Source organism: Haliea sp. E1-2-M8 (genome assembly GCF_030649675.1).
Classification (GTDB): domain Bacteria; phylum Pseudomonadota; class Gammaproteobacteria; order Pseudomonadales; family Halieaceae; genus Haliea.
Genome location: NZ_JAUTDR010000014.1, coordinates 1 through 57,671, shown reverse-complemented (window position 1 = coordinate 57,671; position 57,671 = coordinate 1). Strand labels below are relative to the sequence as shown.

Annotated in this window: 50 protein-coding genes and 1 rRNA gene (1 of these 51 running past the window's edge); 24 read left to right on the top strand and 27 right to left on the bottom strand. The window is 64.4% G+C overall.

Features of this window, described 5'->3' with window-relative positions; translation table 11 throughout:
• Positions 1-1,052, bottom strand: partial view of an AMP-binding protein gene (locus Q6D67_RS13155; protein WP_304706114.1) — the 5' portion only. The gene continues 568 nt to the left of window position 1, outside the view; the window shows 1,052 of its 1,620 coding nt (coding positions 1-1,052); it begins with the start codon at positions 1,050-1,052; its stop codon lies off the left edge, out of view.
• Positions 1,053-1,082: 30 nt separating this feature from the next.
• Complete coding sequence (locus Q6D67_RS13150) at positions 1,083-3,308, bottom strand: TonB-dependent receptor (RefSeq protein ID WP_304706112.1); 2,226 nt, start codon at positions 3,306-3,308, stop codon at positions 1,083-1,085.
• 303 nt (positions 3,309-3,611) lie between these two features.
• Between Q6D67_RS13150 and Q6D67_RS13145 the strand changes: the two genes are divergently transcribed.
• The 3 genes from Q6D67_RS13145 to Q6D67_RS13135 are packed head-to-tail and all read left to right on the top strand — an operon-like array spanning position 3,612 to position 7,728.
• Positions 3,612-5,120 (top strand): aldehyde dehydrogenase family protein, encoded by a 1,509-nt coding sequence (locus Q6D67_RS13145; RefSeq protein ID WP_304706110.1) that lies wholly within the window; start codon positions 3,612-3,614, stop codon positions 5,118-5,120.
• A 53-nt stretch (positions 5,121-5,173) separates the two neighbouring features.
• A complete protein-coding gene (locus tag Q6D67_RS13140) occupies positions 5,174-6,307 on the top strand; it encodes an FIST signal transduction protein (RefSeq protein ID WP_304706108.1) in 1,134 nt (377 codons plus the stop codon).
• A 29-nt stretch (positions 6,308-6,336) separates the two neighbouring features.
• Positions 6,337-7,728 (top strand): hybrid sensor histidine kinase/response regulator, encoded by a 1,392-nt coding sequence (locus Q6D67_RS13135; RefSeq protein WP_304706106.1) that lies wholly within the window; start codon positions 6,337-6,339, stop codon positions 7,726-7,728.
• On the opposite strand, the gene Q6D67_RS13130 is transcribed toward Q6D67_RS13135, so the two are convergent.
• From Q6D67_RS13130 to Q6D67_RS13120, 3 genes are read right to left on the bottom strand one after another with little or no spacing between them, the layout of a single operon-like run.
• Entirely contained in the window at positions 7,718-8,377 is a 660-nt protein-coding gene (locus tag Q6D67_RS13130) for a response regulator transcription factor (RefSeq protein WP_304706104.1), read from the bottom strand. The two genes, Q6D67_RS13135 and Q6D67_RS13130, sit on opposite strands and share 11 nt — an antisense overlap.
• Positions 8,378-8,390: 13 nt before the next feature.
• Positions 8,391-8,933 (bottom strand): hypothetical protein, encoded by a 543-nt coding sequence (locus tag Q6D67_RS13125; protein ID WP_304706102.1) that lies wholly within the window; start codon positions 8,931-8,933, stop codon positions 8,391-8,393.
• Positions 8,934-9,899 (bottom strand): SDR family NAD(P)-dependent oxidoreductase, encoded by a 966-nt coding sequence (locus tag Q6D67_RS13120; protein ID WP_304706100.1) that lies wholly within the window; start codon positions 9,897-9,899, stop codon positions 8,934-8,936.
• Positions 9,900-9,971: 72 nt separating this feature from the next.
• On the opposite strand from Q6D67_RS13120, the gene Q6D67_RS13115 reads away from it, so the two are divergent.
• Positions 9,972-10,370: a PPOX class F420-dependent oxidoreductase gene (locus tag Q6D67_RS13115; RefSeq protein ID WP_304706098.1), complete on the top strand. Its 399-nt coding sequence runs from the start codon at positions 9,972-9,974 to the stop codon at positions 10,368-10,370.
• Here the strand turns inward: Q6D67_RS13115 and Q6D67_RS13110 are convergent.
• Positions 10,334-11,536 (bottom strand): tetratricopeptide repeat protein, encoded by a 1,203-nt coding sequence (locus Q6D67_RS13110; RefSeq protein WP_304706096.1) that lies wholly within the window; start codon positions 11,534-11,536, stop codon positions 10,334-10,336. The genes Q6D67_RS13115 and Q6D67_RS13110 overlap by 37 nt on opposite strands.
• Before the next feature lie 114 nt (positions 11,537-11,650).
• Positions 11,651-12,277 (bottom strand): phosphoadenosine phosphosulfate reductase family protein, encoded by a 627-nt coding sequence (locus tag Q6D67_RS13105; RefSeq protein ID WP_304706094.1) that lies wholly within the window; start codon positions 12,275-12,277, stop codon positions 11,651-11,653.
• Between the two features lie 208 nt (positions 12,278-12,485).
• Here Q6D67_RS13105 and Q6D67_RS13100 point away from each other — a divergent pair, with 208 nt between their 5' ends.
• A complete protein-coding gene (locus Q6D67_RS13100) occupies positions 12,486-13,613 on the top strand; it encodes a nitronate monooxygenase (RefSeq protein ID WP_304706092.1) in 1,128 nt (375 codons plus the stop codon).
• Positions 13,614-13,706: 93 nt separating this feature from the next.
• On the opposite strand, the gene Q6D67_RS13095 is transcribed toward Q6D67_RS13100, so the two are convergent.
• The 4 genes from Q6D67_RS13095 to Q6D67_RS13080 all read right to left on the bottom strand — a co-directional run bounded on the left by Q6D67_RS13095 (position 13,707) and on the right by Q6D67_RS13080 (position 17,048).
• Entirely contained in the window at positions 13,707-14,495 is a 789-nt protein-coding gene (locus tag Q6D67_RS13095; protein ID WP_304706090.1) for a ParA family protein, read from the bottom strand.
• Between the two features lie 105 nt (positions 14,496-14,600).
• Positions 14,601-15,743: an iron-containing alcohol dehydrogenase gene (locus Q6D67_RS13090; RefSeq protein ID WP_304706088.1), complete on the bottom strand. Its 1,143-nt coding sequence runs from the start codon at positions 15,741-15,743 to the stop codon at positions 14,601-14,603.
• Between the two features lie 26 nt (positions 15,744-15,769).
• Positions 15,770-16,402 carry an FKBP-type peptidyl-prolyl cis-trans isomerase gene (locus Q6D67_RS13085; protein ID WP_304706086.1) on the bottom strand — a complete coding sequence of 211 codons (633 nt, stop codon included), beginning with the start codon at positions 16,400-16,402 and terminating at the stop codon, positions 15,770-15,772.
• Positions 16,403-16,472: 70 nt separating this feature from the next.
• Positions 16,473-17,048 (bottom strand): NUDIX hydrolase, encoded by a 576-nt coding sequence (locus Q6D67_RS13080; RefSeq protein ID WP_304706084.1) that lies wholly within the window; start codon positions 17,046-17,048, stop codon positions 16,473-16,475.
• 122 nt (positions 17,049-17,170) lie between these two features.
• On the opposite strand from Q6D67_RS13080, the gene Q6D67_RS13075 reads away from it, so the two are divergent.
• Entirely contained in the window at positions 17,171-18,454 is a 1,284-nt protein-coding gene (locus Q6D67_RS13075) for a CinA family nicotinamide mononucleotide deamidase-related protein (RefSeq protein ID WP_304706082.1), read from the top strand.
• Here the strand turns inward: Q6D67_RS13075 and Q6D67_RS13070 are convergent, their stop codons facing one another.
• The 3 genes from Q6D67_RS13070 to Q6D67_RS13060 are packed head-to-tail and all read right to left on the bottom strand — an operon-like array spanning position 18,455 to position 19,916.
• On the bottom strand, positions 18,455-18,910 hold the full coding sequence (locus Q6D67_RS13070; protein WP_304706080.1) for a lipocalin-like domain-containing protein: 456 nt from the start codon (positions 18,908-18,910) through the stop codon (positions 18,455-18,457). It abuts the gene before it with no gap.
• Positions 18,911-18,944: 34 nt separating this feature from the next.
• Positions 18,945-19,583 (bottom strand): pyridoxamine 5'-phosphate oxidase, encoded by a 639-nt coding sequence (gene pdxH, locus Q6D67_RS13065; protein WP_304706078.1) that lies wholly within the window; start codon positions 19,581-19,583, stop codon positions 18,945-18,947.
• A gap of 27 nt (positions 19,584-19,610) precedes the next feature.
• Complete coding sequence (locus Q6D67_RS13060) at positions 19,611-19,916, bottom strand: hypothetical protein (RefSeq protein ID WP_304706076.1); 306 nt, start codon at positions 19,914-19,916, stop codon at positions 19,611-19,613.
• 87 nt (positions 19,917-20,003) lie between these two features.
• Between Q6D67_RS13060 and ggt the strand changes: the two genes are divergently transcribed.
• Positions 20,004-21,746, top strand: a complete 1,743-nt coding sequence (ggt, locus tag Q6D67_RS13055; RefSeq protein WP_304706074.1) for a gamma-glutamyltransferase — start codon at positions 20,004-20,006, stop codon at positions 21,744-21,746.
• A gap of 52 nt (positions 21,747-21,798) precedes the next feature.
• Here the strand turns inward: ggt and Q6D67_RS13050 are convergent, their stop codons facing one another.
• A complete protein-coding gene (locus tag Q6D67_RS13050; RefSeq protein WP_304706072.1) occupies positions 21,799-22,608 on the bottom strand; it encodes a thioesterase family protein in 810 nt (269 codons plus the stop codon).
• A 155-nt stretch (positions 22,609-22,763) separates the two neighbouring features.
• Here Q6D67_RS13050 and Q6D67_RS13045 point away from each other — a divergent pair, with 155 nt between their 5' ends.
• Genes Q6D67_RS13045 through Q6D67_RS12985 form a run of 13 tightly spaced genes read left to right on the top strand, consistent with a single transcriptional unit; the run spans position 22,764 to position 36,977 of the window.
• Complete coding sequence (locus Q6D67_RS13045) at positions 22,764-23,930, top strand: hypothetical protein (RefSeq protein ID WP_304706071.1); 1,167 nt, start codon at positions 22,764-22,766, stop codon at positions 23,928-23,930.
• On the top strand, positions 23,914-24,993 hold the full coding sequence (locus Q6D67_RS13040; RefSeq protein ID WP_304706069.1) for a hypothetical protein: 1,080 nt from the start codon (positions 23,914-23,916) through the stop codon (positions 24,991-24,993). The genes Q6D67_RS13045 and Q6D67_RS13040 overlap by 17 nt, the downstream gene beginning before the upstream one ends.
• On the top strand, positions 24,990-26,186 hold the full coding sequence (locus Q6D67_RS13035; protein WP_304706067.1) for a hypothetical protein: 1,197 nt from the start codon (positions 24,990-24,992) through the stop codon (positions 26,184-26,186). Before Q6D67_RS13040 ends, Q6D67_RS13035 begins: the two co-directional genes overlap by 4 nt.
• Positions 26,187-26,221: 35 nt before the next feature.
• Positions 26,222-27,754, top strand: coding sequence for a hypothetical protein (locus Q6D67_RS13030; RefSeq protein WP_304706065.1), 1,533 nt, complete (start codon positions 26,222-26,224; stop codon positions 27,752-27,754).
• Entirely contained in the window at positions 27,755-29,824 is a 2,070-nt protein-coding gene (locus tag Q6D67_RS13025; protein ID WP_304706064.1) for a PEGA domain-containing protein, read from the top strand.
• 6 nt (positions 29,825-29,830) lie between these two features.
• On the top strand, positions 29,831-30,049 hold the full coding sequence (locus Q6D67_RS13020; RefSeq protein WP_304706062.1) for a hypothetical protein: 219 nt from the start codon (positions 29,831-29,833) through the stop codon (positions 30,047-30,049).
• Positions 30,050-30,058: 9 nt separating this feature from the next.
• The gene (locus tag Q6D67_RS13015) at positions 30,059-30,856 is read left to right on the top strand and encodes a MotA/TolQ/ExbB proton channel family protein (protein WP_304706060.1); all 798 of its coding nucleotides are present in this window, start codon (positions 30,059-30,061) and stop codon (positions 30,854-30,856) included.
• A 1-nt stretch (position 30,857) separates the two neighbouring features.
• Complete coding sequence (locus tag Q6D67_RS13010) at positions 30,858-32,129, top strand: hypothetical protein (RefSeq protein WP_304706058.1); 1,272 nt, start codon at positions 30,858-30,860, stop codon at positions 32,127-32,129.
• 12 nt (positions 32,130-32,141) lie between these two features.
• Positions 32,142-33,230: a VWA domain-containing protein gene (locus Q6D67_RS13005; protein WP_304706056.1), complete on the top strand. Its 1,089-nt coding sequence runs from the start codon at positions 32,142-32,144 to the stop codon at positions 33,228-33,230.
• 10 nt (positions 33,231-33,240) lie between these two features.
• Positions 33,241-34,236 carry a vWA domain-containing protein gene (locus Q6D67_RS13000; RefSeq protein WP_304706054.1) on the top strand — a complete coding sequence of 332 codons (996 nt, stop codon included), beginning with the start codon at positions 33,241-33,243 and terminating at the stop codon, positions 34,234-34,236.
• Positions 34,208-34,876, top strand: a complete 669-nt coding sequence (locus Q6D67_RS12995) for a hypothetical protein (protein ID WP_304706053.1) — start codon at positions 34,208-34,210, stop codon at positions 34,874-34,876. Before Q6D67_RS13000 ends, Q6D67_RS12995 begins: the two co-directional genes overlap by 29 nt.
• Entirely contained in the window at positions 34,873-35,535 is a 663-nt protein-coding gene (locus tag Q6D67_RS12990) for a hypothetical protein (protein WP_304706052.1), read from the top strand. The genes Q6D67_RS12995 and Q6D67_RS12990 overlap by 4 nt, the downstream gene beginning before the upstream one ends.
• A gap of 8 nt (positions 35,536-35,543) precedes the next feature.
• Positions 35,544-36,977, top strand: a complete 1,434-nt coding sequence (locus tag Q6D67_RS12985) for a M48 family metalloprotease (protein WP_304706051.1) — start codon at positions 35,544-35,546, stop codon at positions 36,975-36,977.
• Positions 36,978-37,322: 345 nt separating this feature from the next.
• Here the strand turns inward: Q6D67_RS12985 and Q6D67_RS12980 are convergent, their stop codons facing one another.
• From Q6D67_RS12980 to Q6D67_RS12965, 4 genes are all read right to left on the bottom strand, one after another.
• Positions 37,323-37,973 carry an MBL fold metallo-hydrolase gene (locus Q6D67_RS12980; RefSeq protein ID WP_304706049.1) on the bottom strand — a complete coding sequence of 217 codons (651 nt, stop codon included), beginning with the start codon at positions 37,971-37,973 and terminating at the stop codon, positions 37,323-37,325.
• A 3-nt stretch (positions 37,974-37,976) separates the two neighbouring features.
• Entirely contained in the window at positions 37,977-39,263 is a 1,287-nt protein-coding gene (locus Q6D67_RS12975) for a dicarboxylate/amino acid:cation symporter (protein ID WP_304706047.1), read from the bottom strand.
• A 9-nt stretch (positions 39,264-39,272) separates the two neighbouring features.
• On the bottom strand, positions 39,273-39,539 hold the full coding sequence (locus Q6D67_RS12970; RefSeq protein WP_304706045.1) for a hypothetical protein: 267 nt from the start codon (positions 39,537-39,539) through the stop codon (positions 39,273-39,275).
• A gap of 108 nt (positions 39,540-39,647) precedes the next feature.
• Positions 39,648-40,487 (bottom strand): pirin family protein, encoded by an 840-nt coding sequence (locus Q6D67_RS12965; protein WP_304706043.1) that lies wholly within the window; start codon positions 40,485-40,487, stop codon positions 39,648-39,650.
• Positions 40,488-40,592: 105 nt separating this feature from the next.
• Between Q6D67_RS12965 and Q6D67_RS12960 the strand changes: the two genes are divergently transcribed.
• Together Q6D67_RS12960 and Q6D67_RS12955 are read left to right on the top strand one after the other, a co-directional pair.
• Positions 40,593-41,471 (top strand): LysR family transcriptional regulator, encoded by an 879-nt coding sequence (locus tag Q6D67_RS12960; protein ID WP_304706042.1) that lies wholly within the window; start codon positions 40,593-40,595, stop codon positions 41,469-41,471.
• Positions 41,472-41,570: 99 nt separating this feature from the next.
• Entirely contained in the window at positions 41,571-42,542 is a 972-nt protein-coding gene (locus tag Q6D67_RS12955; protein WP_304706041.1) for a glutathione S-transferase family protein, read from the top strand.
• A gap of 99 nt (positions 42,543-42,641) precedes the next feature.
• On the opposite strand, the gene Q6D67_RS12950 is transcribed toward Q6D67_RS12955, so the two are convergent.
• Positions 42,642-43,139, bottom strand: a complete 498-nt coding sequence (locus tag Q6D67_RS12950; RefSeq protein WP_304706040.1) for a histidine phosphatase family protein — start codon at positions 43,137-43,139, stop codon at positions 42,642-42,644.
• A gap of 151 nt (positions 43,140-43,290) precedes the next feature.
• Between Q6D67_RS12950 and Q6D67_RS12945 the strand changes: the two genes are divergently transcribed.
• A complete protein-coding gene (locus Q6D67_RS12945) occupies positions 43,291-45,627 on the top strand; it encodes a Tex family protein (protein WP_304706039.1) in 2,337 nt (778 codons plus the stop codon).
• Between the two features lie 66 nt (positions 45,628-45,693).
• On the opposite strand, the gene Q6D67_RS12940 is transcribed toward Q6D67_RS12945, so the two are convergent.
• The 4 genes from Q6D67_RS12940 to Q6D67_RS12925 are packed head-to-tail and all read right to left on the bottom strand — an operon-like array spanning position 45,694 to position 51,060.
• On the bottom strand, positions 45,694-47,508 hold the full coding sequence (locus Q6D67_RS12940; RefSeq protein WP_304706038.1) for a hypothetical protein: 1,815 nt from the start codon (positions 47,506-47,508) through the stop codon (positions 45,694-45,696).
• Complete coding sequence (locus Q6D67_RS12935; protein WP_304706037.1) at positions 47,501-48,784, bottom strand: bifunctional diguanylate cyclase/phosphodiesterase; 1,284 nt, start codon at positions 48,782-48,784, stop codon at positions 47,501-47,503. Before Q6D67_RS12935 ends, Q6D67_RS12940 begins: the two co-directional genes overlap by 8 nt.
• Positions 48,785-48,797: 13 nt before the next feature.
• Positions 48,798-50,030 (bottom strand): HD-GYP domain-containing protein, encoded by a 1,233-nt coding sequence (locus Q6D67_RS12930; protein WP_304706036.1) that lies wholly within the window; start codon positions 50,028-50,030, stop codon positions 48,798-48,800.
• Between the two features lie 16 nt (positions 50,031-50,046).
• On the bottom strand, positions 50,047-51,060 hold the full coding sequence (locus Q6D67_RS12925; protein ID WP_304706035.1) for a hypothetical protein: 1,014 nt from the start codon (positions 51,058-51,060) through the stop codon (positions 50,047-50,049).
• A 64-nt stretch (positions 51,061-51,124) separates the two neighbouring features.
• On the opposite strand from Q6D67_RS12925, the gene Q6D67_RS12920 reads away from it, so the two are divergent.
• Positions 51,125-53,230: a PQQ-dependent dehydrogenase, methanol/ethanol family gene (locus Q6D67_RS12920; protein ID WP_304706034.1), complete on the top strand. Its 2,106-nt coding sequence runs from the start codon at positions 51,125-51,127 to the stop codon at positions 53,228-53,230.
• 33 nt (positions 53,231-53,263) lie between these two features.
• Here the strand turns inward: Q6D67_RS12920 and Q6D67_RS12915 are convergent, their stop codons facing one another.
• The 3 genes from Q6D67_RS12915 to rrf form a co-directional block, all read right to left on the bottom strand.
• Positions 53,264-56,770 (bottom strand): bifunctional diguanylate cyclase/phosphodiesterase, encoded by a 3,507-nt coding sequence (locus tag Q6D67_RS12915; RefSeq protein ID WP_304706033.1) that lies wholly within the window; start codon positions 56,768-56,770, stop codon positions 53,264-53,266.
• Between the two features lie 138 nt (positions 56,771-56,908).
• Entirely contained in the window at positions 56,909-57,334 is a 426-nt protein-coding gene (gene arfB, locus Q6D67_RS12910; protein WP_304706032.1) for an alternative ribosome rescue aminoacyl-tRNA hydrolase ArfB, read from the bottom strand.
• 84 nt (positions 57,335-57,418) lie between these two features.
• Positions 57,419-57,534 (bottom strand): 5S ribosomal RNA (gene rrf / locus Q6D67_RS12905).
• Between the last annotated feature and the right edge of the window lie 137 nt (positions 57,535-57,671).

The following is a 57,671-nucleotide window of genomic DNA, read 5'->3' as shown; positions in this document are numbered from 1 at the left end:
CCATAGCGCGGTTCCATCCCGCGATAGTTGCCACACAGCAGTACGGTCTCCGTTTGCCCGTAGCCATCGTGAATGACGATTCCCGTGTGCCGGCGCCATGCCGAGATAACTTCCGGATTCAGGGGCTCACCCGCGCCCACGCAGTGTCGCAGGGCAGCGAAGCGATAGTTTTCCAGAGGTTGCTGGACAAACATCCGGTAGATGGTGGGAGCCCCGCAAAAGGTGGTCACCGGATATTGCGACAACAATTCAAGAGTACGCTGTGCATTGAAGCTCGCGCTTTGGTGCACGAACAGGGCCGCGCCCTGGTACCAGGGTCCGAAATAGCTGCTCCAGGCAGCCTTCGCCCAACCAGTATCGGAACAGTTCCAGTGCAGGTCATCCGGACCCAGATCCAACCAATACTTGCCAGTGGTCTGGTGCGCCAGGCCATAACCGTGACTGTGCAGGCACATTTTGGGAAAGCCTGTAGTGCCAGAGGTGAAGTAGCACATGGCCTCGTCGGTCGCCAGGCTTGGAACCGCCGGAAAACTAACCGCCTGGCGGGGAAGCGCATCGCGATAGTCTATCCAGCCTTCGCGAGACCCATCCACCAGCACCCTGACCTGCAGCGCAGGCAGATCGGCCAGCACCTCGTCGACCTTGCCGGCGTTGGCGCTGTCGGTGACCACGCAGGTAGCTGCGGCCGCCGCGGCCCGGTACGCGATATCCTTGGCGGACAGCTGAGTGGTACCGGGACTGATGACCGCTCCCATGCGCAGGGCCGCGGTGAACACTTCCCACCAGGCTATCTGCCGCCCAAGGATCATGACGACATAGTCGCCGCGCCTGACCCCCGCCGCCGCCAGCATGTTGGCGACCCGACAGGAGTTTTCCGCGATCTGGGCAAAAGTGCGACGCTCCTCGTTGCCATCGTCATCCACCCAGAGTAGAGCCAGCTTGTCCGGATCCTGCGCCGCCCAGTAATCCACCACATCAACGGCGAAATTGAAGTACTCCGGGCGCGGCCACTGGAAATCGCGGTAGGCGGTCTGGTAATCGTGTTCTGGCATTATTGTTATACTCTCCGCTAAAAGTTGTCTTTATCCACCCCAGTTATAGCGCAAGGACATACCCCACCAGCGCGGCCGGCCAAAGTACTGCTCCGTGATACCAAATACATCCAGTCCTGACAGGTCAAAAGTCTGGACCAGATACTCCTCGTCGGTAAGGTTCTTGACGAAGGCCGTTGCCTGCCAGCGCAGGTCCGTTGAAGTCCAGGACAGGGAGGCGTTGGTGAGCGTGTAACCGGACTCGGTCACGGTCTCCGCCTCGGTAAGGGCGAAGTAGTGCTCGGAACGGTAGACCGAGTCCGCCTGCACCGCCAGCTTGCCACCGAGCGCTGGCCATTCATACCGTATCAGCGCATTCAGGTTCCACTCTGGAGATTGCACGGATGCCACGGTTCTGCCATTGAGGTCCACGTCGATATCGTTCCACGCCGCCCCCAGCAGAATGTCCAGGCCGGGGATGGGACTGGCCTGCAGCTCCAGCTCCGCGCCCACGCTCTCCGCATCGGTGTTAAAGGTAATTGTGTCGATACCAATGATGTTGAAAGCCTGGTAGTCGGCGTAATCGTAATAGTAGGCGGCACCGTTCAGCTGAGCGAGGCCACCCGCCACTGTGCTCTTGAATCCGATTTCGAAGGCGTCCAGCTGCTCTGGGTCATAAGACATTGTTGCGTCGTTATAATCGAGTGGCGGCGACAGCGGGAAGATTGGTGCATTGAAGCCACCCCCACGGACCCCGCGGTTCCAGCCCCCGTACACCAGCAAGTCGTCAGAAGCCATCCAGTCAAGCTGCACTCTTGCTGACCACTCCCTATCCTTCCGGCTGCCCTCGTAGGCCGCAAGCTCAACTACATTGGATAGATTGCTTGCCGCGTTCAACGCACGGGAGTCGGGGTCGAGGAACTCGACTGCTTTGGTGGCGTAGGCGAAGTCCTTTTCGTCCTGAATATAGCGGCCACCGAGGATCAGCGTCAGCTCATTGCTGAGTGGCACATCCACTTGCCCGAACAGCGAAATGGACTCCAGCTCGGAGGTATAGGGGTTGTCGAGTCCAGCCTCCGCGCCCGGCGTGCGACCAATGCCAATTTCGTCGTAAACCGGGCCGATGAAGGGCTCGGTGATGGCACCGTTGGCATCGTTGATCTGGAGGTCCATATAGTAGAGACCGGCCACCCAGTTGAAGGATTCGGTTTCGCCATCCAGCCGCAGCTCCTGCGACAGCTGCTCGGCATCAGTGAGCAGGAACAGATTGAATACCGACCCCGGCGATGCGTCGGAGTCCTCGACGTAAGCACGCTCCACGTTAGAAATATCGCTGATCGATGTCAGATTGAAATTGTCGAACCGCCAGTTGAGAGTCGCGCTGAAGCCGTTGGTCTCCACGTCATTGAAGCCGGGATCATCGTAGTCACCTGCGTAGACATCGCCGTCGTTGTCGATGTACTCGAGAACCGGGTTGAACTCATCGGGGGTCAATTCGCCAGTGCGGATTGACGAAACGTTCTCAAAGAAGCCGGTACGGATGTCCTGCTCCGACATCCTCGCATTGAACAGGATGTCGAGGTTTTCCTGTGGCGAGAACAACACCTGCAGCCGTACCGCCTGGTCGTCGGCATTGTTCAGCTTGTTGCCGGGATCGAGGCGATTGGTGATATAGCCCTCATTCTCATGGTAGGACGCTGTAAGACGGGCGGAAACGGTCTCATTGCCTCCGCCAATCGCCCCCTCGACCTTGAACTGGTCGTAATCACCGACCGTCCCCTTAACGTAGCCATCGAATTCGGCGGTCGGTTTGCGGGTAATGTAATGCACCAGGCCACCCGTGGCATTGCGCCCGAACAGGGTCCCCTGGGGCCCGCGGAGTATTTCCACCCGCTCCATGTCGAACAGCATGAAACCGGCGCCTGACATCTGGCTAACATAGACCTCGTCGACATAGAGCGCTACCGGACTCTCGACATTGGTGGTGAAGTCGCTGGAGGCGACACCGCGTATCGCGATGGCATAGTTGGCCTCGCCGTTGGGCTGGATTGTGTGCACCCCCGGCGCCATGGCCGTGACCTGCTGGGCGTTGTCGAATCCAAGCTGCTCCAGCTGATTACCAGTGTAAGCGGAAATCGCGATCCCCACGTCCTGGGAGCTTTGCTCGCGCTTGGTGGCGGTCACGAACACCTCCTCGAGTACCGACGCCTGCAGGTACGCAGGCGCCACTGCAAGGGATGTTGCGAGCGCAAGTAAGCCTGGCTTCGATCTGATCATGGGCTGATATCTCCGGTTATTTTGTCGTCTGCTCCAGCGCTGATCTTGCCGCAGTTTGCACTGCCCCCTCTGACCAGCTGCATGCAGGGTAGACAGCGGCGGATACCGACGACAATTGGCCAAAGGAAGCATGGCTCGAAACAGGCTGCTACTAAAGTATTAGACGCGTAGGAAAATCAAGCGCCGGCCAGGTACCTCGGTATTATTTACCTTTGCTCGCCAGGCTCTATGCTGAACCCAACCGACACGCACCTGCCCGCAAGGCAAAAGGTTTCGGCACAATAACCAGTGGAGAAAGCCGCAATGACCGTAGCAATGAATGATCTGGATTCCATCAATCCCGCCACCCGTGAATTCCTCCAGGCGACTCATCACAACTACATCAACGGTCACTGGCACCCAGCTGCCAGCGGCAAGACGCTGGCGGTGCAGGACCCAGCCACCGGCGAGACGGTTGCACACGTGGCGGACAGCGATGCCGCCGATGTCAACGTTGCCGTAGCCGCGGCCCGCCAGGCGTTCGAAAGCCACAGCTGGCGCACCATGAAACCGGCGCTGCGGGAACGGCTGCTGCATCGCCTCGCCGACCTGATGGAAGCCAACACCGCCGTTCTTGCGGAACTGGAGTCCATCGACAACGGCAAGTCCGCGGCGATCGCCGGCGCCGTCGACATCGCCTGCGCCATCGACTGCGTGCGCTTCATGGCGGGCATGCCATCCAAACTCAACGGCAGCACCCTGAAGCCGTCCGCACCCTTCCTCCCGGATACCGAACTGTTCGCCTGGGCAAACCATGTGCCCATCGGGGTGGTAGGTGCCATCATCCCCTGGAATTTCCCGACGCTGCTGTTTTGCTGGAAACTGGCGCCAGCGCTCGCCGCGGGCTGTTCCATCGTGATCAAGCCGGCAGAGGAAACGCCGCTGACCGCCCTGTTCATGGCACAGCTGATCGAGGAAGCGGGTTTTCCCGCCGGTATCGTCAATGTCATCACGGGTTACGGCCACACCGCAGGGGCCGCAATTTCCTCGCACCCCGGGATAGACAAGGTTACCTTCACTGGCTCTACCGAGGTCGGCCGCCTGATTCTCCAGGCCGCGACCGGGAATCTCAAGAAAGTCACCCTGGAACTGGGTGGCAAATCACCGGCCATCGTCATGCCCGATGCCGATCTGGACATCGCCATACCCGGTGCCGCAAGCGGAATATTCTTTAATCACGGCCAGGTCTGTACCGCAGGCTCACGTCTCTATGTGCACCGCTCAATATTTGACAAGGTAGTGGACGGCGTAGCCGATATCGCTCGCAACATGAAGGTCGGTCCGGGGCTGGATCCGACCACGGAACTCGGGCCGCTGGTGTCGCGCACTCAGCAAGAGCGCGTTTGCGCCTATATCGCCGCTGGCATGGAAGGAGGCGCCGAAATCCTGGCGGGGGGCACCATCCCGGACAGCAGTGGCTTTTTCGTCAACCCCACGGTATTCGTCAACACCAGTCACGACATGTCGATTGTGCGTGAGGAGATCTTTGGCCCGGTGCTGGTCGCCATGCCCTTCGACGACATCGAGGAAGTGGTGGGGCAGGCCAATGATACCCGCTTCGGGTTAGCCGCCAGCATCTGGTCGCGCGACATCTCACTGGTACACAAGCTCGCACCGCGCCTGCGGGCGGGCACGGTATGGGTGAACTGCCACAACGTAATCGACGCCGCGCTGCCCTTCGGCGGCTTCAAGGAGTCCGGCTGGGGCCGGGAGAACGGGATGGACGCGGTCAAGGCGTTTACTGAAACCCAGACTACGGTCATCGCTCTATAGTCCGGCTGGACGGCGGCTTCCCGCTGGCAGCAGTCATCGGCTATGCTTGCCCCATGACCACCGGCATCCACACAGCCCACTCCAGCAATCCCGTGACGGCAGATGCCGTTGCGGAAATTGCCGCTGCACTGCCCCTGGAGACAGCGGCCTTCAATCTTCTGTTTCACGGCCCCAACCACGCGAATATTGAGCTGGAACAGGGGCTGACATCGCTCCCTGGAAACCACGTATACGGGTGTTCCACCTCTGGCGAGATCACTCCTGCCGGGTATACCGAGAATACCCTCGTCTCATTGTCCTTCCCGCAGGAACACTTCAGCTGTGTCGCCCGGAGCATTACCGATCTCAGCAGCTTCGGGCTACAGCAGGCAAGGGAGCTGGTGCTGTCAATGCAGTGGGAATTGCGGTCACGCGCGCCGCGCTCAAACTCCGCCAACACATTCGCCATCCTGCTGATCGACAGCCTGGTACAGGTGGAGGAGTTCGTGGCTGCGGCACTCGGTGGCGAGCTGGGCAACACCCACCTGATAGGCGCTTCTGCCGGCGACAACTGGCAGCTGCAGCGAACACCTGTGCTGTTCAGGGGTCGCCTGCAGGACGCCGCGGCGGTTGTCCTGTTAGTGCACTCTGCTCTTGAATTCCGTCATTACAACTTCCACAATTTCGTCCCCAGCGACCAGCGCGGGGTGATCACATCCGCCACCCCTTCGCAACGCGTGGTACATCAGATCAATGGCAGGCCGGCCTGCATTGAGTATGCGCGGCTCTGTGGCGTCGATATCGCCGAGCTTGACCGTGAAAAGCTTTCACTTTTTCCCGCAATCATCACGGTCGGTGACCGCGCCTACCCTCGAGGATTTCTCGAGATACTTGACGACGGCTCACTGCGCTGCGCCTGCGCCATCGATGAGGGCGTGGTATTTCGGGTTGCTGACCAGGTGGACTATGCCGACCAATTGCAGACTGCGCTGGGACGGATACGCAGGGATCTTGGCAGTGATGCGCTGATTCTGGGCTTCGAGTGCGCCGCGCGCAAGCAACTGGTGCAGTTGTACGGCCTTGAGCTCCCGGTCACGGCGCTGTTCGGCGCCCATAACGTCTGGGGATTTTCCTGCATGGGCGAGCAGTCCAGCGTGCTCAATGTAAATAACTCCTTCAACTGCATCGCCTTTCGCGCCCACCGATGAGTAATACGAACCCGCCAGCGGTGACCGCCGTGGATGCAGCTGCCGCAACCAGACTGCAACAGCTCGAAGATGAAGTCGCCAGCTTGAGAAATACCAACCGGATTCTGATGGACCGGGTGGAACATCGAATCAATGTGGAGGGAGGGGCCTTCGCCGCTTTTCAAGTGGCAAGCAACCTGGAAAAGACCGTCGCGGACCGCACCACGGAACTGCGGAGGCTCAACGAACGCATGGAGCATGAACTGGATCTCCGACGCAGTTTCGAGAATGCCCTGCTCCGCGCCAAAGAACAGGCCGAGGAGGCCACCGCCAGCCGCACCCGCTTTGTTGCCGCAGCCAGTCACGACCTCCGGCAGCCCCTCAATGCCGCAATGCTGTATCTGGAAACCATCAGGGGTGACGGCCTGCCTCCCGCCGACCGGGACAGCCTGCAGGGCGTCGCCCTGGCCCTGGAAACACTTAACCGCCTGCTGGGTGCGCTGCTGGACATCTCACGCCTGGATAGCGGCGGCCTGCACCCTGAGCCAAGGCATTTCAGCCTGCAGCCGCTGTTCGAACGCCTGGCGACTGAGTACCGCTCAGTCGCAGAGGCAAAACACCTGGGACTGACGGTCATCGCCACTTCCTGCAACGTTCACAGCGACCCCATGCTCTTGGAAACCGTACTGCGCAACCTCATCAGCAATGCCATCAAATATACCCGGCATGGCCGCGTGTTGATGGGAGTGCGGCGACGCGGAGATCGCATTGCGATAGAGGTCCGCGATACGGGAGTCGGTATCAGTTCGGAGCACCAGCACAGAATCTTCGACGAGTTCTGGCGCGCACCCGGCGCGAGTATGGGTCAGGAAGGCAGCATGGGCCTTGGACTCGCGATTGTGGAGCGCATCTGCCGACTGCTGGGCACCACTATCGTGGTGCGGTCCCTTCCCGGAAAGGGCAGCAGTTTTTCCCTGGAACTGGCTGTGGGTGAAGCCAACACCGTTGCTTCCGTGGAGGCAAGCGCTACCCCTCTGGGCCCGGTAGGCTTCAATCAGTGCCCGGTGGTGGTCATTGATGACAACATCCACGTCCTGCGCAGCATGGTACGCCTGCTGGAAAACTGGGACTGCAAGGTGATCGCGGCACCCGGCTACGAGGAGGTACTGACCAAGATAATCGACCAGGACCTGATGCCAAGACTGCTGCTTACCGACTTCCATCTCGCGAGCGGCACAAATGGTCTGGAAGCCGTCCGCAGCATTAACGCGGAGCTTCCGCGGCCAGCTCCGGCAATAATGATCAGTAGTGACAGCTCCATACCCCTGCGCGATGAACTCAGATCCCTGGGGATACCCCTGCTGACCAAACCAATCGATCCCGCGCGCCTGCGTGCAACCATGCGCCATATGCTGGCGCCAACGCCTGACCTCAGCGCCTGAGCGTACGGGCAGCAACGACCGCCTGCACCCTGTTATCAACCCCCAGCTTGCGCAGGATCGCGGATACGTGCGCCTTCACGGTGATCTCCCCTATCCCCAGCTCGCGGGCTATTACCTTGTTGGACATACCCTGCTCCAGCAGGGCGAGTACAGCCTGCTGCCGCGGCGTCAGGTCAGCAGTGGCATCCTCTGCCGGATGCCCATCCAGCAGCAACCGGGGCGAGGGCAACGTAGCGCCTGTCATGGCTTCGCCCAACGCCTCGGTGGGGACATACACTCCGCCGCCACGCACCAGTTGCAATGCGTGACGGGTAATGGTGGTACCCGAAGATTTTGGCAGGTAACCCGACACACCCAGCTTGAATGCAGCCCGTACGAGCGCCGGATCATCGTTGGCGGAACAGACAATCATCGGGCAGGTCGGGCTGGCGTCCCGCAGCCGCCGCACGCCATCCAGATCCTCAGTATCCGGCAGCACGATATCCAGCAGCATGAGGTCCACCCCGGTCCGCTCCAGACACTCAAGAGCAGACGCGATATCCTCGCACTCCACTACCTCAACATCCGCAAACGCTTCCAGTACCACGTTGCGAAGGGCATCGCGGTAGAGCGGATGATCATCTGCAATTAAAACCCGGTATTTATCCACTATGACCCCTGGTTCAGCGAGCGATCCGGTTGATGGTACTGCCGTTCAGATTCACGCCCGGCATCAGCCCCAGATTGGAAAAGCCAAGGGCCAGCACCGGGTGTTCCGCACGTGCCAGACGCACTGTGTTGCCTGCCGCCTGCACCAGATCCACTTCCCCGTGCACCCCTATCTGCCAGCTGACGGTATTGCGGAACGACACCAGCGCATCATCGGTCATGAACAGGATGACCCTGGCGGTGCGCACGGCTCCCTCGGGAAGTTGGTGAAGGGAACTGGTAGTAGCGTAGTAGGCTACCGCTTCATCGCCGATGAACAGCGCACCCTCGCCGTACTGGCCGCCGGTGCCAAAACCCATGCCGACGATATCGGGAAACACCAGCACAGCGCGGGCCTTGCGCAGCAACCTCTGCAAACCCGGTGCAAACCCGCGCAATTCCGTCAGAGCCACACTGGACTTGCTCTCGATCTGTTCCCGGCTGTCCGCATGCACAGCGCCCGCTGCCAGCACCAGGACCAACCCGAGAATGCCTGCCAGCGCGCGCTTCCCCTGCATCTATGCCTTGTTGCCACAGGATGATTGCCCCACCCATTCTTCCGAAAGCTGCCACAGACGATCGGCAGCGACGGGGTCGAGAGCCCAGGCCTGAACTCCGCCGAGGCTGTCCGCTCCAGCGGCTTCGGCAATATGGCAGTCCTCCAGATAGAGCCCGCCACGGCCCTCCAGCTCCGGCGCGGTGGCTGCCCAGACACTGGTCGCCGCCCCCTGGGGCACGGTCTTGAAGGCCATCTTGCCGCCGGGAAAGCTGGCGGCCATGCGGGCCATGTCTTCCTTGTCCATATGGCGCCCAAGCTCAGTGGAGATAGCGCCCGGATGCACCGCGAAAGAGCGCACGCCGGCGCCCTGGGTACGCGCATCCAGCGCTACCGAAAACAGGACATTGGCGGTCTTGGATTGGCCGTAGGCCTGCCACTTCTCATAGGGGCGCTGGCGATAGTTGGGATCATCGAAATTGAGCGCGGAAAACCGGTGCCCGGCGGAGCTCAGATTCACCACCCGCGCTTCACGACCGTTGGCCGCGCCAGCCTTCAGGGCCGGCAACAGCAGACAGGTGAAAAGGAAATGGCCGATGTGATTGGTGCCCAGCTGCATTTCGAAACCCTGCGCGGTCTCGCCGTGGGGGCAAGCCATCACGCCGGCATTGTTGATCAGCAGATCAATCCGCGGGCAGGCTTCCAGTAACCCCTCCGCCGCGCCGCGCACCTGATCCAGGTCGGCCAGGTCCAGCAGGGCGGACTCCAGCCGCCCCGGCAGCGACTCCGCCCGCAGAGTCGCGAGCGCGGCATCCAGCTTGGCGCGGTCCCGGGCCAGCAGCCACACGGTGGCGCCGGCACCCGCGAGTGCGCGCGCCGTTTCCACTCCCAGTCCGGCCGAGGCACCTGTAACCAGCGCCACCCGGCCGCTCAGGTCCTGCCCGGCGATCACCTCCGCGGTAGTCGACTCGAAACCAAATTCACGCATATGCATACTCCCTGTTCCTGCAGTTCTGTTATCGTGCATGGCATTGTGCAACAAGATACCACCGGACACGCCATGGACAGCAAATTACTTGCGCGCCTGGAGCGCGGTGCCTACGTCAGTTTCGCCACCCGCAAACGCAGCGGCGAGTTCGTGCCCACCCCGGTCTGGTTTGCCCCCGGAGACGGCGGCTACTACCTGTTCTCCGCCGGTGATGCCGGCAAGGTAAAGCGGTTGCGCAATTTCAGCGAGGCCAGGCTGGCGCCCTGCACAGTCACCGGTCGCATCACCGGGGATCGGCTGGCGGCGCAGGCCTTCCTGCTCGAACAACCGGAGGACATTGCCCGGGCCCTGGCCGCCCTGCGGCGCAAGTACGGCTGGCAGATGCACCTGTTGGACGCCCTGTCCCGGGCAGCAGGCAAACTGGACCGCCGGGCCTATATCCGGGTAGCACCCGACCCGGCCGCAGGCTGAGTCTCAGCCAGCTGGCGCTGTCTGACCACTTCCAACTGGGCCCGATAACCATGAATATCACTGCGCAGGCTGGCCGCGGCAATAGCCCTCTCTATGAGGCGCTCGGCGGCGGCGTATTGCTGCAGGCGGAAGTGGATGATACCGGTCGCGTAGAGCAGCACGCTATCATCAGGATGCAGCTTCAGCGCAACGCGGTAATGCTCCAACGCTGCCGCCCAGTCACCCTCCTCGCCCGCCCTGTCTCCCAGCCAGGCGTGATAAAAGGGATTGCGGTCGCGGTGGCGGTCGATCCGGTCTACCCAGTAGTCACGCTCATCGTCGCGGCCCATTTGACCATATAGCACCACCAGGTTGTTCATTGCGGAACGGTCGCTGCGATCGATGGCCAGAGCCTGCAACAGGCTCCACTCGGCCTCCCGGACCTGGCCGGCGTGGCGATACACGGCACCGAGATTTACCCACAGGGGGGGCAGGCCAGGACTCAGCTGCAGGGCCCGCGCCAGCTGACTCCACGCGGCCTCCAGATCGCCACGGGCCAGTGCCTCAATGGCAATATTGTTGTGGTCCAGCGCCGCCGCATCTGCGTCCTCCAGCAACCTGGAGGCGGCAATATCCCGCGACTGCAGCGGATCGATATCCACCATGAACTGCTCGCCCGAGGGCATCCGCACCATCACATTCACGTGCAGCCGCACCGCGATGCGCTCACCCAGGCGCGTCCACTGCGGGCGCACCTCCAGCCACTGGTATTGCGCGTCCAGGCCAGCCTCCCGGGCCAGGGCGACGAACAGGTGGGCAAAGGACAGGCAATTGGCAGTACCGGTCCTGAACACCGTCGCCGCCGTGCCATCGGCGAAAGGATCGTAGACCACCCCCAGGGCACCCGGCCCCTTGACCGCCTCGTGCAGGTTCAGCAGGCGCTGGCGAGTGCCCCCGCGGGGTGGCGCATAGCGGGCCACAAACGCCTGCATCTCCGGGGTCACGGCAAGCAGATCGGGGCTGGGGGCGAGGGCGGCCACTTCCGCCAGGGTGACTGGTGTGCCCTCATGAACCAGCGGCGGCAGCTGGCTCGCGGCGACCGCGGGGCCATCAAGTGTCGTACAGGCCATCAAAAAAACGCTGCAGAGCAACGTGGCGGCAGCCCGCAACCAGGGGACTTGTGCCATGGCAACCTCCCGGCCTGCCCCGTGGGCAGACCTGCCCCGATTATAGCGCCATGCAAGCCTGGCTGCAGGGGCGGCTGGGCGCCCCCGGCTGGGCGCCCCTGGCCGGGCGCCCCGCTAGGCAGCGGTGTGGAGGCCGCACTCGCGGCCGTCGAGCACCTTGGTCGGGTCGAAGTAATGGCGGCAGGTGGGAAGCTGATACTGCGCCATGTACTGTTCCAGGTCCTGGTCCGACCAGTAGAACAGGGGCGCCACCTTGAGAATCCCGCGGTCATCCACGGAAACGATGTCCAGGGTCTTGCGGTGCTCGGTTTCTTCCCGCCGGATACCGGTAAACCAGACCTCCGGCTGCAAATCCGCCAGCGCCCTGGCGAAGGGTTCCAGCTTGACCTGGCGGGTGAAATCCCGGTGCCGCTCTGCTTCGTCCACTGTCGGTATGCCGCCCATGATCGCGTTGCGGCGCTCGGAGGTCATCAGCGGGCTGTAGATGCGGATGTCCAGCGCCAGGTCCCGGATCAACCGTTCTGCCACAACGTAGGTGTCGCGAAGGTTGTAGCCAGTGTCCACCCAGACGGTGGGCACCGCGGGATCTACGGAGCTGACCAGATGCAGCATGACCGCCGCATTGCGACCCATGCTGGTGGTTGCAATGGTGGGTTTGCCCAGCGCCAGCGCCCACTGGACGATGGCGGTCGCACTGGCCCCGCGGAGAGCGGCGTTGGCGCTGTTCAGGTCAATACTCACGAGCGGTCGGGGCTGCCGTTATGGTCAAAGATCGGGAACTCTAAAGAATCAGGACGGCAGTGACAAATAACTTGGGTTTATAAGGTTATGCGCGGGCGCGGCCTGCACGCTGAGCAGATGCGCCAGTTTTGCTGGCCCTTTGCCACCATTGCCTGCCGGAGCCCAAGCTACAATACTGTCAACCCGCACCCGTATCCGGAGGAAACCCGTGGCCAACTCACTGAGCGCTCGCCTGGGCATTGACTACCCCATTTTTGCCTTCACCCATTGCCGCGATGTGGTCGTCGCCGTCAGCAAGGCCGGCGGCATTGGCGTGCTCGGAGCTGTCGGCTTCAGCCCGGAACAGCTGAAGGAAGAACTGGACTGGATCGACGAGCACATCGGCGACAAGCCCTACGGCGTCGATATCGTCATCCCGCAGAAGTATGAGGGCATGGAAGCCGTGTCCGCGGAAGAGATGGAAAAGCAGCTCTGGGCCATGGTGCCGCAGGAGCACATCGAATTCGCCCAGCAACTGCTGGCCAACGCCGGCGTGCCGGAGTGGCCTGACGGCAGCAAGACCATGGGCCTGATGGGCTGGACCGACGCCACCGCCACGCCCCTGCTGGAGGAGGCCCTGACCCGGCCCAAGTGCAAGCTGATCGCCAACGCCCTGGGAACGCCGCCGGCGGAAAAGATCAGGCAGGTGAAGGATTCCGGCCGCCTGATCGGCGCCCTCTGCGGCAAGGTCAAGCAGGCCGTGGCGCACAAGGAGGCGGGGCTGGACTTTGTAATCGCCCAGGGCGGCGAGGGCGGCGGCCACACCGGCGACGTCGGCTCGATCGTGCTCTGGCCGCAGATTGTCGACGCCATCGGCGACCTGCCCATGCTGGCCGCGGGCGGTATCGGCAACGGCCGCCAGATCGCCGCCGCCATGGCCATGGGCGCCGCCGGCGTCTGGACCGGCTCCCTCTGGCTCACGGTGGAGGAAGCCCATATCCAGTCGGCCCAGAGAGATTCCCTGCTCAAGGCCACCAGCGAGGACACGGTGCGCTCCCGCTCCTGGACCGGCAAGCCCTGCCGCATGCTCAAGAGCGAGTGGACCGAGGCCTGGGACCGCGACGACACGCCCGAGCCGCTGGGGATGCCCCTGCAGGGGCTGGTGACCTCGGACGGCATCCGCCGCACCGCGGTTTACGCCGACAAGGGTGATTGCCAGAAGGTTGCTTTCAACCCCTGCGGCCAGGTCATCGGCCAGATCAACAGCGTGGAGTCCTGCCGCCAGGTGATTTACCGGCTGCTGGACGAGTATGTGGACGCGGTACAGAAGGCCGGCAGCCTGTTGCCTGAGAGCTGAGCCGGCCGGCTGGGCGCCCCGAGCTACGCGCCCCGAGCCAGGCGCCCCCAGCTACGCGCCCCGAGCTAGGCGCCCCCAGCTACGCGCCCCCAGCTAGGTGCGGCCGCTCTCAAGCTCCTCATAAAGGTCGAGGAACTGCAGAGTGAGCTTGTGGCTGGGCGCCATGTCCACCAGCGGCCGGTGCTCCCGGTGTGACTCCTTCATCTTTATCGAGGTATTGAGGAAGGTGCGACACACCGGGTAGCCCTCCTCCTCCAGCTCCGCCACCAGCTCTCCCGGCAGCCGCGCCTGGGTGTTGAACTGGTTGATGACAATCCCCTCGACCTCGAGATCGGGGTTGTGGTCTTCCTGCAGCTCGGCAATGTTTTCCATCAGCGAGTACAGGCTCTGGCGGGCAAAGCTGTCACAGTCGAAGGGCACCAGGACGGCATCGGCGGCAATCAGGGCCGATTTGGAGTAGAAATTGAAGTTCGGCGGGGTATCGATGTAGACCCGGTCGTACTCATCGTCCAGCTTCTCCAGCGCATCGCGCAGCTTGTAGATCTTGTAGCGCGACTCCAGCTCCTTTTCCAGCTGGGTCAATACCGGGCTGGAGGGCAGCAGAAACAGGTTTTCCCAGGGTGTCTCCCAGACAAAGGAGTCCGGGTTTTTGCGCATCTTGCGCGAGCCCACCGTCTGCTTGAACAGCCCGGCCACGCCCTGGGCCTCCGCCGGGAAGGCATCGGCGTCGATCTCGCCGACCAGGTAGTGGGTGCTGTTGCCCTGCACGTCCAGATCGACAACCAGCGTGCGCAGACCGCGGGCAGCACTGATGGCGGCCAGGTTGCAGGTAATGCTGGTTTTGCCAACCCCGCCTTTCTGGTTGAAAACAACGCGTTTCATGCAGGAGTCTCCCGGAGTGATTGCTGGAACGGGTCGCGCAGTGTAGCCAAAGCGGGCTGGCTTGGGTAGCTGGCAGGTTAATAGACCGGGGCCCGGTGAATGGTGTCAGCCCGCCCAGACCCGGCGGTACAGCGCCTCGATGTCCGCCGCCTCCGCAAGCCGCGGATTGTTGCCCGGGGACCCGGATGCCAGCGCCTGGGCCGCCATCGTGCCGAGGGCACCGAACCAGTCTTGCTCGGCTATGCCCCACGCCCTGGGGTTGGGCACCTGCAAGTCAGCCGTCAGCTGCCGCAAGCCGGCCACCAGCTTCTCCAGCGCCAGCGCCTCGCTGTCGTCCTCAGCCGCCAGGCCCATGGCGCGGGCGCAGCGGGCATAGCGCTCCGGGGCGTGGCCCACCGACCACGCGGTAACTTCGGCCAGCAGCATGGCGTTGCTGAGCCCGTGGGGGACATGGAACAGGGCGCCGACCGGCCGGCTCATGCCGTGGATCAGGGTGACCGAGGCATTGGCGAAGGCGATCCCGCCCTGGGTGGCGGCCAGCATCATCGCCTCCCGCGCGGTGCGGTTGTCCGGCTCGGCACAGGCGCTGCGAATATGCTCACTGATGCCCTGCATGGCGGCGAGGGCAATGCTGTCGGTGAACGGGTTGGCCTTGCGGCTGACATAGGCTTCGATGGCGTGACAGAGACTGTCCAGCCCGGTATCCGCAGTCAGCCGGTGTGGCATGCTCAGGGTCAGCTCGAAATCCACCAGCGCGGCGAGGGGAACCAGTCCCAGCCCCATACAGAGCATTTTTTCCTGGTTCGCGGTATCGGTGATGACCGCGGCGCGGGTTACTTCGGCGCCGGTGCCGGCGGTGGTCGGAATGGCGATGACGGGGAGACCGCTGGCCACGCTGGCGGGCACCTTGTAGTCGCGCATCTCGCCGCCGTGCAGCGCCAGCACCGCCACACCCTTGGCGGTATCCAGGGAGCTGCCGCCGCCCAGCGCCACCAGGCAGTCGTAGTCACCCGCCCGCAGCACCTGCAGGCAGGCGGCGATACTGTCGGTGGTGGGGTCGGGGACGCAGTCGCCGAAAACCCCGCAGGGGATACCGGCCGCCAGCAGCGGTGCCAGCAGACGCTCGCTGAACCCTTGCTGCACCAAAAAGGGGTCGGTGACCAGCAGGGGCCGCGTCAACGCCAGCTCCCGCAGTGTTGCCACCAGGGTCTGACTGGCGCCGGCGCCGATGCGAAGGATCTTCGGCAACTGTATGGTCGCGGCCGACACCCGCCTCAATCCCGGATTTCGATCAGGTGGATGTCGAATACCAGTGGCGTATTGGGCGGAATGCTGTCTCCGGCGCCCTGCTCGCCGTAGGCCAGGGCCGGCGGGCAGGCTATGCGCCACTTGGCGCCGGTACCCATCAGCTGCAGGGCCTCGGTCCAGGCCGGTATAACCTGGTGGACACCGAACTGGGCGGGCTCGCCGCGCTGCACCGAGCTGTCAAAGACGGTGCCATCGACGAAAGTACCGTGATAGTGGGTCACCACAGTACTGTGCGGGCCCGGGCTGGCGCCGCTGCCAGCTTCCAGCACTTCATATTGCAGGCCGCTGGCGGTGGTGGTCACCTCGGAACGGGCGGCATTGGTGGTCAGAAACTGCTCTGCCAGCTGCTGGCGCCGGGCGGCGACAGCGTCGGCCGCGGCCTGCTGCTTGGCCTTGATCGCCTCGTAGCTGGGGTTCAACTCGCCGTCGGCCAGCAGGGACTGCTGCTGTTCATACCAGTGCTGCATGCCCGCCATGACCGCCTGCAGGTCGAGCCCTTCGAATCGGTTGCGCAGCAGCTGGTCGCCGAACTGCAGGCCGAAGCCGTAGCTGACCTTCTGCTCATCGGTGACCAGTTCCACCTCGGGAAGTAACGCCATGAATACCGTCCATTTGCGGGTTGGGAGGAGCCTCGCAGGGTAGCATAGTTGCCCGTGGCATGCCCCGGACTCAGGACTGCTGGCGGACCTTGTGGCGCTGGTACTGGGCCTTCGTCATCTCCGTGTGCCAGATGGCAAAAGTGCCGGATTCGAGATCGTCATAGGCCTGGATGATGGCATCGTTCACCTCCGGGTAGGCGACCTCGTCCCAGGGGCATTCCTCGCGGGAAAAGTAGCGACAGGCCAGTGATTCGCGGCCGGCGCAGGTCTCCTCGGTGGGGACCCGGGCGCGAAAGGCGACGTAGATCTGGTTGATGAAGGTGATCGTGCCCATCATGTAGAACTCAAGCTCGGTAGCCGGCAGCACCACTCCGGCCTCCTCCCGCAGCTCCCGGGCGGCGCCCTCCGCCAGGGTTTCGCCCAGCTCCATGAAGCCGCCCGGGATCGCCCAGGCGCCCACCTTCGGCGGCAAGGCCCGCTGTACCCACAACAGACGCTTGCCGCAGGCAACAAACGTGGTCAGCACGATCATGGGGTGGTCGCGGTGTATGTGCCCACAGGCCGTGCAGCGCCAGTGATTGCGCAGCTCGCCACCGACCCGGTTGCGCGCCAGGATGGCGCCACATTGCGGACAGTAACGGGTCATCGGCTAGTTGCTCTCACCTGCACGGGACGCCTGTTGCTCAATGGAGGTGGCAAAAATAGCACTTTGCCCCGGGAAAAGCATTGGCACTACACTGGACCTCCCTTCTCTGCAGGAACACAAGCGTGCAAAGCGAACCACAGGTGCAGCTGCTGCTGACCGGCAATGAAATCATGAGCGGCGATACCGTCGACTCCAACTCCGCCATGATCGCGCTGCGCCTCGCGGAGATTGGCCTCGGGGTCTACCGCAAGGTCACTGTGGGCGACGACAGCAACCTGCTGTGCGCGGAGTTGCTGGCCATGGTCGCGCAGGCGGATACCGTCATCATCAACGGCGGCCTCGGCCCCACGGTGGACGATCTGACCGCAGAGGTGCTGGCGGCCGCGGCCGGCGTGGAGCTGGCTGAACACCCCGCAGCCCTGGCCCATCTGCAGGACTGGTGCGCGCGCCGCAACCTGCCGCTGAATGCCGCCAACCGCAAACAGGCCTGGCTGCCGGCGGGCGCCCGGGTAATCCCCAATCCGGTGGGCAGCGCAGTGGGCTTCGAACTCACTATTGGCCACTGCCGCGTCCTCTGTACCCCGGGCGTACCCGGGGAGCTGCGGCGCATGCTGGACAATATCATCGACGACCTGGGGCGAGCCCTGGCGCGGCCCGCCCAGCGCCATATCCTGCGCCTGCAGACCTTTGGCCTGGGGGAGTCCACGGCGCAGCAGATGATCGCCGATGCCCTGCCGGACTGGCCCGCCGCGGTGGAGCTGGGTTTCCGCGCCGGCGCGCCGCAGATGGAGATCAAGCTGGCGGTGAGCGACGCGGCCAACCTGCCGCTGCGGGCCCAGTGTGAACAGCAGTTGCGGGCGCTGTTTGGCGATCACATCATCGGTGAGGGGGACACCCAGCTCGCCGCCCGGGTGCTGGAACTCCTGCAGGACCAGGGCGAGACCCTCACCACGGCCGAGTCCTGCACCGGCGGCCTCATCGCCAGCATGCTGACCCGTATTCCGGGATCCTCCGCGGGCTTTCACGCCGGCTTTGTCACCTATGCCGACGAGATCAAGACCGCGGTGCTGGGGGTGCGCCCGGAAACCCTGGCAGCGCACGGCGCGGTCAGCGAAGCAGTGGTCAGGGAAATGGCTCTGGGCGCCCTGCAGCGTTCCCGGGCGAACTATGCCATTGCCGTGTCCGGGATCGCCGGGCCCGATGGCGGCAGTGCCGACAAGCCGGTGGGCACGGTGTGGCTGGCCTGGGGCAGCGCTGACCAATTGCAGACCAGCTGCCTGCAGTGGCCGGTGGAGCGCAGCCTGTTCCAGACCATGGTGGCCGCCACCGGGCTGGACATGATCCGCCGGCGCCTGCTGGGCATCGCCAGTGAACCGCGCTATGTCAGCCAGCGCCGGGCCCGCTGATCAAGTCGCGGCGTGGCTGGTCTGCGGCGCCCGGTGCCAGACCAGGGTGTGGTACCGGATTACACCGCGCACCTCATCCTTGCCGCTCAACACCAGGGTCTGGCCATCCAGCTCGGCGTGCCGCAGCTGCTCGGTGCCGGGGAAATTGGGATTCAGGCTCTGGGTCACATAGTGCACCACATCACCGTCGATCACGCGGTAGCGGCCGGCGTAGTGGAAATAGCTGCTATAGGCGGTAGCCTTGACCGCGTCCGGCAGCTTGCGGGGACTTTCGTCCTCCGGTAATCGGGCCCGGTCATGCCGGCAAATGGATGCGCTCATCCAGCCATCTTCGCTGTAGAGCAGCAGGCCGCGCGGGTCCTCGCCAAAGGGGTTGCCGATCTCATCGCGGTCGGAGAAACCAATCGACCAGGACTCAAGCTGCCAGGTTCCCACCAATTGCTGTTGTTCAATCATTTCGTTGCCCTGCTCCTGTGTCTGATTTACCGGTTTACGGCTGCAGGCGCTCAATACGCCAGCCGCCAGTGTCTTCGCGATAGTAGCGAAAGCGGTCGTGCAGCCGATGGGCGCCACCCTGCCAGAACTCCATGCGCTCGGGCAGCACACGGTAGCCGCCCCAGAAATCCGGGACCGGCACGTCGCCGCGGGCAAATTTCTCCTTCAGGGAGTTCATCTGCGCCTCCAGCAGGGAGCGGGCAGAAATCGGCCGACTCTGCTTGGAGGCCCACGCCGCGAGCTGACTCTCCCGCGGCCGGCTGAGAAAATAGCGTGCGGACTCCGCCGTCGACATGCGCTCGGCGCGACCGGCCACAATCACCTGCCGCTCCAGCATGTTCCAGGGGAACAGCAGCGACACCATGGGGTTGTGGGCGATGGCCCGGGCCTTGGCGCTGCTGAAATTGGTGTAAAACACGAAGCCGCGGGTGGAGACACCCTTGAGCAGGACGATTCGCTGCCAGGGGCAGCCGGTCTCATCGACGGTAGCCAGAACCATGGCCGTCGGATCGGCGATGTCACTGCTCACGGCCTGCTGCAGCCAGCATTCAAACTGTTCGATCGGGCAGTCCGCGAGCATCTCCCGCTCCAGCCCGCCGACCAGGTATTCGCGCCTGAATTCCTCGTATTTCACAACCGGTTCCCCTTGCTGACGCCGGCATTATAGATCATCCCGGGTACTCGGAAAGACAGGCGCCCTGCGGGCCATGGCAGGGATCTGCGGAAAGGGAAAAAACGCCAGCCAGTCCTCGCCCAGATCGTCCTCCAGTGAGCGGCCAAATGCTTCCCGGTAGCGCCCCTCCAGCAGTGCCCGCAACTCCGCCGCGCTGGCAATTTCCAGCAGCACCGCCGCTTCCATGAGTCCCTCCAGCCGCAGCCGGTGTCCCGGAGGAGCATCCAGTCCGGCGGCCAGCTGGGACAACAGGGCCACCAGCCGCTGGTCAATGGTCTCTATCAGTCTGTGCATGCTACCCCCTGGCTCGCCAGAGACAGAGTATGCGTTGCCGGCCAAACCAGTTAAAGTCGCCCTTTTGCCAAAAGGGATCCTGCCATCGTGAAACTGCCGCGTCTCCTCAGCGCCGTACTCGCCGTCTGCCTGATATTTGCCCCCGGTGCCAACGCCCGGACAGCCCCCGCCGTCGAGGCCCCCATCATCGATTTCGGCAGCCGGTTCCTGCCGGTAGTGGCGCGTCAGGGCATGGTGGTAGGACCGGAGCGACTGGCGGCGGAAATCGGCCTCGGGATCCTCGAACAGGGTGGCAACGCGGTGGATGCGGCCGTCGCCACGGGGTTTGCCCTCGCTGTCAGCTACCCGCGCGCGGGCAATCTGGCCGGCGGCGGCTTCATGCTGGTGCACCTGGCCGAGGGCAACAGGCAGACCCTGATCGACTATCGGGAAACCGCCCCCGCGAGTGCCGGTCGCGACCTGTTCCTCAACGAGGCCGGCGAGGTCGATCGCGAGCGCACCTACTTCAGCCACCAGGCGGCCGGTGTCCCGGGTACAGTGGCCGGCCTGGTACTGGCTCAGGCGCGCTACGGCACCCTGCCGCTAAAGCAGGTGATGGCTCCCGCCATCGCCCTCGCCGAGGACGGCCTGCAGGTGTCCTTTGCCCTCAACCTGGAGATCAACTCCCGGGCCGAGCGACTGGCGCTGAATCCGGAAGCGCGCAAGCTGTTCCTGACACCCGAGGGTGAAGCCCCTGAGGTGGGCGCCACCTGGCGCCAGCCGGAACTTGCCTGGACACTCCGCCAGATCGCCGAGCAGGGCCACAAGGGGTTTTACCAGGGCGAGGTCGCCGCACGCCTGGTGGCGGAAATGGAGGCTGGCAACGGCCTGATCACGGCGGCGGACCTCGCGGGCTACCAGGCCCTGGAGCGGGAACCGGTGCGGGGCAGTTTTCAGGGCGCGGAGATTGTCTCCACGCCACCGCCCTCCTCCGGCGGCGTGCACATTATCCAGATGCTGAACATGCTCGAGGGGTTTGACCTGGCGGCGATGGGCCACAACAGCGCCGCCTATATCCATCATCTGGCGGAGGCGATGAAACTGGCCTACGCCGATCGCAGCAAGTATCTGGCGGACTCCGATTTCGAGCCGGTCCCGGTGGCGAAGCTGATTGGCAAGGACTACGCCGCCCGCCAGAGAAACCTGATCGATCCCGCCCGCGCCACGCCCGCGACTGAGATTGCGCCCGGCAGGGTGCTGGTGGACGAGAGCCACGACACCACCCATTACACCGTCGCCGACCGCTTTGGCAACGTGGTGAGCAATACCTACACTCTCAATTTCAGTTTCGGCTCCCACATCGCGGTGCCCGGGACCGGAATGTTGTTGAACAATGAAATGGCGGATTTTGCCGCCAATCCCGGCCAACCCAATGCCTACGGCCTGGTGGAAAGCGATGCCAACAGGATAGAGGGCGGCAAGCGGCCGCTGTCATCCATGAGCCCCACCATGGTGTTCCGGGACGGCAAGCCCTGGCTGGCAACCGGCAGTCCGGGGGGCAGCCTGATCATCACCGCGGTGCTGCAGACCGTGCTCAATGCCACCGTCTTCGACATGAACATCGCCACCGCGGCGGCTGAGGCCAGGGTGCACCACCAGTGGCAGCCGGACAAGCTGGTGGTCGAACAGGGCATCAGCCCGGACACCCTGCAGCTGCTGCAGGCCATGGGGCACAACGTGGATGTGGCACCGCGCACCCTGGGTCGCACCCAGTCGATCATGCTGGAGCGTGGCTATCTGCTGGGCGCCACCGATACCCGCAGGCTCGGGGGCCACGTCGCGGCCTACTAGTACCCTGCCTCATGGCTATCGACAAGCGACAAATTGTCAGGTGCCTCGAGCCCTAGGGCCGCGGCAACCGGACCTTCGCCGTCTGTCGGCTTATCGCCACCAGCCGGCCCTCGCTGTCCCAGTACTCGCCGTCCTCCTCGATCACGCCCTGTGTCAGGTGCCGCGAAAACAACCGCGCCTGCAGGGGCCCCGGCGCCGGGTGCGCCCGCACCTGCACCGTGAGTTCCACGGTGGGAACCCAGTTCACCAGACCCACTACGTCAAATACCGGTGGCGGGAAGGCATCGGCGAACATAAGCAGGGAAATCACATCTGGCTCGGCACCATCGGCATGCCGCACCCAGCCCCGGAACTCGCCGCGACCGCTGGGGGCTCCACCGTGGAAGACCTCGGTGCCACCCACGAGGCGAACGTCCACCCGCTGGCGAAACTCCAGCTTGCTGTCGCCACTGGGCGCACATTCGTCCCAGCCGGGATAGACGGGACGGGCGGTCGCGGACCAGGTCGGGCCCTGCTGCTGTTCCAGATCCGTGTAAGCCGCGGTTACCTGCACCTTCAGCTCCCCCTCCTGGTACAGCCCGGCCACGGCGTGGGTGGTGTTGCGCCCCGCCCGCAGCAGCTCGACCCGGCACTCAACTGGCCCCAGGACGGTGGGCGCCAGATAGAACGCGTTGACCGTGAGCGGGTCCCTGTGCGGCAGCGCCTCCCTCAGGGCGCGGCCCGCAACTGCCAGGACATAGCCGCCGTTGGGAACCGCGCCGATCCGCCAGCCCGCATGCAGTTCACCCATCCACAGGTGCTCGGCCTGGCGCCGAACGGCGGTTTCGGCGGCGAACTGGCTGGTCTGGTCAGGCCGGATCATGACAACTCCACTATGCACAATGCGTGAATAAAAAAGCACCGGAACCGGTGCCGGAGCGTATTTTGTGTGGGACTCCGGGAAATGTATATACTTGGGGTAAAACTCGTCGCCGCATATCGGTACTCGCTAGCGCGATCGCGAGGGTGACATCCGCCATGAAAGCACTGCGATTACAAGCCCTGCTGCTCACCGGCTCGCTGCTGGCAGTGCCGCTGTTTGCGGACCAGCAACAGCAGGATGCCATCGCCCTGCTGGAGAGTGAGCACGGCGCCTACAGTGCGGTGCTGCCAGAGCGCCTGCTGAGCCTCGGGTTGTCGCTGCAGCAGGAGGGCCGCCACGGGGAGGCCGCCGCGGTGTTCAAGCGGGGCACCCACCTGGCGCGGGTCACCACCGGACTCTACAGCACCGAACAACTGCCTCTGCTGGAATCGGAAATCAGGAGCCTGCTGGCCCTGGGGGACTACCGCGCCGTAGACGAGCGCCAACGCTACCTGTTCCGGGTGCAAGAGCGTGCCCTGCAGGATCCGGGGCAACGTGCAGGCGCGCTGTTGCAACAGGCGGATTGGCAGCGCCAGGCCTACCTGCTCAGGCTGGATGAGGACCCCGCACAGCGCCTGCTGCAGATGTGGGAACTCAACCGCCTGGCTTTGAACGATATCCTTGAGGAGGAGGGAGATACCTCCATCACGCTGCTGCAGCCTCTCTACGGCATGCTGCAGGCACAGTACCTGATTTCCGACCTGCAGTGGCAGGATGGCCCCGGTTTCAGCAGCAGTCACGGCTTCAGCGAGCAGCCCTCCCGGCCTCGCCCCGGCAGTTACCGCAAGGACAACTACAAGAAGGGGATGGCGGTGCTCAAGGCCATTCACGATCTGGAGCGCATGCACAGCGGACGCGATCCCTCCGCTCCCGCCCGGGCCCTGACCATGCTCGGCGACTGGATGCTGTGGCACGGGGAGCGGGAAGCCGCGGTGGCGGTCTACCGCGAAGCGATCGGGGAACTTGCCGGCCATGCCGATGCCCAACCGGTAGCAGCCGAGCTGTTCGCGGATCCGGTAGCGCTGCCAGCCGTTGCCGGGCTGGATGAGCAAGGGCCGCTGTCAACTGCTGGCGGGGGCGATATACTGCTGGAGTTCGCAGTTAGCGCCGATGGCAAGGTCGAGCAGTTGCATCGGGTAGACGACACTGGAGAGGCCAACGGATTCGCCAACCGGCTAATGCGCAAATTGCGCAACACGCCTTTCCGGCCCCGCTTTGACCTGGAGACCGGCGAGCCGGTAGACACCGAGAATCTGATAGTGGCCTATGACAGCAAATCTTGACAGCAACAAACTTCACGCTGGCTTGCGTGGCGCAGCTGTAGCCGGCCTGTGCCTGCTGCTGGCCGGGTGCCCCAGCGCCAGCAACCCCACCCAGCCCCAATCCCAGCCCCCCGCACCGTCAGCACCGGGAGCGAGTGCGCCCCCGCCCGCTTCTTCCGGCAGCACCAGCGGCAGCCAAGGCAGCCCTGGCAGCGAAGGCAGCTCCGCGCCGACGGCGGCCAGTGCACCCACCACTGGCGGCGCACCTGGCACCAGCGCTGGCAGTGAGCGGGCAGCGGGCGGCGGCCAACCAGCGGGCGGCAGCAGCGCAGGAGATATCGCCAGCCGCGGCGAGCAGGGCGGCAGTACCGATGGCGATGGCGCTGCCGGCGCTACCGCAGACGGCCAGGCCGGCGCCGACCCGGGATTTGGCGACAGCCCCGCCGGCGGTGCCGAGACCCTGCCCGACATGCGCGATACCCCGACCATGGACGACAGCGTACTGGCTGCCCTGGAGGCGGCCATGGGCGCCGCCGCCGGGGACGGCAACCAGGGCGACGGCAGCAGCGAGGGCAGCGGCACAAGCAGCGGCAGCGGCGATAGCAGTAGCCCTGCCACAGGCACTGTGCCCGGCACTGGCGGTGGCACGGGCACCGGCCCCCTGACCCCGGCCGAACAGGTCGCGATTCTCGACGCCCGGCTGGAATCCAGCAGTGGCGATTTCGACGGCATGATCCTGGAAGAGCAGGCCCGTCAGCGCAGCGCCCGACGCAGCAGCACCCGGCCGGACGCGCCCGAACCCGAGGCCGACGGCGGCGCGGGTGGCGGCCGGGAGGGCCCCTACGGCGAGGAAGTCGCCGCAGGGGGGGGCTATGGTGGCGGTGGCGCCGGCAGCGTCAACACCCCAGGCGGCGCCCCGCCGGCGAATCCCGCCAAGTACCCGCCGCCAGCCGATATTCCCAGCGGCAATGATGATGACGTGGTCGCCCGCCAGCTGCGGGAAGCCGCCATGCGCGAGCCCGATCCGGCGGTACGGGAAAAACTCTGGGATGAGTACCGCAAGTACAAGGGCATCAAGCCATGACGGCAGCGCTCCGGCTACTCACGGCGCTGCTGTTGGTATTACTGTTGCCAGCCTGTGTCAGCCAGACCATGAAAACTACCGCTGTGCCCCCGCTGGAACGCCCGGCGGAGGCGCTGCCCGAGGAACTGCTGCTCGACGTGGGCATTGTGGTATTCGACCCGGGCCTCGACGACTACGACGAGGACCAGCAGATTTATCCGGAAGTGCGCAAGGCCGAGGCGCGTTTCATGCCCCGCCTGCTGGCGGAGGCGATGCAGAACAGCGGTGCCTGGGGCGCTGTGCGGGTCATTCCCAGCGACCGCCAGGCGGTCGACCTGCTGGTACAGGGCACGATCCTCAAGTCCGATGGCGAGGAACTGGAACTGCACATCCGCGCCAAGGACACTCGCGGCCAGCAGTGGCTGGACAAGAACTACTCCGCCCACGCCAGCCGCTATGCCTACAACAGTGCCACCCGCAGCAGCTATGACGCCTTCCAGGCCATATACCACATGATTGCCAACGACCTGGTGCGGCACCAGCAGGGCCTGAAAACAGCGGAGCGGGAAGATATCCGGCTGGTCACCGAGCTGCTGTTTGCCCGCAGCTTTTCCCCGGAAGCCTTTGACGGCTATCTGCAAGAGAACCGCAAGGGCATCCTCGTGGTCAAGCGCCTGCCCGCGGCGGAAGACCCCATGCTGGAGCGCATCCGCAGTATCCGCGAGCGCGACCAGCTGTTCGTCGACACCCTGCAGGAACACTACAGCCATTTCACCGGCGAGATGCAGGCGCCCTACCAGGAATGGCGCAGGATGAGCTATGAGGAAGCAATAGCCCTGCAGGAACTCCAGGCCGAGAGCCGCCGCCGCCTGCTGGCGGGCGGCGCGGCGATCCTCGCCGGCATTTACGCCGCCGGCAGCAGCGATCGGTCCAGTCGGGCCGCGGGCAATGTGGCCATCATCGGCGGCGGCTACATGCTGAAGAGTGGCCTGGAGAAACGCGCGGAAGCCCAGATCCATGTCGCTGCACTGGAGGAGCTGGGCATGTCCCTGGAGGCCGAAATCACGCCCCAGGTCATCGAACTGGAAGACCGCACGGTGATGCTCAGCGGTAATGTCGAGGAACAGTACGCACAGTGGCGGGAACTGCTGGCCGATATCTATCAGGCCGAAGTTGGTATGCTGGAGCTTCCTGACGCCCCGACAACTCCCTGACTCCCGCTCCCCAGCGGCAAGGCCCCCAAGACTGCATGTCCAGCCCCAACGAGCCCGTCAAACCGACCCCCTTCACCGTCGCCGAACCGCAGGCTGCCCCCGCTGCGGAGAGCGCAGCGGCGCACAGCGGCAATCAGCGCTGGATAGTGCCGGCCCTGTTAATCCTGCTGGCTCTGGCCCTGGCGGTCATTTTCTGGCTGCCGGGGCGGTTGCAGACCCCAGTGGCCACGCCGGAAGCCGTGCCCGCCGCCAATCGCGGCAACCCCCCTGCCGAAACCACCCAGGCGCCGCGCGAGACCCCCGCGGAAGCGGCCGCCAGCCCCTGGTCCGACGCCCAGCAGGCGCGGCTGCGCAAAGAGGCGCAGGATGTGCTGGGCCAGTTGTTGCCGCTGCAATTCGAGCTCGAGGAGCGCGGCGCCGACAGCTGGGCCGCGGAAGCTCTCGCCAGCGCCATGGCGGCGGCCGGCCGCGGTGACGCCCATTACCAGGCGCGCGAATTCGTCCCCGCCAGGGAACAGTACGAGGACAGTCTCGCCCAACTACAGGCGCTGGAAGCCGCCATCCCGGAGATTCTCGAAGAAGCATTGCAGCGCGCGGCGGCGGCGTTGGAAGCCGGGGACAGGGAAACGCTGGCTGCAGCCCTGGCACAGGCAGCGCTGCTCGCGCCCGACAGTCCCGAGCTCGCCGCGCTGACAGCCCGGGGGGAGTCCATGGAGACCCGGCAGGCGCTGCTGGCAGCGGCGGCGGCGGCCGAGGCCAAGGGCGACCTGGCTGAGGCGGAGCAACAACTCCGGGACGCCGCGGAACTGGACCCGGAGAGCCGGCGAGCGCAACAGCAACTCGCCCGCGTAGCCGCCGCACACAGCCAGCAGCGGTTTCACCGCGCCATGAGCGAGGGCTATGCAGCACTGGACCAGGGCAGCTTTGCCGAGGCCCGCAGCGCCTTCCAGCGCGCCGGCAAGCTGCAGGCGGACAGTGCAGAGGTCAGCAGCGCGCTGGCGGAATTACAGGCCGCCGAAACCGCTGCCCGCCTGACCCGCCTGCGGCGCGAGGGCAGCAGCCTCGAGGACAGCGAAGCCTGGGAGGAGGCGGTAGCGCGCTACCGGCAAGCACTGAAGCTGGATGCCACCATCGTCTTCGCCCAGGAGGGTCTGGCCCGGGCGGAGCCCAGGGCGCGCCTGGATCGGCAGCTGCGGGAAGCGCTGGAAGCACCCGAGCGGTTGGCGGATCCAGCGGTGGCTGCAAGCCTGGAACGGGTCCTGCAGCAGGCCCGGGCACTGTCGCCCCGGGGCCCGGTATTGGCCGGGCAAGTGGCGGAGTTGGAGCAAAAGCTGGCGCAGGCCACGACGCCGCTGACAGTGACCCTGCGCTCGGACCAGCAAACCGAAGTGCTGGTGCAGCGGGTAGCCCGCCTGGGGCAGTTCGCGGAGCGCAGCCTGGAGCTGCGCCCCGGTACCTACACCGCGGTCGGCAGTCGCGATGGCTACCGCGATGTGCGCCAGACTTTTACCATTCATCACGGCGAAGCCCCGCCGCCAGTGTTCATTGCCTGCACGGAACCGATTTGAATGACAGCGCACGGAAGCCGCAGCGAAACCATCACCCCCAGCGCGTTCCAGCCCCTGGACGGCGCCGCCGCGCCGCCTCCGGGAGCCGGGCCCAACTGGCGCCGCTGGCTGGTCCCCGGTGCTGTGCTGCTGTTTGCCCTGGCCATGCTGTTCCTGTTCACAGCGCGTTCGGTGGAAATCAACGTCGAATCCACCACCAGTGCCGACATCAGCCTGGGCGGGCTGCACCTGCCCTTTGGCGGCCGCTACCTGCTGCGCCCGGGCGAGTACAGCCTGGGTATCACCGCCCCCGGCTATGAGCCTCTCGCCACCACCCTGACCGTGACCAGCGACGCCAGCCAGAGCTTCGCCTTCAGCCTGCAACCGCGGCCGGGGCGGATCAGCATACGCTCCCAGCCGCCCGGCGCTGCAGTCAGTCTGGGCGGTGAGCGCATCGGGGACACGCCCCTGGAGGCACTGGAACTTGCCGCGGGCGAATATCAACTGGAGCTGCGCCACCCCCGCTACCTGCCCCTGGCCACGACGCTCACGGTCACCGGCAGGGACCAGGCGGAAACGGTCGAACAGGTGCTGGAGCCGGCCTGGGCTGATGTCGGCATCAGCAGCGAACCCGCCGGTGCCGAGATCCTGGTCGATGGCGAGCCCGCCGGTATAACCCCGGCGACGCTGGAGTTGCTGCAGGGCGAGCGGCAGCTGCTGCTGCGCCTGCCCGGCTTTGCCAGTTGGCAGCAGCAGTTGGCCGTCACCGCCGGCGAGGACACGGTGCTGGCAACCGTGCAGATGCTGCCCGCCGCGGGCATTCTCGAACTCAGCAGCAGCCCCGGCGGCGCCAATGTGACCCTCGACGGCGAATTCCAGGGGCAGACGCCCCTCAGTCTGAGTCTTGAACCCGGCCGCGCCCAGCGCCTGATGCTGACCCGCCCCGGCTACCGACGACACAGTGAAACGGTTGAGCTGGCCGCAGGCGCCAGCGAGAGCAAGTCGATCAAGCTCGCCGCCCAGCTGGGCACCATTGATCTGCGGGTCAGCCCGCCGGAGGCGGAGGTCCGGGTCAACGGTCGCCTGCTGGGCCGCGGCAGCCAGTCCCTGTCCCTGCCGGCGGTGGAGCACCGGGTGGAGGTCAGCCTCGCCGGTTACCGCAGCAGCAGCCAGCGCCTGACTCCGCGCCCGAACCTGGCGCAGCGCATCGATGTGGCCCTGCAGACCGAGCAGGAGGCCAAGCTCAGCCGCCTGCAGCCCGAAGTCACCACTGCCCTGGGCCAGACCCTGCGCCTGTTCATCCCCGGGGAGTCCGGCCCCGCCGAGTTCACCATGGGCGCCTCCCGGCGCGAGCCCGGCCGGCGCGCCAACGAGGTGCTGCGGCCGGTGAACCTGCGGCGCATGTTTTACCTGCAGACCACCGAGGTCACCAACGCCCAGTTCCGCCAGTTTCTGGCCAGCCACAACTCCGGCCAGGTCCAGGGCAACAGCCTGAACCGGGAGCACCAGCCGGTTGCCCAGGTCAGCTGGCAGCAGGCCGCCCAGTTCTGCAACTGGCTCAGCCAACGCGAAGGGCTGGACCCCTTCTATACCCAGGCCCAGGGCATTGTTACCGGGTACAAAGCCGATTCCACGGGCTACCGCCTGCCCACGGAAGCGGAGTGGTCCTGGGCGGCTCGGGTGCAGGGTGAGCGCCAGCTGACCTTTCCCTGGGGCGACACGTTCCCCCCTACCACCGCGGTGGAGAACTACGCCGACAGCAGTTCCGGCTACGTCACCGGGCGCACCATCAGCGGCTACAACGACGGCCAGGTGGTCAGCGCCACGGTGGGCAGTTTCCCGGCCAATCACCACGGCCTGTTCGACCTGGGCGGCAATGTCGCCGAGTGGGTACACGACGTCTACCAGATACCCTCCGCCAACGCCGCCGCGGAGACCGACCCGACCGGGCCCCAGAACGGGGACAACTACGTCATCCGCGGCGCCAGCTGGGCCCTGGGGCGGCTGTCGGAACTGCGCCTGTCCTATCGCGATTATGGGCAAGCCGGGCGCGATGACGTAGGATTCCGGATCGCACGCTATGCGGAGTAAGTGCCCATGCTGAGCCCACACCACCGCCGGCGATTGCCGCTCACCCTGCTCGCAGCCCTGCTGCTGGCCCTGCCCCTGGCCGCCCAGGACGCCGAGCCGGAAGAGCCCGAACCCGAGGCGGAAGAAACCGCAGCGCCGGCAACGCCTGCAGGATCACCTTTCGAGTACGAGGCTTCGGAACAGATCTCCGAGGATCTCTCGGTCTCGTTTCCCGTGGATATATAGGAACCATTGATGAAAACGAAATTATCCCCGGAATTTACCTACCAGCTGTTTGCCCTGCTGATCGCCATCATTGTGGTGCATGCCCTGTACGTCGGTGTGATCCGGCCCAGCGCCGACACGCAGTTGCAGGAGCAGATGGCCCTGCAGGCATCGGGGGCGGATTTCGTGCCCAAGCGCACGATTGCGGTGGTGATCCGCGACTATGAGCAGGAGGCCTGCTTCATCCTGCTGTTCTGGGCCCTGGCCATCATGGCCTACAAGGCCCGCGGCGCCTTGCGGGAGCAGGCGCTGCTGGAACGGGCGCTGCTGGATATTCCCGAGGGCACTACCCTGCTGCCGGAGGATGCACGCGAGTACAGCCGCTCACTGGAGGCCCTGCCGGCGCAGGAGCAGGATTACCTGCTGCCGCGCACCCTGCTTACGGCGCTGCAGCGCTTTGCCACGACCGGCAGCATTCAGGCGGTGTCTGACACCATCAAGGAGCAGTGCGATGTGGAATCGGACCGGCTGGATTCCGAGTTGTCCATGGTGCGTTATATTGCCTGGGCGATTCCCTCCATCGGTTTTATCGGCACCGTCCGCGGTATCGGCGACGCCCTGGCCCAGGCCTACAAGGCGGTGGAGGGCGACATCTCGGGGGTCACCGTCAGCCTCGGCGTGGCCTTCAACAGCACCTTCGTGGCGCTGGTCCTGAGCATCATCATCATGTTCTGCCTGCACCAGCTGCAGCAGTCCCAGGAAAAGCTGGTGCTGGACTGCCAGCGCTACGCCGACAAGCGCCTGCTGCGGCATCTGGTGGCACACTGATATGGCCATTGCCTGCCTCGACATCAACGACAGCAACCTGCAGCTGTGGCATGGGGACAAGCGTCTGCAAAGCCCCGGTTATGCCCTGCTGGAGGGCGGCCAGTACCGCTTTGGCAGCGACGCCCGGGCCGCGGCCCGGCTGCGCCCGCGGGAAGTCTCCACCCGCTATTGGTGGCAGCTGAGCACCGACCCCCTGCAGCCGGCCCTGGGGCCGGCCCGCCACAGCGCCGACCTGGTACATGCTCATCTTCTGGAGCTGCACAGCGCGGCCGGCCATCCCGGGGAACTGTTGCTGGCCGCCCCCGGCAGCATGCGCAAGGAACAGCTGGCCCTGCTGCTGGGGATTATCCAGCAGTGTCCCTTCGACGCCGTAGGCCTGGTCAACCGCAGCGTCGCCCTGGCGAGCCTGCACGCCGCCGATGGCCCCCTGTTCCATCTGGAGATCCAGCTGCATCAGGCCCTGCTCAGCGAGCTGCGGGCAGAGAACGGAAACGTGACCTTCCAGCGGGCAACAGCCCTGCCCGGCAGCGGTCTGTTACAGCTACAGGAACGGGTGGTGGAAGCCGCGGCGACAGCCTTTATCCGCCAGACCCGATTTGACCCCCGGCGCCGGGCAGAAACCGAGCAACAGCTCTACGATGCCCTGCCGGCGGCACTGCAGCAGCTGCAGCAGAGCAACGAGACCAGCCTGACGGTGAACGGCTATCACGCCCGTATCGCCAGGGCCGACCTGGAAGCTGCCAGTGCCACTTTGGCCGGCAGTGTCAGCAGCAGCCTGGGTCAGGCTGGCGTCACCCTGCTGCTGGACCCACTGGCGGCACTGCTGCCCGGCCTGCGAGAGCGCCTGGCGGGGACAATCCTGCACGCAACCGACCTGCCGCGGGCACTGGCGGCCCACGAGGGCCTGCTGGTGCAGCGCGCCGAGGCGCTGGACTTCGTTACCAGCCTGCCGCAGCTCGGGGAGCGAGCCGCGGCAGCGCAAGCCCCCGCAGCGCCACCCCCCGCTGCCGCCGCGCCGGCGGAGGCTCCGCGGCCAACCCACCTGCTGCTGGGCAATCGGGCCCGCCCCCTGCAGGCTGATGGCACCTCCCTGGGCGGCGGCTGGTCACTGTTGCAGGGGTCCAACGAGCAATGGCAGCTACATGCGGCCAGCGGCGCCGGGGGCCTGGAACGCAACGGCCAGCCCGCCAGGGACAGCGAAGCCGTTGCCAGCGGCGACCGGCTGCGCCTGCCCGACGGCGCAGACGCCCTGTTGATTACCGTCAGCGCCTAGGCGGAGACAGCCATGGCCAGGCGCAAACGCCGCTTCACCACCTTCAACCTGAGCTTCCTGGACATCATGTCCTGCGGCTTCGGCGCGGTGGTGCTGGTGTTCCTGATCATCGACCACTCCATCGTGGTGCAGTCCCGGGAACTGAACCAGGACCTGCTCTCCGAGGTGAACCTGCTGGAGGAAGATATCACCGAGGGCAAGGCCGGGCTGGTGCGCCTGCGCAATGCCCTCGACGATGTCGACCTGCAGATCGTCGAGGCCCGGGGCCGGGCCAGCCGGGTAACGGAGCAGATCAGCGAGTACGAAGCGCAGATCAGTGCGCTGCGCCAGGATACCAGCGACAGCAGTGACCTGGACCAGCTGAAAGCCGACATCCAGGCCCTGGAAGAGGAGGTAAAGCGCCTGCGGGAATCCGCCGAGGACACCACCGGCCGCAGCGCCCGCGCGTTCACCGGGGACGGCAATCGCCAGTACCTGACCGGACTGAACCTGGGCGGGCGCCATATCGTGATTCTGTTCGATGCCTCCGCCAGCATGCTGGCGGACCGCGTGGTCAACATCATCCGCCTGCGCAACATGGGGCCGGACGTGCAGCGCCGCGCCGAGAAGTGGAGCCGGGCGCTGAACACGGTGGACTGGCTGACGGCGCAGCTGCCGGTCGGCGCCAAATACCAGGTCATCACCTTCAACACTGAAGCCAGGCCGGCCCTGGCGAACACCGCGGGCCAGTGGCTGGAGGTCGCCGACCAGCCCCAGCTGGAGTCCGTGAGCAGGGCCCTGCGCGAGCTGCTGCCCCAGGGCGGCACCAGCCTGGAGAATGCCTTTCTGGCCCTGAACCAGTTCAGCCCGGCACCGGACAACGTCTTTCTGATCACTGACGGCCTGCCCACCCAGGGCACCAGTCCACCCCGTGGCAACACGGTGAGCGGCAAGCAGCGCCTGGACCTGTACCAGCAGGCCGTGCGCCGGTTGCCGCGCAACGTCCCGATCAATGTCATACTGGCGCCGATGGAAGGAGACCCGATGGCCGCCTCCGCCTTCTGGCAATTGGCCCAGGCCAGCAGGGGCAGCTTCATGACGCCCTCGCGCGACTGGCCATAAGGAGCCGCCCATGCGCAAACGCCGCGGTACTGAAGAGTTCTCCCTGTCCTTCCTCGACGTGATCTGCTGCGGCTTCGGCGCGATCATCCTGCTATTGATGATAACCAAGACCGTGCAACCGCAGATCATCGAGGCTTCCACCGTCAACCTGCAGGGCAAGGTGGCGGACCTGCAGGCCCAGGTATTCGAGATCCGCGGCGAGACCCACATTCTCAACCGCGACCTCAACGCCCGCCAGGAACAGCTGTCCGGGTTCACCGAGCGCATCGCCATCCTGCAGGCGCAGCTCGCCGCAACCCGCTCCCGCCACGACAGCATACGGGTCAGCAGCAACACCAATGACATCGTCTCCGAGCAGCTGGCGCTGGCACGGCAGTCGCTCACCGAGGAACAGCAACGCCTGCAGGCGCGGCAACAGCAGGTGAAAAACAACTATATTGGTGGTATTCCGGTCGACAGCGAGTACATTATTTTTGTGATCGACACTTCCGGCTCAATGTTCTACTACGCTTGGGAGAGAGTCCTGCGGGAACTTGAGTCGGTCCTGAGTATCTATCCAGAGGTGAAGGGTATCCAGGTGATGAACGACATGGGTGATTACATGTTCAGTCGCTATCGGGGCCAGTGGATTCCGGACACCCCGGCGCGCCGCAGCGCAATCATCCAGAATCTGCGCAACTGGAACGTGTTCAGCAATTCCAGCCCGGTGGAGGGTATAACCCAGGCAATCCGGACCTTTTATGATGGCCAGAAGCGGATCAGTATCTACGTGTTCGGCGACGACTTTACCGGCGGCTCCATCAGCCAGGTGCTGAGCGTCGTTGATCGCCTGAACCGGGACCGGGGCGACCAGCGCCTGATACGCATCCACGCGGTCGGCTTTCCCGTACTTTATTCGCAGGCCCCAGGGCAGCAGAATACCGTGCACCGCTTCGCGGCCCTGATGAGAGAAATGACCTATCGCAATGGAGGCACCTTTGTCGGGCTCAATGACTACCGGCCCTGAGCGCTGGCTGGCCGCCACCCTGCTGGCCCTGCTGCTGACCGCCTGTGGCACCAAGCAGGTCGTGGTGCAGAGTGAATTCCCGCCGCCAGTGATGAACAAATTGCCGCTGACCATCGGCGTCTGGTACGCCGAGGACTTCGCCAATCACGAATTCTTCGACGAAGCCAGCGGTCGCGCAGAATCCAGCTGGCTGGTCAATACCGGCCAGGCCCAGGTTGAGCTCTGGGATACTTTGCTCAAGGGCATGTTCCGCGAGGTGGTCCACATGAATGGCAAGCCTGGGCCGGGGCAAATGAATCCGGTGGTGGATGCGGTTCTGCTGCCTGCAGTGGACGAGCTGCAGTACGCCATCCCCGCCCATACCAATGTCAAGGTTTACGAAATCTGGATGCGCTACCGGCTGCAGCTGGTCACCACCGGTGGCGCCCCCATCGCCGAGTGGACCATGCCCGCCTATGGCAAAACCCCGACCGCCTTCCTGCAGAGCGATGAGGCAGCGGTACGGCTCGCCGCCATCGTTGCCCTGCGGGATGCCGGGGCCCACTTTGCCAGCAGCTTTACCCGGGTACCGGACGTGGCGCAGTGGCTGGCGAGCCTGCCCCGCGCCGGGGACCCAGTCGCATCAGGAGTGCAGCCATGAATCCGAGACGGCTGATCATCGGCGCTTGCCTGCTGCCCTGGCTGGCGGGCTGCGTCAACTCCACCGTGGACCAGATGGTATTCAACACGCCGGGCGAGGGCATCGGCGACGCCTCGGTAGTGATCCTCGGGCGCCGTCACGCCAGCGACTATGAAACCGAGCCGGACTTTATCAGCTGTGTCGGCAGCCATATCTCGTCCCGGGACGAATCCATCAGCGTGATCGGCGAGCTGGAGTTCCTCAACGCACTGTACCCGTGGTTTGAGCCCCGCACCGCGCCCCTGCGGCCGGCCGACCTGGAGCGGCTGCTGGAACACAAGGACGTGGCAGACACATTTGCCACCCTGCAAACCCAGTATATGATCTGGATCGATGGCAGCACCGTGCGCAACGACTCTGCCGGCTCCATGACCTGCGGTATCGGCCCCGGGGGCGCCGGCTGCTTCGGCTTTGGCACCTGGTCCAATGACGCCAACTATGAAGCCACCATCTGGGATTTCAGCAATCGCGCCGAAGTGGGGCGCATCAGCACCACCGCCAGCGGCCAGTCCTACATGCCGGCGGTGGTGGTGCCGATCCCCATCATCGCGCCCGTGCAGGGAACCGCCTGCGACAGTATCGGCGACCAGCTGCTCGAATTCCTCTCCGAGCACTACTAGGAGCAATAATGCGCCACGCCCTTGTCCTGCCCTTTTTGTTTGCCTTGACCCTGGTGCTGCCGGGCCTGAGCGGCTGTGCCAGCAATCCAGCGACCGGCGGCGCCAGCGTAGTGGTCATGAGCCAGGGCAAGGAGGCGAGGATTGGCGAGGAGATGCATCAGGAGATCCTCAAGGAGGGCGCTCTCTACGATGATGCCGAGCTGCAGGCCTACGTGACCCGGGTCGGCCAGCGCCTGGCCGCCAGCGCCGACCGCCCGGATATCAATTTCACCTTCACCGTGGTCGACAGCCCCGACATCAATGCCTTTGCCACTCCGGGCGGCTACGTCTATATCAACCGCGGCCTGCTGGGCTACCTGGGCTCGGAGGCCGAGCTGGCGGGCGTGCTGGCGCACGAAATTGCCCACGTGACCGCCCGCCACGCTGCCCGCCAGCGCGCCGGCTCCCTCACTACCCAGGTCCTGGCGGTCACCGCCGGCGTGCTCACGGGAAGCCGCGACATCATGGATTCCGCCGGCATGTACGGCACCGAGCTGGTGCGCGGCTACGGCCGCGAGCACGAGCTGGAAGCCGACGGCCTCGGGGCCCGCTACATGCATCGGAGCGGCTATGAACCCGATGCCCTGCTGGCCGTGATCGGGGTCCTCAAGGATCAGGAACAATTCCAGCGGGTGCGCGCCAGCAGCGCGGGCAAACCCGCCGGCACCTACCACGGCCTCTACGCCACCCACCCGCGCAATGACCAGCGCCTGCAGACCGTAATCCGCGCCGCCAACGAACTGGACAGCGGCCAGGTGCTGGAGGATCCCGCCGTGCCCGGCGAGTTCCAGCGCCGTACCGACGGCCTGCCCTGGGGGCCCAGAGTCAAGCGCGAGGACGACCGCTACTACCACAGCAAGCTGGGCTTCAGCTTCGCCCACCCCCCCGGCTGGCAGGTCCAGAGCAGCAGCACTGCCATTGTCGCCAGCGCTGCCGACGGCAGTGCCAGCATGACCCTGACCCTGAAGCGGCCGGATCCCGCCCAGACTCCGCAACAGGCGCTGACAGCGGCGGCCGGCGGCAGTCTCAGCGACGGCGCGGCACTGGAGCAGGCGGGCCTGACAGGCTACACCGCCATCGCCCGCAGCGGCGATGCCGCGCGCCGCCTGGCAGTCATCAATCACAACTGGCAGTATCTGTTCGAGGGCAAGGCGGGGGACTTCAGCGCCGCGGACAGCGCACTGCTGGCGCTGATCGAGAGCTTCCGGCCGCTGCATCCCCAGGAGCGGCAGGCCGGCGACCAGCGCTATATCCGCTATATTCAGGTACCCCGCGGCGCCACCATGGCGAGCCTCGCCGCCAGCATCCAGATTCCCGAAGCCGAGGCCCGCCTGCGGCTCCTCAACGGTTTCTACCCCCGAGGCGAACCACGTACCGGTGACTGGATCAAGATCATCCAGTAACCCCGCCAGCCTCCCGGGGAGGTTCGTTGTAGACCGCCACCAGTTCGCTGTCGCCGTCCCAGGACACGCCGTGAATACATCCCTGTAGGCTCGGTGACGGCATCCATGCCGTCAACGGTCCCGGGACGGCGACAGCGAACCGGTGCCTTCGAGCGTAATTCCCAGAGTGGCGCGCCGTAATTTGGCGAAGCTGCTCCGCCAGACGGAAGCACGGAGGATTCCCGCGTGGCGCAGGGCTGACCGGGACCGTTGAGCGCATGGATGCGCGATACGAGCCTACATGGATGTATTTACGGCGAGTCCCGGTCGGCCCTGCGCCACGCGGGAGTCCGGACCCGCCAACGGTTACCCATACCGCGCATCCGCCACAAACGGATTGGTCCGCCGCTCCTGGCCGAAGGTGGACGTGGGCCCATGGCCCGGCACGAAGGTGATGTCGTCGCCCAGCGGGAACAAGCGCTCGCGGATGCTGTTGAGCAGCTGGGCGTGATCGCCGCGGGGGAAATCCGTACGCCCGATCGAGCCCTGGAACAGCACATCACCCACCCAGGCGACGCGCTGCTCCGCGTGCAGGAACACCACATGGCCGGGAGTATGGCCGGGGCAGTGGAATACCTGCAGGGTCTGCTCGCCGACGGTGACCGTGTCACCCTGCTCCAGCCAGCGGTCCGGCACGAAGGCATCGGCGTGGGGGAAACCGGCCATCTGGCACCACTCGGGCAGCTTCGCAATCCAGAAGTCGTCGGCTTTCTGCGGCCCCTCGATCTTCACCCCCAGGCGCTGGCGCAGCACATCGGCGGCGGCACAGTGATCCATGTGGCCATGGGTGAGGAGGATCTTTTCGATCACCACGTCCATCTTGCGGGCCGCTTCAAGGATCTGCTCCACGTCGCCGCCGGGATCGACCACGGCGCCGCGGCCAGTGGCGAGGCACTTGATGATGGAACAGTTCTGCTGGTAGGCCGTGACCGGCACAATGGTGACCTGAATGGACATGTTCTATTCCCGATTGGATTCCAGATCAGCCCGCGGGTCGTTGAATACGGCCTCGTCGAGCTGGTTTTCGCTTCTGCCGACAATCACGGCAACGGTGGCGTCACCGGTGACATTGACCATGGTGCGCACCATGTCCAGCAAGCGGTCGACGCCGATAATGAGAGCCACGCCCTCGACCGGCAGGCCCGCCTGCTCCAGCACCAGGGCCAGGGTGATCAGGCCGACCCCGGGGACACCCGCAGTACCGATGGAAGCCAGTGTGGCCGTCAGGATGACCGTGAGATACGCGACCATGGACAGCTCCACCCCGTAGACCTGGGCAATGAACACGGTGGCCACGCCCTGCATGATCGCGGTGCCGTCCATATTGATGGTGGCGCCCAGCGGCACGGTGAAGCCGGCAACCGAATTATGGACCCCCATGCGATGCTCGACCGTGCGCATGGTGACCGGCAGTGTCGCGCCGGAGGACGCTGTGCTGAAGGCGAAGGCCCAGACCGGGCGCATCTTGCTCAGCATCATGCGCGGTGACACCCCGGCCAGCACCTTCAGCAGCAGGCTGTAAATGACCAGGCCGTGAAAAATCAGCACGCCCATGACGGTGAAGAAGTACGCAGCCAGATCCATGATCGCGCTGATACCCATTTCCGCAAACAGCTTCGCCAGCAGGGCAAACACCCCGTAGGGCGCGACGTTCATCAGGATGAGAACCATCTTCATGATCACCGCTTCGGTGTCGCTGAAGAAACTCGCTATCCGGCGCCCGGCTTCGCCGGCGTGGGAGATGGAGTAGCCGAACAACAGGGCAAAAACGATGATCTGCAGCATGTTGCCTTCGGCCATCGCCTGGATCGGGTTGGAGGGCACCATACTCACCAGCACGTCCGCCAGCGGCGGGGCTTCGGCGACGACGAACTCAGCCTCCCCGGCCAACTCCACCCCGGAGCCGGGGCTGATCGCCACTGCCACCAGCAGGGCCACGGTGATCGCAATCGCGGTGGTGGCGAGGTAGAAGCAGATGGTCTTGAGCGCGATAGGGCCCATGCGGGCGCTATCGCCGAGCGCACTGGAGCCGCAGATCAGCGACACCAGCACCAGCGGCACTACCAGCAACTTGAGGGAGGCGATGAAGATGCGGCCGACGACATCAAAGAGCCCGTTGACCAGCCAGTCGTTGACCACCGCACGATAGCTGTCCGCCAGGCCGGCGCTGCTGAGCATGACGTTGAATAGCGACCCAAGCAGAATGCCCGCGACCATGGCAATGAGAATGCGATTGGTCAGACTCATGCTACGCACTCATTCATCGGCACAGGCTCCGGGCAGGTAGCCGGTAACGCTGTCGTCGGCGCAGGCGTTACAGGGCGAGGAATAGACGCTGACTGTTCCATCCGCAAGCTGGGCGCAGACCGGATTATATTCCATGGTGCAGACCTGGGGCCGGGGCGAGGAACACTGGACCAAAGGGTTTACCCCGGGTTCAGGCTCCGGCAGCGGCGCGGAGGGTTGGCTGGCGCCACAGCCGGCCAGCAGCAAAATCAGGATGACGGCCAGTGGTCGCCCCATCGCGCAGTTCTCCCCCAAACAAAGCCGCTAGACTACCACTGCCGGCCGCTAAACGCAGCTGTGGCGGCCGTCGCCACGGCAGCCGTCGCTGCGGTGGCACCAGACCTGTCAGCCGAACAGACCGCGTTGGTAGTCACTGATCGCCTGTTCGATCTCCGCCTCGGTGTTCATGACGAAGGGGCCATACTGCGCCACCGGCTCCCGCAGAGGCTCACCGCGCAGCAACAGCAGGGATGCACCGGCGGCACCTGCCTGCATGGTCCAGCGCTCGCCGCGACTGGTCACCAGCAGATGGCGCGCGCCCAGAGACTTGTGAGCAAGCTCCAGCACTCCCTCATAGATGTAGGCCAGCACAGATTCCGTTGCGGGCAGCTGCAGGGTGACCTCGGCGCCCGCCTGCAGGTGCAGGTCCAGCACGCCGGCCCGGGGCGCAAGTTCATGCAGGGGCCCAACCACTGTGCTTGCTCCGAACTGCCACTCGCCGGCTATCGCGACCGCCCGGAACCCGGTGCCGTCCAGCACCGTCAATTCGCTGGCTGGAATATCCCGGTAGCGAGGCTCGGCCATTTTCTCCGCCGCGGGCAGGTTGACCCACAGCTGGAAGCCGTGCAGGCCCTCGGTGTCCTGGGTCGGCATCTCCGAATGGATGATGCCGCGGCCGGCGGACATCCACTGCACACCGCCACCGCGGATTTCACCACGGTTACCGCGGCTGTCCTCATGGATGATGCCGCCGTGCTTCATGTAGGTCAGGGTTTGCATGCCCCGGTGCGGGTGCGACGGAAAGCCGCCGCCGAGATCCTCGCGGCGCTCGGCACGCAGCTCATCCAGCATCAGGATGGGGTCCATGGCCGCGTGCTGCATGCCGGCAATGCGCTGAATCGCGACCCCGTCGCCATCGCGGCTGGGCTGGGCGCGGCGGATTTCCTGAATGATTCGGTCGGACATGGTCAGCTCTCCTTTAGCGAACTCCCAGAATATCCTCGTATTTTTGGGATATAAATCGCATAATTTCGCCAATTCCTTTCGACAAAACAGAACGAGAGCACGGCCTTGAATCGGACAACCCTGGAACAATGGCGGATGCTGCAGGCAGTGGTGGAACACGGCGGCTTTGCCCAGGCGGCCGCGGCCATCCACAAGAGTCAGTCGACCATCAATCACGCGGTACACAAGCTGCAGGACCAGCTCGGACTGCCCCTGCTGGAGGTCGTCGGGCGCAAGGCGCAGCTGACCGACGCCGGTGCCCTGATGCTGCGGCGCGCCAGCCAACTGTTGGCCCAGGCGGCGCAACTGGAGGAGATCGCCGGCAGCCTGGCCCAGGGGACCGAAGCGGAAATCAGCCTGGCGGTGGACGAACTCTATCCCTGTCAGCAACTGGCGGCGGTGCTGCAAACCTTTTCCCAGGCCTACCCCAATACCCGGGTGGAGCTGTTCGAGACTGTCCTCTCAGGCGGCGCGGAGTTGCTGCACGCGGCTGAAGTAGACCTGCTGGTGGCGGCGGAGGTCCCGGGCGGATTCCTCGGGGAACCGGTCCTGCGCACGGAGTTTGTCGCGGTGGCGGCAAGTGCCCACGCTCTGCATCGGCTGGAGCGGCCACTCACCCTGCAGGACCTGCAGCGGGAGCGCCAGATCGTGCTTCGGGATTCAGCCCTGGGCCGGCGCGCGGACGCGGGCTGGCTGGGGGCGGAACAGCGCTGGACGGTCAGCCACGTCGCAACTTCCGTGGAGATGGTGAGCCGCGGGCTGGGTTTCGCCTGGCTGCCCCTGTCCCGGGTCAGCGATGGCCTGGCGCACGGCAGCCTGCGGGAACTGCGCCTGGAGCAGGGTGCCCGGCGCCACGCGACCCTGTACCTGACCTTCGCCGACCGCGACCAGGCCGGTCCCGCTGCGTGTCACCTGGCGGAACTGTTTGAGCAAGCCCGGCATTAGATTCGATATTATCGAATAATGTTTCCGTATTAATGCGATTTAACTTCTGCTCCATCGAACTCAGACTTGCAGTTCAGCCCGCTAGTGAGGAGATGTGCCATGGGTATGCTGGTGGACGGCAACTGGAAAGATGTCTGGTATGACACGGACAGTAACGAGGGCCGCTTCGTCCGGGAGAGCGCGCGCTTCCGGCACTGGGTGACTGCCGATGGCAGCGCCGGACCCAGCGGTGACAGCGGTTATGCCGCCGCAAGCGGGCGCTATCACCTGTATGTGTCCCTGGCCTGCCCCTGGGCACACCGCACCCTGATTGTCCGCACCCTGAAAGGGCTTGATGACCTGATCGACGTCTCAGTGGTCAGCCCGCTGATGCTGGAGCAGGGCTGGACCTACAATGAAACGGAAGGCAGCAGCGGCGATCGGGTCCACGGGCATCGGTTTCACCATCAGGTGTACACCCGGGCAAACCCGGACTACACCGGCCGGGTCACCGTGCCCGTGCTCTGGGACAGGCAGCGCGACACCATCGTCAGCAATGAGTCGGCCGACATTATCCGCATGCTCAACAGTGCCTTCGACGACCTCACCGGCAACACCCTGGACCTCTATCCCGAAAACCTTCGGCAGGATATCGAACACTGGAATGACCGGATCTATCCGGCGCTCAACAACGGCGTCTACCGGGCAGGTTTCGCGACCACCCAGGATGCCTATGCAGAAGCCTATCGCGAACTGTTTGCCGAACTGGACCACATCGATGCGCACCTCGCCAGCCACCGCTATCTGACCGGTGACGACCTGACCGAGGCGGATGTACGCCTGTTTACCACCCTGATTCGCTTCGACGCTGTCTATCACGGGCACTTCAAGTGCAACCGCCAGCGCCTGGAAGACTACCGCCACATTCCCGGTTACATCCGCGATATTTATCAGCGGCCAGGCATTGCCGGCACCGTGGACTTCCACCACATCAAGACCCACTACTACGCTTCCCACCGCAACATCAATCCAACGGGTATCGTGCCAGCGGGGCCGGCCATCGACTATGACAGCCCGCATCATCGGGGCTGACGGGGCACCTCCGGGGGCGCCGAGCCGGGGGCGCCGAGCCGGGGGCGCCGAGCCGGGCCGAGCTGGGGGTGCCGAGTAGGACGGCCTGGCCGGCCGCGCCTAGCCGAGGTCGCGGGGAAATAGCTGCAGTGCCACCTCGGCGCGGCAGTCGCGTAGCTCTCGCCAGTGTTCGATGGGCAGGCGCAGCTGGATATAACCCGCCGTCGGCAGGTTCACCAGCTCCGGGCCCGGCGCCAGCCTATTGACCAGGTCGGTGAGCCCGGGGTTGTGCCCAAGCAGAAACAGTGACTCCTCGGCATCTGCCTGGTGCTCAAGCCACGCCAGCAGGTCACCCACCGAGAAGGTGTAGAGTGCCGCCTCTGTGCGGTGCGGCAGATTGGCGATAGCCGGCCAGCCAGCGCAGACACCCTCAAGGGTACGCTGTGCCCGCCGCGCGGGACTCGCGGCAATCACCTGCGGCTGTAGCTGCTGCGCCAGCGCGGCGCCCATCCGCGGCGCATCCCGCTCGCCGCGGGCATTGAGGCCGCGGTCACGATCCGCGACGCCGGGCCCACTCCAGTCCGACTTGGCGTGGCGCAGCAGGTGCAGGGTTTTCATGACCAGGTCTCCAGGTTGCCTGACACCAGTATAGGCCACTCTCGCGAACGCCCGTCCACAGCCACAAATTCAGCAGAAATACCAGATCGTTTTCCCACTGCTGCGCGCGCATAATGCCCTCCCGCAACATTTCCGGATACCCAAAACCAGCATGACCAGGACAGTCTCACAGCGCATCGCCGAAGAACTTGCCGTCAGGGAAAGCCAGATCAGCGCCGCTATCGGCTTGCTCGACGAGGGCGCCACCGTGCCCTTCATCTCCCGCTACCGCAAGGAGGTTACCGGTGGCCTGGACGATACCCAGATGCGCTATCTGGACGAGCGCCTGCGCTACCTGCGGGAATTGGACGACCGCCGCGGCGCCATCATCAAGTCGATCACCGAGCAGGACAAGCTGACGCCTGAGCTGGAGCAGGCTCTGTTGGCGGCCGACACCAAGAACCGGTTGGAAGACCTCTACCTTCCCTACAAGCCCAAGCGCCGCACCAAGGCGCAGATCGCGCGCGAGGCCGGCCTGGAGCCTCTGGCGGACGCCCTGGTTGCCAACCCCGGTCTGGATCCGGAGCAGGAGGCAGCAGCCTTTCTCAACCCCGATCAGGGCGTTGCCGACAGCAAGACCGCCCTGGACGGGGCCCGCCAGATTCTCATGGAACGCTTTGCCGAAGACGCCGACCTGCTGGCGCAGCTGCGGGACTTCCTGCAACAACACGTCCTGCTGGCCTCGCGCCTGGTGGCCGGGAAAGAAAACGAAGGCGCCAAGTTCCGCGACTACTTCGAGCACACCGAGGCCCTGTCAGGCGTACCCTCCCACCGCGCCCTGGCCATGTTCCGCGGCCGCAACGAAGGCTTCCTGCAGCTCAACCTGGTCCTCGACGCGGAGGAAAAGCCCACCGACGCCCATCCCTGCGAGGCCATGATCGCCGACTACTGGCGGATTCGGGATCAGGGTCGGCCGGCGGACCGCTGGCTGGCGGAAACCGTGCGCTGGACCTGGCGGGTCAAACTGCTGACCCACCTGCAGACCGACCTGCTGACCCAGCTGCGAGAGCGTGCGGAGCGGGAGGCCATTGAGGTCTTTGCCAACAACCTGAAAGACCTGTTGCTGGCGGCTCCGGCGGGAGCACGGCCCACCATCGGCATGGACCCGGGCCTGCGCACCGGGGTCAAGCTGGCGGTGGTCGACGCCAACGGCAAGCTGCTGGATCACGGCGCCATCTTCCCCAACCAGCCCCAGAACCGCACCCGGGAAGCGGGTGGCGAACTGCTGCGAATGATCCGCGAGCACAATGTCGAACTGATCGCCATCGGCAACGGCACCGCCAGCCGGGAAACCGACAAGTTTGTTGGCGACCTGCTGCTGCAGCAGCCGGAGCTGAAATGCCGCAAGGTCATGGTCAACGAATCCGGCGCCTCCATTTACTCCGCTTCCGAGTTTGCCGCCCGCGAGTTCCCGGACCTGGATGTCACTATCCGCGGCGCAGTCTCCATCGCCCGGCGCCTGCAGGATCCGCTGGCGGAACTGGTAAAGATTGAGCCCAAATCCATCGGCGTCGGCCAGTACCAGCACGACGTCAGTCAGGTACAGTTGGCGCGACAGCTCGATGCGGTGGTGGAAGACTGTGTGAACGCGGTCGGTGTGGATGTGAATACGGCGTCCGTGCCCCTGCTGGCCCGGGTCTCCGGCCTGAACCAGAACCTGGCCGCCAACATCATCGCCCACCGCGACCAGGCCGGCAGCTTTGCCAGCCGCAGGGACCTGCTCAAGGTGGCGCGTTTCGGCGACAAGACCTTCGAACAGGCGGCGGGCTTCCTGCGTATCAGCAACGGCGCCAACCCGCTGGATGCATCGGCGGTACACCCGGAATCCTACCCCGTGGTGGAAGCCATTGCCGCACGCCAGCAGCGTTCCCTCACCAGCATTATCGGCGACTCCGGATTTCTGCGCGGCCTGCGCCCCCAGGACTACATCACCGACAGCGTGGGCCTGCCCACCGTGACCGATATCATCAGCGAACTGGACAAGCCCGGGCGCGACCCGCGGCCGGAATTCCGCGTGGCCAGCTACCAGGATGGCGTGGAAAAGATTTCCGACCTGAAGCCCGACATGGTGCTGGAAGGTACCGTCACCAATGTCACCAACTTCGGGGCCTTCGTCGACATCGGCGTCCACCAGGACGGGCTGGTGCATATCTCGGTGCTGGCGGACCGGTTCATCAAGGACCCCCGGGACGTGGTCAAGGCCGGCGATGTGGTACGGGTCAAGGTGATGGAGGTGGACCAGCCGCGCAAGCGCATTGCCCTGAGCATGCGTCTGAATGACAAGGCTGAGCCAAAACCCCGGGAGCAACGCCAGGGCAGTGGCGCGAATAGCGGCAAGCCCCGGCCACCCGGCAAGGGCGGCCAGGGCCCGCGCAAGGGTGGGGAAACCAGCAAGGGCCCAGCAACCGCACTGGCGGCCGCTTTTGCCAGTGCCCGCAAGGACCGCTGAGCAAAGTCTGCGGATGCCGCCGCATGGCGCTGCCTCCAGCCCTGCCGCGGCGCCCCGGCAAGTCTGCTAACGGCGACGGCAAACTTCCCGCAGTTCTTCCCAGGCGCGCAGAGCTGCAGCAAAACCTGTCGCCCGCTGCCGGATCGCCCCGGCTAAGGTTGCACTGTCCATGTCGCCGGGCACTCCGGGCAGGTCCGCCAGAACGGGCGACTGCTGTAACGCGGCAACACAGGCCTGCCGATTGCGCTGCAGATATTGCCGCCACTCTTCAGAAAGCGCTGACGAGTCCCGGAAACGCTCCTCCAGTGTTTCCAGGTGAGCGGCCTGTAGCCTTGCCAGATTGGCGCGAAAGCGGGCCGTAAGACCGGTATCCGAGAGCTGGCCGAGCTCTTCGAAACGATAGCTCAGCAAAGCCATGCGCGTCGCCAGCCCTACTCCCGGGTCCTCCGGCTGCGCCTCGTCGATAAACCCTGTGAGCTGGCTCACACCCCCTCTGGGCACCGTTGCATCGCCCGCGGGATTGCCCTTGCGCTCCTCCAGGGGATGGTGCGGTACGGCCCAGTCGTACTCAAGGGTCAGCGAGTCGGGATGCAGGAAATCCAGCATGCTGCCAAACAGCTGGTCCTCCCCACGCAGAGCGGGCAAGTAAGGTGGCAGCAGTGCCCGGTTGTCCAAACCTGTCACCTGGGAAATCACCGGGCGCACGGTAAACGTCGGCCGGGTCTGACCCAACCAGTTCTGGCGCAGGGACAGGGCACTGGCAAGACCGCCCGGTCGGGCCAGCATGCGGCGCAGGGAAACCGGCTCCAGATTGGCAAGCCAGCCATTACTGCTGGTTCCCGGATCGCCCAGGGATCCGCTCTGGGTGACCAGTACCGGCGAACTGGCATTGATTCCACCGCACCAGTCAGCGCTCACCGCAGCGAGGTGCTCCTCTAGCAAGGCGTTGTGTCCAAGCGCGCGCAGCGCCCTGGAAAGACCCATGCCGAGACAGCGACCGTGGCCCAGCAATGGATCGAAATCCTGTTTCACTGCACTCTGTTGCCAGTCCTGGGCATCGCGGTAAAAGTCCGCCTGCCGACCGCCATCGTTAAATGCCACACCAGTCTCCTGGTACGGCAGTGTATATGCTGCACAGAGGACGTCATCATCCATGATGATACAGCGCTCGCCTACCGTCAGCAGCAGCGCGACGTTGCGGGCGCGACCGTAGGTCGCCATGCCCGGCCAGGACTCACGCTGCAAAAGAAAACGGATCGCGTCTGCATGCCGCGGCAACTCGGCAATCGCGTACTGAATCAACTGGTCCTGCTCCGGCGGCCCGAAATACTCCATCGTCGTCGGACTCAGCAGATTGAAACGCTCCACCGCCGCGAGGTTCGCGGCGCAGTTTGACGCATCGCGGGAGTCATCGATCAGGATCAGCCGTTTTTGCCTCGCCAACCTGGCACCGCGGAGCAGCGATTCCAGCAGACGTTCAACTGCCGCCGGGCGATCACAGGTGATAATACAGCTGACAGTGCGCTCCAGATCGGGAGCGTCGTCCTCTGGGATATTCACCTGAGCGCAAACCCGCGCGGCCGGAATTAGCAGACCCACATCCCTGACCTGCTGCAGAACCCGGGTCACGTCAGCCACATTGCCACCGAGTTGGGGAAACTGCTCAACCAGGTAGCTGGCGTGACCCGCCAGTGAACGGAAAGTTGTACATCGCTGCAGCGCCGCGGCCACGTCCGCTGTCACGCTGAGCCGGGCACCAGTGGCCCTGGCCATTAGCAGCACCGCGCCGGCAACGGGCAAACTGTCATGGTCTTCCACGGCATAGAGCGGCTCTGCGGAAACACCCGGCGGTGGAGCGTGTACGTTCTGCGTATCAGTCATGGAAAGCTCCGTCGTATTGCCGCAGCCACGTCAGCAGCTCCTGCTCCGGCAGCGGGCGGGAGAAAAGATAACCCTGCGCGATATCACAACCCAGCTCCCGCAGGCACTGTAGCGACTCTGCGTCTTCCACCCCTTCGGCAACCACCGAGAAGCCAAACAGGTGGGCGATCTCAATGATGATGCCCACCAGCGCGCGATCCTGGGGGTCATCGAGAATCCGCCGCACGAAGGACTGGTCAATCTTGATCTCGGTCGCGGGGATGTGCTTGAAGTAGGAGAGGGACGAGTAGCCGGTGCCGAAGTCGTCGATGGAAAGCCCCATGCCCAACTCCCGCAGATGCAGGAGATTGTCGAAGCCCGCCTCCTTGTCCTCAATCACGGCGCCCTCGGTGACCTCCACGGTCAGCATGGATGGCTCCACACCCCAGATGGTCAACGCCCCGTGCAGCATGTTGGCCAGGTCCGGGCTGTTGACCAGGCCGGCGGGGATATTCACCGCCAGGGGCAAGACGACGGTGTCCCGCCACTCCCGCATGGCACGCAAGGCCCGATTGACCACCCAGCGCGTCAGTTCATAGGTCTGGCCAGCCGCCTCGGCCAGCTGCACCACGCGCTCAGGGGATACTGCGCCGTAACCCGGCAGGTGCCAGCGAATCAGAGCCTCGGCACTGCATACACGACCGGTTTGCAGGTCGACCTTCGGCTGAAAGTACAGGTCAAAGGCGTTGTCATAGAGCGCCTCAGAGAAATGCTGCTCAAGGGCGGTGCCTTCCTGGGCATGCTCCTCCTCCCCGATCAGGGCGTCGATTTCCAGGGCACTGCCCTGTTTGACCCGGGTCAGGCTCGACTCGGCACGGGCCAGGGTCACCATGGGCGAATGTTTGCCCTGGAGATTGACCGCGAGACCAATGCGCAGCTGCAGCGGCAGGATTTCATCGTCGATCTGCAGCGTTTCGTCCAGCAGGCGCTGGACCCGGTTCAGGGCCAGGGCGATGAACGCGGGGGTATCGAGCTGGGGAAGGATAAAAGCAAAGCTGTGACCGCCAATGCGAAACACTGTATCTGGCAACTTGCTGATGGCCAATAACTGCTGGCCCGCCTCCAGCAACAGGTGATCACCAATTTCGTAGCCGTGGCGGTGGTTGATCAGCCGCAGATTGCTGAGATCGATCAGCAGCAGGCCCAGATGATCGCCCGCTGCACGGGCCTGGTCGACAAACACTCCCAGTGCCGCAATGAATCCGCCGCGATCCAGGGCTAGCGTTGTGTCTGTCACGTTACGAGGCCACTCAAAGACGGATGCTGGTCATGTCTATGCCGTAGGAATCAGGCTCCAGCGCCTGGGCGATGCCCAGCGGCTGGCCGCTGGCGTCCTGGGTTTCGCGCAGCAGGTCAACCGTTCTTACACTGCCCAAAGGCTCCTTGTCCGCACCCAGCAACACCATGACCCTGGGGCGGAGACGCCGGGTTCGATACTCGGCTACCACTACGGCCACCTCACCGGAGGACAGCTCCACCAGGGTGCCGGCCGGATATATCCCAACAGCCTGGATAAACTCCTCCACCAGCTCAGCCTGAAAATCCACATCCTTGGCCTCATAGAGCATCTTGATCGCCGTGGACGGAGATATCGCCCGTGCGTAGGCCCGGTGACTGGTGATGGCATCATAACAATCGACGATGGCGGCGATCCGGGCGAATATCGGAATCTCATCACCGTGCAGTCCCCGGGGATAGCCAGAACCGTTGTGGCGCTCGTGGTGGTGGGTAACCATGGCAATCACATCGGTATTCATAAGCCCGGTCGCACCAATCATTTCCGCGCCATACACAACGTGGTTGCGCAATTCCGTGAATTCTTCCGGCGTCAGCTGACGGTCAGTATTGAGGAGTTCGGGATCCACACGCAATTTGCCGACATCGAACAACAGCCCGCCAATCGCCAGGGAGCGCAGATCCGAGCGCGGCAGCCCCAGTTGGCGGCCCAGGGCAACCGCCCAGATTGAAGCCCCCAGTGAGTGCTGGTAGGTATAGTGATCCTGCTGTTTCAGGCGCGCCAGCCAGATGCAGGCATCCGGGTTGCGGGAAATGCTGTCGATCATGGGTTCGACCGAGCGCTTGACTCGCACCACATCCAGGGCAGCGCCGCCCGCTGCCTGCTGAAAAACCTCTTCAATGCCGGTGGACAGTTCCCTGACCGCGGTTTCAGCTCGCGGAAACTCCTCGGCCCATGCCGCGCTGTCGGCATAGGTCTTCAGCTGGCGGGTAGGAAACATGGCCTGTTTGGGAATTCGCGGCCGCTGGATGCGAACTTTGCGCTGCAGCGTGTACCCCTCCTGCGAGCTCTTTTCAGTGTCGATAAAGACAAACTGGCAGAACTTGCGCAGGCTACGCAGATCCTCCTCTGTCTCAATGCGAAACCCCTGCAGCACAAATGGCGTTTCCAGCCAGGGCCTGTCCAGCCCGGAAACGTGCATGCCCAATTCAAGATCGGACGTATAAATTTTGACGATTTCAATCATAAGTCCACGAAGAGGTTCAAGGGTTCGTAGACGGAATACTATCGCGTTCGGGAGTTACAGGCGAACCGAACCAACCCAGGTCCCTGGCCTGCAGCACCAGCCCGGGGGCGACGCCAGACTCTGCGAGAGGGCGCAGCCACGCCAGGATATGCCCCAGCAGCCCGGGCGTGCTGTGTAACAGGGGGACCGCGAGCAACAGACTGTCCCCCGCACTATTGAGGCGAATGCTGTGTTCAGGCCGGTGCGGAGTGGCGCTGATGGCCAGGGCGCCCCATTCCGGGACTACGCCTTGCCGCAATTGCGAGCGCAGTGCAGCCACCAGCAGCTGCAGCTCCGCGAACAGTTGCCGGCACAATGAGCGGTATTGCGCGAGGTTCCCTGCGCCGGGCCCCGCCGCTGCCGGAAACTGTATTTGCAGGCCGCTCTGTTCACAGACAGGGCCGGAACGGGTAAAACTCCAGCTTGGCGGTCTGCTCGACGGGCTCTCAAGGATAGGCTCGGGCGCAAGCTCGACCCGCGCAGCCAACAACTGCAGGCAATTTTCCCGGCCGCAGAAAACATGCAAGATCGCCTGTTCCAGCGCCTGCTGCTGATCCCTGCGCGGATGACTGATGATTATGCTGCGCTCTCCCACCAGGATAGCGGTATCCCCCACCAGGCCGGGCAATAGCAAGACCGGCGCCCCCTGCTCGACATCCTCGTGCAGCCGCAGCAGTTGGCCGGCATAGGCCTCCACCGCTCGCGCCCAGCCGAGCAGGCGCTCGGGCTCGGCGTCCTGCGCCGTCTGGTTGCGTGCCAGTCCGGCCTCGGCGAGATGAATTTCGGCCATCTCCAGCAGCGCAATGCGTGCAAAGCGACCGCGGATTGCGGGCTCGGCCTGTCCCAGGCTGACCACCAGGCGCTGAAATCGCGACATGTCCGCGGCAGTTGCCAGCCCCGACAGCAAAAACACCAACAGGGCGAGAGCAAGAGCTGACAGACACAGCGTGCCACGGTTGCTGACCGCTACCTGTCCGTTGTGCTTCGCCAAAGCGCTTCCCCCCCGCTGCGCGAATACTCTAGACTTGAGCCCTACCGATAATAAGGATGCTCCCATGTATTCCAAACTACTCCTGCCCCTGTTGTTCGCGGTCCTGTTTCTGACCGGTTGTGAATCCAAATCCGGTGCTGGCGAACCCGCCACCGACGCCGCGACGACACAGCCAGCTACAGATAGCGCCGTTGCCCCCGATGTGGAGTGGCCGCAACACGGCCTGAACCCGGCGGAGACACGCTTCAGTACGCTGCAGGACGTCAATAGCAGCAATGTCGCGAGCCTGGGGCTGGACTGGCACTTCGATTACCCCACCAGCCGCGGCATGGAAGCGACGCCGCTGGTCGTCGACGGGGTCATTTATACCACGGCCTCGTGGAGCATGGTGTTTGCCCACGATGCGCGCAATGGTGAGCTGCTCTGGTTGCACGACCCGCAGGTACCCCGCGAGTGGGCCGTGCACCTGTGCTGCGACGTGGTCAACCGGGGCGTCGCCTTTGCGGACGGAAAGGTCATTTCCGGGACGCTTGATGGCAGGTTGATCGCCCTCGACGCCGCCAGCGGCAAGCTACTCTGGGAGGTCCAGACCACCGACCGCAGCCGCCCCTATTCCATCACCGGGGCGCCGCGTATCGTCAAGGGACGGGCAATCATCGGCAACGGCGGCAGCGAACTCGGTGTGCGGGGCTATGTTTCTGCCTACGACCTGGACAGCGGCAAGCTCGCCTGGCGCTTCCACACGGTTCCCGGCAACCCGGAAGCCGGGTTCGAGAACGAGGCCATGCAGGCCGCCGCCGCTACCTGGAGCGGTGGCCCCTGGTGGGAAATTGGTGGCGGCGGCACGGTCTGGGACTCCATGGCCTACGACCCGGAACTGGACCTGTTGTACATCGGCGTCGGCAACGGCGCACCCTGGAATCGCCAGATTCGCAGCCCCGGCGGCGGTGACAACCTGTACCTGTCGTCGATTGTCGCCCTCAATCCCGATGACGGCAGCTATGTCTGGCACTACCAGGCCACGCCCGGCGACAGCTGGGACTACACCGCCACCCAGCACATGATCCTGGCCGACATTGAGTTCGATGGGCGCCAGCGCAAGGTCATCATGCAGGCGCCCAAGAACGGCTTCTTCTACGTTCTGGACCGGAGCAGTGGGGAACTGCTGTCTGCGGAACCCTACGCCGGAGTCACCTGGGCGACCCATGTCGACTTGGAGACTGGCAGGCCGGTGGAGAATCCGGCTGCGCGCTATGAGGAAGGCGACACTGGCCTGCATCTGCCGGGACCGATTGGCGGCCACAACTGGCATCCAATGAGCTATAGCCCGGACACCGGCCTGGTGTACATCCCGATACAGGATGTGCCGTATGTCTTTGCCGAGGATACGGAGTTCGAGTATCGGCCGGGCTACTGGAATACCGGTACCGACGCCCTGCCTGCGGCGCTACCGGATGACCCCGCGACCAAGGCCGCGGTCCTCGACCTGGTCAAGGGCGCCATCGTTGCCTGGGACCCGGTAGCCGCGGAACCGCGCTGGGAGGTGCAACACGTCGGCCCCTGGAATGGCGGCATGCTGTCCACCGCCGGCAACCTGCTGTTCCAGGGCAATTCCGAGGGGCACTTTGTCGCCTACCGCGCTGACAGCGGCGATGAGCTCTGGCGCTTTGATGCCCAGACCGGCGTCGTCGCCGCTCCGGTAACCTACCGCCTGGATGGCGTCCAGTACGTCGCCGTAGTCGCCGGCTGGGGCGGGGCACTCGCGCTGGTGGGTGGTGAGGCCCTGAAGGCCGGGCCGATCCCCAACCGTAGTCGATTGCTGGTCTTCAGGCTGGGCGCCGATGAGCAGTTACCCGCCACTACGGTTGCGAGCCTGGCATTCGATCCGCCGGAGCTCACGGCCAGCGCCGAGGAACTCCTGGACGGGCAGCGTAACTACCTGGCTTTCTGTGTATTCTGCCATGGAGACGGTGCCGTCAGCGGTGGCGCCACGCCGGACCTGCGTGCGATGACCGCGGCGACCCACGCGCGCTGGGACAACATTGTCCGCGGTGGCGCCCACTGGCAGAACGGCATGGTGGGATTTGCCGGCGTACTCAGCGAGCAACAGTCCGAGAACATTCGCCAGTACCTGATAGAGCGCGCCCGGGTCGCCAGAGATAGCCGCTGAGACCCTGGTACCCTGCCTCCTGGAGGCAGGGTACTAGCCAAACCGGGCCGTGCGCTCCCGCAACCACAGGGTAACCGCAGCCAGCGGCATGGGACGGGCAAAAAGATAGCCCTGGAAAACCTCGCAGCCGTGGCGTTTCAGGTAGGCATACTGGGCCGATGTTTCCACGCCCTCGGCCACTACCCGCAGGTCCAGTTCCCGGGCCAGGGCAATAACGCCCTTGCAGACTGCGGCGTCTTTGGCATTGTCGATCACGCCGCGGACGAAGCTGCCATCGATCTTGATCTTGTGCACGGGCAATGTCCGGATATAACTGAGGCTGGAGAACCCGGTGCCAAAGTCGTCAATTACCGTATCCACGCCCAGCGCAGCCAGGGCCTCAAGAATGGCTATGGCGCCATCCGTGTCCCGCATCAACACACCTTCAGTCAGCTCCAGCTCCAGATGCCGGGGGGCGAAACCGGTCTGGCGCAAGACCGATTCCAGCACAGGCATGAAACTTTCGCGGTGGAACTGCATGGGTGAGACATTCACCGCCAACTTGCCCTGCAACAGCCCTTGCTGCTGCAGGGCACCGGCGTCCCGACAGGCTCGCTCCAGCACCCAGCGACTGAGCTGGATGATCTGACCCGTTTCCTCGGCGAGGGGAATGAACACGGACGGCGACACGGCATCGCCACCGCGCGGGTGCCAACGCAACAACGCCTCCAGCCCCTCGAGGTGGCCAGCCCCATTCAACAGTGGCTGGTAATAGACCTCCAGCTGATCGCTGTCCATGGCTTCCTGTAATTCATTGCGCATGGTCAAGCGTTCGGACAGCCGCTGGTCCATATCGCCGGTAAACACCTGGTAGGTATTCCGGCCCGCCTGCTTGGCCTGGTACATGGCGATATCGGCCTGTTGTACCAGCTTTTCGGGATCCCGCATATCAGCGGTAATAACCGCAATCCCTATGCTCGCGGAGATATGCAGCTCCTGCCCTGCCACCCGGTGCGGACGCGCCAGTTCAGCCAGCAGCCGCTCGGCAACATCCTGCGCCTCGTCACCGGTATTCAGATCGGGCAGCAGCAGCACAAATTCGTCGCCACCTAGCCTCGCCAGGGTGTCGCTCGGGCGCAGGGTGGCTCCCAGCCGCGCGGTGACACTTACCAGCAATTGATCTCCCACCTTGTGGCCGAGCGTGTCGTTGATTGGTTTGAACTCATCCAGATCTATGAACAGCACCGCAAGCAGGTTCCGACGCCGACGGGCAAGGGAGAAGTCGTGTTCCAGGCGGTCGTTGAACAGGGACCGGTTGCCCAGCCCCGTCAGGGCATCGTGGGTCGCCTGATAGGCAAGGCGACTCTCCTGCTCCTTGCGCTCGGAGATATCGTTGAGAATCCCGACAAAGTGGGTCACCTCGTGGCCGGCATCAAAAACCGGGGAAAAAGACAGCTGATTCCAGAACGGGGTTCCATCGCGACGCTGGTTGCGCAGGGTCAATGACAGGCTCTTGCCGTTTTCCAGAGCATTGGTGATTACATCGCGGTCTTCCTGGGTAACGTATTCCCCCGTGAGGAAGACTGTGCCATCGTTACCCAACGCGGCGTCTGCCGGATACCCCAGAATACGGGTAAATGCCGGATTTACATACACCACCGGGTAGCCTTTGCGGCGCGCATCCACCACGATAACCGCATTGCTGCTGGCCTCAAGGCTGCGCTCGAGAACACGTAACCGCTCCTCGTCAGCCGCTCTCTGGGTGGTATCCTTGGCGATACCAAAAACCCCCTCTACCCGACCATCGACTACGATCGGCAGAAGCGAGATATCGAAGTGCCGGGGCTCGCCTTGAGCCTGTAGGCTGAAGGCGATGGCAATAGTCTGCGGACGCCCATCAAGGGCCTGACTGAATGCCGCCAGGGATTTCCTGTTGTCCTCCACCGACACTGACTCTTCGGACAGCACTTCCGTAAATCCATGCCCCAGCATGTCGTCTTCGCCCACACCCAGGACAGCCTGAGTCAGGGGGTTGAGGCTGGCATAGGTACCATCCGTATTCAGTGCAAACACAGCATCCGGATTCTGCGAGAATAACGACCTGAAACGCTGCTCGCTGTTGCGAAGAGCGGCTGTCTGCTGATTGAGCTGGTCGAGCAGACCTCGCCCTATCACCAGGTGATAAGTCAAAAGCAGGCCGAACAAACCGCCTCCTATCGGTAGCAGCCCGTTAAGTGTATTGAGGCGGGGCGCACCAGCAGAGGCGACCAGGGTCAACTCATGCTGCCCGGGGGGCAGGATTACTTCCGAGCTGACGTTGATGTAGGGGTTGTCTTTGGGGAATTTCGCGGCGACGCCCGGGCGGGCAATCGTGGTGCCGGCGCGAACAATCTCAAGCCAGAACTCCCCTGGGTTCTGCCGCAGCTCCTGGTCCGCCAGGATGCTGAGATCGACTAGGGTCACCAGCCTCTGGGCCGCGCTTTCACCGGGGCTGACCCCCAGCAGAGCGAGCTGGGGTCGGTCGGCATCCGGGAACTCCCACGCCTCCGATTCGCCCGAATTCCGGAAATCTTCCAGCCAGGCGGTTACCAGGGGAGTTGCCATGGTAGTTGCCAGCCAGCGCTCAGTCGCGGCGTCACGGGAGCGGCTCCAGCTGTTACCGCGATCATCAAGAAACGCGAAAGCACGCATATTGGGGACATCGCGGAAATAGCTGCCGATATCCTCCTCGGCAAGGGGCCCCGAGGGTAATTCTCCCATCGCTTCCCAACGAGCGGACATACGACGCATCAGCTTGGTTTGTGAGTCCAGTTCGTGCGCTACTGTAAGAGCGTAATTGTTGAGCACGGCGTCCGCTGCCTGCAGTCGCTCATCGTGCTGAACCCAGCTGCCCATAAACCACCAGCTCATGCTGAGGAGAGCCCCCATCAGGGCCATCAATATGGCGTTGGGCGGCAGCCGCAGGAGCGGCCGCACCGGATAATTGCCGGTCACCAGTGTGCCGCTGGCAAGTACAATGCAGAAAACGGTACCCAGCGGCATGAACTGCGAGCTTGCGAGGGCCGCCCAGCGCCTGGAGGGGTCGAGGTAGGCCACCGCCAGCGCCACGCCCGTCAACAACGAAAAGGTTGCTGAAATATTCCACAACAGCCTCTGCCGCGGAGTGTGCATGCCCGCAATGCAGCTTATCGCCAACATCATTAACAGCGCTGAGGGCACACTTGGCAGCCGCGCACGGCCGGTCAACAGTGAGTTGGTGTCCGTGGGCTCCAGCAGATTGTGGCCGAGGTTGTACGCTGTAAACAGCAACAACACAGCGCCGGTAATCTGGCGACCGCGGCGACTATCGAACCCGGCGGCGACCATGCATGCGCCGGCAAGGGAGATGCCTATGGTGCCTTCAAAACGTAGCGTCAGCCAGGGGGGCACGGTGAAGTGGGAGAACATTTCCAGCGCCAGCCCGCCCAGGCCCATCAGCAGACTGCAGATCAGCAGGATAACTACTGCTGCCTGGATGGATAAATCGCGGCCGTCACCTGGCGACACAGCTGGCTGACCCATACCGCGATTTGCTCCCCGATTGCGCGCCCCGTCAGCACAGTGGCTGCAAGGCCCATTTTAGAATTGGATGCCCAGTGTGGCCATAATGGCAGCCGCGCCAGAGAAAACAAGTTCCTAAATCAGCGTTTCGCCATTGCTTCAGCCGTCGGGGTTGCCCTTGAGCTGGCCCCTGCGCGCCTTGACGCTGCTGCGCCGGGTCTTGTCCTCCAAACGCCTCCGCTTGGAGGCCAGCGTCGGCCGCGTCGCGCGCCTCGCCTTGCGCGGACGGATGCAAGCGTTGATCAGCTCCGCCAGCCTCAGCAGCGCATCTTCCCGGTTCTTGACCTGGCTGCGAAATCGTTGCGCCTTGATCGTAATAACGCCTTCGGCGGAGATACGGCTGTCGCGACGAGCGAGTATCGCTGCGATGCACTCTGGTGGCAGCGATGACGCGGGCGCATCGAAGCGCAGGTGGATCGCAGTGGAGACCTTGTTCACATTCTGGCCGCCACTGCCCTGGGCGCGAATCGCGGACAATTCGATTTGATCCAGGGGAATAGACAGATTGGGGGAGATTTCAAGCATGAGCCATTTTACCACAAGCGGTCGCGTATGCCGCAGGCGTAAAAAAACCCCGAGGCACAGTGTACCTCGGGGTTGGATATTAAAGCCTGGCGATGACCTACTCTCACATGGGGAGACCCCACACTACCATCGGCGATACGTCGTTTCACTACTGAGTTCGGGATGGGGTCAGGTGGTTCCAACGCTCTATGGTCGCCAGGCAAACTGGCTTGACCGAGTCCGGTCTTACGCGCGCTGTGCGCCGCCGTCGTCTTGTCAAATAAGGTGGTAAATCAAGCTGCTACCGCTGTTCACGCGTTGTACTGTCTTGCTACTTCTCACCATGACTTGTCACAAC

Coding starts and splice junctions, on each gene's coding strand:
- Q6D67_RS13145 (WP_304706110.1), top strand. CDS start 3,612: ATGACCGTAGCAATGAATGATCTGGATTCCATCAATCCCGCCACCCGT.
- Q6D67_RS13070 (WP_304706080.1), bottom strand. CDS start 18,910: ATGATTGAACAACAGCAATTGGTGGGAACCTGGCAGCTTGAGTCCTGG.
- Q6D67_RS13020 (WP_304706062.1), top strand. CDS start 29,831: ATGCTGAGCCCACACCACCGCCGGCGATTGCCGCTCACCCTGCTCGCA.
- Q6D67_RS12990 (WP_304706052.1), top strand. CDS start 34,873: ATGAATCCGAGACGGCTGATCATCGGCGCTTGCCTGCTGCCCTGGCTG.
- Q6D67_RS13015 (WP_304706060.1), top strand. CDS start 30,059: ATGAAAACGAAATTATCCCCGGAATTTACCTACCAGCTGTTTGCCCTG.
- Q6D67_RS12920 (WP_304706034.1), top strand. CDS start 51,125: ATGTATTCCAAACTACTCCTGCCCCTGTTGTTCGCGGTCCTGTTTCTG.
- Q6D67_RS13115 (WP_304706098.1), top strand. CDS start 9,972: ATGGACAGCAAATTACTTGCGCGCCTGGAGCGCGGTGCCTACGTCAGT.
- Q6D67_RS12965 (WP_304706043.1), bottom strand. CDS start 40,487: ATGTCCGACCGAATCATTCAGGAAATCCGCCGCGCCCAGCCCAGCCGC.
- Q6D67_RS12940 (WP_304706038.1), bottom strand. CDS start 47,508: ATGACTGATACGCAGAACGTACACGCTCCACCGCCGGGTGTTTCCGCA.
- Q6D67_RS13125 (WP_304706102.1), bottom strand. CDS start 8,933: ATGCAGGGGAAGCGCGCGCTGGCAGGCATTCTCGGGTTGGTCCTGGTG.
- Q6D67_RS13040 (WP_304706069.1), top strand. CDS start 23,914: ATGACAGCAAATCTTGACAGCAACAAACTTCACGCTGGCTTGCGTGGC.
- Q6D67_RS12915 (WP_304706033.1), bottom strand. CDS start 56,770: ATGGGTCAGCCAGCTGTGTCGCCAGGTGACGGCCGCGATTTATCCATC.
- Q6D67_RS13085 (WP_304706086.1), bottom strand. CDS start 16,402: ATGGCGTTACTTCCCGAGGTGGAACTGGTCACCGATGAGCAGAAGGTC.
- Q6D67_RS12985 (WP_304706051.1), top strand. CDS start 35,544: ATGCGCCACGCCCTTGTCCTGCCCTTTTTGTTTGCCTTGACCCTGGTG.
- Q6D67_RS13000 (WP_304706054.1), top strand. CDS start 33,241: ATGCGCAAACGCCGCGGTACTGAAGAGTTCTCCCTGTCCTTCCTCGAC.
- Q6D67_RS12970 (WP_304706045.1), bottom strand. CDS start 39,539: ATGGGGCGACCACTGGCCGTCATCCTGATTTTGCTGCTGGCCGGCTGT.
- Q6D67_RS12950 (WP_304706040.1), bottom strand. CDS start 43,139: ATGAAAACCCTGCACCTGCTGCGCCACGCCAAGTCGGACTGGAGTGGG.
- Q6D67_RS13120 (WP_304706100.1), bottom strand. CDS start 9,899: ATGCGTGAATTTGGTTTCGAGTCGACTACCGCGGAGGTGATCGCCGGG.
- Q6D67_RS13110 (WP_304706096.1), bottom strand. CDS start 11,536: ATGGCACAAGTCCCCTGGTTGCGGGCTGCCGCCACGTTGCTCTGCAGC.
- Q6D67_RS13080 (WP_304706084.1), bottom strand. CDS start 17,048: ATGACCCGTTACTGTCCGCAATGTGGCGCCATCCTGGCGCGCAACCGG.
- Q6D67_RS13025 (WP_304706064.1), top strand. CDS start 27,755: ATGACAGCGCACGGAAGCCGCAGCGAAACCATCACCCCCAGCGCGTTC.
- Q6D67_RS13005 (WP_304706056.1), top strand. CDS start 32,142: ATGGCCAGGCGCAAACGCCGCTTCACCACCTTCAACCTGAGCTTCCTG.
- Q6D67_RS12975 (WP_304706047.1), bottom strand. CDS start 39,263: ATGAGTCTGACCAATCGCATTCTCATTGCCATGGTCGCGGGCATTCTG.
- Q6D67_RS13050 (WP_304706072.1), bottom strand. CDS start 22,608: ATGATCCGGCCTGACCAGACCAGCCAGTTCGCCGCCGAAACCGCCGTT.
- Q6D67_RS12930 (WP_304706036.1), bottom strand. CDS start 50,030: ATGATTGAAATCGTCAAAATTTATACGTCCGATCTTGAATTGGGCATG.
- Q6D67_RS13010 (WP_304706058.1), top strand. CDS start 30,858: ATGGCCATTGCCTGCCTCGACATCAACGACAGCAACCTGCAGCTGTGG.
- Q6D67_RS13060 (WP_304706076.1), bottom strand. CDS start 19,916: ATGCACAGACTGATAGAGACCATTGACCAGCGGCTGGTGGCCCTGTTG.
- Q6D67_RS13150 (WP_304706112.1), bottom strand. CDS start 3,308: ATGATCAGATCGAAGCCAGGCTTACTTGCGCTCGCAACATCCCTTGCA.
- Q6D67_RS13045 (WP_304706071.1), top strand. CDS start 22,764: ATGAAAGCACTGCGATTACAAGCCCTGCTGCTCACCGGCTCGCTGCTG.
- Q6D67_RS12955 (WP_304706041.1), top strand. CDS start 41,571: ATGGGTATGCTGGTGGACGGCAACTGGAAAGATGTCTGGTATGACACG.
- Q6D67_RS12945 (WP_304706039.1), top strand. CDS start 43,291: ATGACCAGGACAGTCTCACAGCGCATCGCCGAAGAACTTGCCGTCAGG.
- Q6D67_RS12980 (WP_304706049.1), bottom strand. CDS start 37,973: ATGTCCATTCAGGTCACCATTGTGCCGGTCACGGCCTACCAGCAGAAC.
- Q6D67_RS13035 (WP_304706067.1), top strand. CDS start 24,990: ATGACGGCAGCGCTCCGGCTACTCACGGCGCTGCTGTTGGTATTACTG.
- Q6D67_RS13140 (WP_304706108.1), top strand. CDS start 5,174: ATGACCACCGGCATCCACACAGCCCACTCCAGCAATCCCGTGACGGCA.
- Q6D67_RS13095 (WP_304706090.1), bottom strand. CDS start 14,495: ATGAAACGCGTTGTTTTCAACCAGAAAGGCGGGGTTGGCAAAACCAGC.
- arfB (WP_304706032.1), bottom strand. CDS start 57,334: ATGCTTGAAATCTCCCCCAATCTGTCTATTCCCCTGGATCAAATCGAA.
- Q6D67_RS13030 (WP_304706065.1), top strand. CDS start 26,222: ATGTCCAGCCCCAACGAGCCCGTCAAACCGACCCCCTTCACCGTCGCC.